We start from the raw sequence: 54,861 nt of genomic DNA on the forward strand, positions 1-54,861 counted from the left end.
GACTTCACGATCGAGCGGCACGCGGGTCTGGAGGCGGAGACCGACGGCGGCGAGCTGGTGACCGCGTTCGGCTTCAACGACGTGGTCCTGTCCCGCGCGGCGCGCACCGGCGCCGTCTCGGTGGACCTGTCGGTCAACGACGTCCGCTACGGGTACTACCGCGCCGACGCCGTCGTGGTCGCGACGCCGACCGGGTCGACCGCGTACAACTACGCGGCGGGTGGGCCGGTGCTCTCGCCGTCCTCGGACGCCGTGGTGGTCACGCCGGTCGCGCCGATGGCCGGGATCAGCCGCGCGGTCGTGCTCGGCGCCGGGGACCGGGTCACGCTGACGGTCGCGCCGGACAGTGCGCCGATTCTGGTCGACGTCGACGGTACCGCAGGTGGCACCCTCCAACCCGGCCACCGCCTCACCACCGTGCTGCGCCGCGACGCCGCGCAGGTGGTGCGCCTGTCCGCGGCCGAACACGCCAGCCGCAGCCGGGTCAAGCTGAGCCTGCTCGACCTGCCGCTGCGCCCCGACCAGCTGGTCGAGCTGATCCCGCCGGAGCTGCGGCAGAAGGCCCACGAGGCCATCGCCCGCCGCGAGATCACCGACCCAGGCTGATCCAGAGGGCCGCGGTCAGCAGCAGCACCAGGATCGCCAGCGCCACCACCAGCCAGAACCGGTGCGAGGCCGGCTCGTCCGCGGGTGCCGGGGCCTTTCCGCCAGACCCCGAAGCGACCGGCCCGGCGGTGACCGGCCTCGCGCTGACCGGCCCTGAGGTGACAGGCCCCGCGCTGATCGGCCCCGCGCTGATCGGCCCAGAAGTGATCGGCCCAGAAGTGATCGGCCCTGAAGTGACCGGCCCTGAAATGACCGGCCCCGAGGTGAGCGGCCCTGAAGTGACCGGCCCGGCGCTGACGGGGCCTGAGGTGACATGCCACGTGGTCGCGGACTCCTGCGCGGGGGCCTCGGCGACCGGCAGGCTTTCCGCCGGCACACGAGGAGCCGGCACCGGAGCGGCCGGCACGGGACCCACGGCGGCGAGCGCGTCGAGCGTGGCAGCGCCGTCCAGGGCGGCCGGGGTGTCCAGGGCAGCAAGCGAGTCCGGCACGGCAAGCGTGTCCGGCACGGCAAGCGTGTCCGGCACGGCAAGCGAGTCCGGCACGGCAAGCGAGTCCGGAGCCGGAACCGGGCCCGCGGCCTGAGCACGCGCGATCAGCTTCGCGACCCGCTCGCTCGCGGCCCGCAGCTTGGCCGCCTCCTTGCTGGTGACCTTGCGCCCCGCGATGATCCCGCACGCCTGGGCCACGGCGACGACCAGGACCGGGTTCGCGACCAGCTCACGGTGTCCCGTAAAAAGGGCCGCGATCATGTTTCGGTCCACGGTCAGCCCAGGGGCGAGCCGGTGCGAGCGGATCACCTCGGCCAGGTACCGGCGGGTGCTCTTGGTCTCGCGCTTCGGCCGGGTGCGGTTGCGGCTCTTGCGGCTCTGCCCCCGCTCGGCCCGGGCGACCGCCGTGGCCAGCGTCGCGACCAGCGACTCCACGGCGTCGTCGGCCTCCTGCCAGCGCCGCGTCACCGCGTCCGTCACCGTCGCCGTCCTCCATGCCGAATCCATGCCAGTGCGTGTACCCAGATTCTGGCGAAGGGCCGCAATCGAACCCCGCACGGCCCGGCGCCGCCGTGAGGATCCCAACAGCAACGGCGTCTACTTGCACGCCCACAGCAGGCGGGCGGGGTAGAGGACCTCCGCCGCCTCCAGGGCCTCCTCGGCCGAGGTGAACACGGCGATCTCGGTGCGCCCGTCCGCGAGGTACCAGGTCGTCACGGCATGTCCCGGCAGCTCGTGGCCCCAGGCGACGACGGCCGGATGCCCGTCGTCCTCCGGGTCTGCGACGATGCCGAACAACCGCGGGGCATCGTGCAGGAGCAGCTCGTCGGTACCCGTCAACACCGTCACCCCTCGGTCGTCGCGCCACAATGCACGTGCATGTGCAGCGTACGTCGGCGCGTGCGCGGAGCGTGACTCAGTCGATGCATACCGCGTGCAGTGGAGTAAACGGTGTCGCCCATTCGTGTCGGCCCTCAGTAAAAGGGGCCGACGGCTTGAAATGGGGCGTCGGCGGGTACCGATGCCTCCATGGCGGACGAGAGCAGCACCAGAACGGTCCTCGTGGCCGCGGGCGCGAACCTGGCGATCGCGGTGGCGAAGGCGGTGGCCGCGCTCATCACCGGCTCGGCCGCGATGTGGGCCGAAACGATGCACTCCTTCGCCGACACCGGCAACGAGGTGCTGCTGTTCCTGGGCCTGCGCCGCTCGAAGCGCAAGCCGGATCGAAAACATCCGTTCGGGTACGGGCAGGAGCGGTACTTCTGGGCGTTCCTGGCCGCTCTCGGCATCTTCCTCGTCGGCGGGCTGCTCTCGATCGGCGAGGGCGTGCGCAGCCTGCTGGTGCCGGAGCCGCTGGAGCGCCCGTGGATCGGCATCGTCGTCCTGATCGTGTCGGCCGGCTTCGAGACGTGGTCCTGGCTGACGGCCCGCCGCCAGCTGCGCGAGGACGCCAGGGCGCGCCGCCGCTCGGTTCGTGAGCATCTGGTACGCGCATCCGATCCGAGCGCCACGACGGTCTACCTCGAGGACTCCGCCGCCCTGATCGGCATCGCGCTGGCCCTCGCCGCCATCGTCCTGCACATGATCACCGGCTGGGCCTGGTGGGACCCGGCGGCGAGCATGGCCATCGGCGTGCTGCTGGCCGTCGTCGCGTGGCTGCTCGCGCGCCGCTCCAAGGCCCTGCTCATCGACGCCGCCGCGCCCGACGACGTGATGGAGACCCTGCGCGACTCGATCGGCCCGCAGCCGTGGATCGAGGAGGTCCGGGAACTGCGCGCGGTGTACGTCGGACCCTCCCAGCTGCTCGTCACGCTCGACGTCGCTCCGTCCGGCGAGCTGCGCACCCGCCCCGGCGGCGAGCTGGTCGACCGCGTGACGGACCTGCGCGAGCGCCTGCTGCGCCATCCGGCCGTGGCCGACGCGGTGATCACGGTCGTGTCATGAACGCGGCGCTGCTGGCGGTGCTGGCCGACGTACGGGTGCTGCTGGCCCGGCCCGGCAACGACTTCGCCTGGTCCTCGTTCCTCGACCGGGACGCGGCCCTGACCGAGCTGGACGCCCTGACCGAACGCGTGCGCACCTCCGGCGAGGTACCGTCGGCGCTGCGCATCCTGTTCGCCCCGACCGGCCCGATCCAGGAGGTCGCCATCTCCAGCGGCTGGGGCGACGCGTTCCTGACCCTGGCCGACCGCTTCGACGAGGTGTGCCCGTGAACGTCCTGGTCATCGGCGGCGGCGGCGAGGGCATCGGCCGCGCGGTCACCCGCGCCTTCGCGGCGGCGGGCGACGCGGTGGCCGTGGCGGACATTTTCGACGAGGTGTGCCCGTGAACGTCCTGGTCATCGGCGGCGGCGGCGAGGGCATCGGCCGCGCGGTCTCCCGCGCCTTCGCGGCGGCGGGCGACGCGGTGGCCGTGGCGGACATTTCGGCCGCGCGCGCCGAGGAGGCCGCGGCCGAACTGACCGCCGCCGGCGCCCGGGCCGTCGCGCTGACCGGCGACGTCCGCTCGGCCGCCGACGTCGACGGCTTCGTGTCCCGCGCCGTCGACGCGTTCGGCCGCCTCGACACCCTGGTGACCGTGGTCGGCGGGCAGGTCGCGTTCGTGCCGGCGGTACGGCTGCACGACATGCGCGACGAGGACTGGGACCTCGCGTACGAGATGAACCTGCGCTATGTCATGCGCGCCTGCCGGGCGGCGATCCGCGCGTTCCTCGCCCAGGGCGGCGGCGGCACGATCGTGAGCATCGGCTCGGTGACCGGCACGATGGCGGCGCCCATGCAGGCCGGCTACGGCGCGGCGAAGGCGGGGCTGGCGAGCCTGGCGCGGACGGTGGCGGCGGAGTACGCCCGCGACGGCATCCGCATGAACGTCGTGTCCTGCGGCGCGATCGCCACGGCGGTCGCGAACGCCGCGGGCGCCGGCGAGGACGTGCCGGAGATCCCGATGGGGCGCCTGGGCCGGCCGGAGGACGCGGCGGCGGCCGCGGTGTACCTGGCCTCGCCGCAGTCCGCGTACGTGACGGGCCAGACCCTGACCGTCGACGGCGGCGTGACCGTCCGCGGGCCGTTCGCGAGCTGAGGGCTACGGCCCGGTGCAGCGGACGTCGACCACGGGCAGGCGCGTCATCGGCTGGCCTTCGGCGATCGCGGCACGGGCGAGCGGGACGCCGTCACCGACTTCGACGCCCTCACCGACTTCGATGGCGTCGCCGATGGCACCAGAGAGCGCGAAGCGGACGGCGACACCGAACGCGAAGCGGACGGCGACGCCGAGGCTGACGGCGAGGCCGAGGGCGACGGCGAAGACGGCGGCGTGGGAGACGGTGACAGGGACGACGCGGCCGGGCTGGGGGAGTGCGGCGCTGCGGTCGCGGTCCGGGTCGGCCGAGCGCGCGGCGGCGTCGGGACGGTGCCGGCCGGTGGGACCGCGGCGACGTCGGGCGGGTGGCCGAACCACGGCAGCCCGCCCGGTACCGCCTGACCCAGCGCCGCCACCGCACCCAGCAGCAGCACGGCGGCCACGGACGCGGGAACCAGGGCCCGAGCCGTCCACCGCGCCGTGCCGCTGCGCAGTGGAACGGGCGCCTCCGGCGGTGGGTTCGCGGCGTCGGCCAGTTCGCCCAGCAGCGCCGCCACCTCACCGCTGGCCGGCCGCTCCGCCGGGTCGGCACGGGTGCAACGCGTGACGAGCTCCGTAAGTGCGGCCGGTGGCCGCTCGCCGTCGCCCGCGGCCAGGCAGGCCGACAGGATGCCGCCCAGCGCCCGCACGTCCCGGGCGGCCGCGTCGAAGTCGTCGGCGAGTTCCCCGCCGAAGCCGATCAGCTTGGCGCCCACGCCGGTCAGCAGGACCTTGCCCGGAGTCAGGCGGCCGTGGCTCACCCACTGGCCGTGCGCCTCGGCGATCGCGGCCGCGATCTCGGCCCCGATGCGCGCCGCCGCTCGCCACGGCATCGGCCCGGCGCCGAGCCGGGCGGCCAGCGACGGCCCCTCCGCCAGCTCCATCACCACGAACGGGGTCGGGTCGCGGCCCACGTCGTACACGGCCGCCACGCCGGCGTGCGTCAGCCGCGCGGTCACCCGTCCCGCGTCGAGGAACGCCTGGGCGTGCGCGGCCCGTTCGGGTCGCAGCAGCCGCACGGCCACCGGGCGCCGCAGCAGCGTGTCGTGGCCGCGCCAGACCTCCGCGCCGGCGCCGGCGCCGAGCATGCGCTCCAGGCGGTACCGGCCGTGCAGTTCCATGGCGCCGTCGCGTCCTCGCTCCTGGGGGCCGCTGGTCCGGCCACGACCATTATCGGCCGCCGGAGTGCCGTTGACAGGGCACAACGCAGAATGTTGCAAGAGTGCAATATTTGGCTCGTGCAACAATTATGACGGTCCCGTGTCATTCCCCGGGCGGGCCTGGCGAGGCGGGAACCGGCCTCGGTAGCGTGGCGGGTCCGGTGACCAGCTGACGCGGAGGGAGGGTCGCCGCGATGCCGACGATCGCCCGCCGGTACCGCCTGATCAGCCAGGCCGGGTCGGGTGGCATGGCCCAGGTGTGGCGGGCCGTCGACACCCGCCTCGACCGGACGGTGGCCGTCAAGCTGTTGCTGCCCGAGCTCGCGGGGTCCGCCCGCGCGCGGGACCGGGCGGTGACGGAGGCGCGGGCGGTCGCCCGGATCAACCACCAGAACATCGCCGCGGTGTACGACGTGGGGCGCCGGCGGCGGGTGCCGTACCTGGTGATGGAGTACGTCGACGGCGAGACCCTCGACCGGCGCCTCGGCGGCCCGTCGTCGATGCCGTGGCGCGCCGCGGCCCGCATCGCCGTGCAGGTCGCCGACGGGCTCGCGGCCGCGCATCTGCACCGGGTCGTGCACCGCGACATCAAGCCGGGCAACATCATGCTCACCGCGTCGCGGGTGAAGGTCGTCGACTTCGGGCTCGCCTCGATCCTCGGCGCCGTGTCCGGTGGCCCGAGCCGGCTGCTGCTCGGCACGCCGGAGTACATGGCGCCGGAACAGCTGCGCGGCGAGCCCGTCTCGCCGGCCACCGACGTGTACGCGCTCGGCCTCGTGCTCTTCCAGATGCTGACCGGCGCGCTGCCGTGGTCCGACGCGACCCGGCACGCCCTCGTGCGCCACCGCCGGGCCGGGATCTCGGTGCGCCTGCCCCCGACGACGGAGGTGCCGGCCGAGCTCGTCGCCGCCGTCGACGCGAGCCTCGCCGAGGACCCGGAGCGCCGGCCGTCCAGCCGCCGGATCGCCGAGATCCTGCGGGAAACGCTGCAGCGGTACCCCGATGAGCCCGCACCATCCCCGCCGCTCCCGCCGCCGGTGGCCGTGGCGCGCGGCCCCGAGTGCCCCCGCCACCCGTGCACGGTGCCGTGGCGGTCCGGCTCGCCCCGCCGGCGCCGCCGCACGGCCGTCCTGGTCGCCCTCGGCCTGCTCGTCGCGGCCGGCGGCTGGCTGCGGCCGCTGTGGCCGACCCCCGCCGCGACCGCCGGTGAGCCCCAGCCGGGCGGCGACGGCACCGCCTGCTCGGTCCGGTACGTCGGGCATCGCACCCCGACGACGTTCACCGCCGACCTCGCCGTCACGGGTGCTGCGGCCCCGACGTGGACCCTGGCCTTCACCGCCCCGCCCGGCCAGCGCGTCACGCGGGCGACCGGGTCGGCGGTCAGCCAGTCCGGCACCCGGGTCGTCCTGAGCGGGACCGGCACCGCACCGGCGCGCATCACCATCGCGGGCGCCCTGGACCAGCCCGACACCGGCTTCCCGGCCGCCTTCGAGCTCGACGGCGTCGCATGCCAGCGCACCGTCTCCATCTACACCGTGGCGGCCGCCGGCGCCTGAGCCCCCTGGAGGTGACCGAGCATGATGCTCACCGCGAAGCCGAACACGGTCGAGGTCTCGTGCGACCGCTGCGGCGCCGCACTGCGCACCGCGGGCGCCGACCGGACGGCCCTGTGGGTCCGGGCGCAGGAGCTCGGCTGGCAGGCGGAGCGGCTGGGCGGCATGTGGTGGCACCGCTGCCCGGAATGCGTGCGGCGAGGCGCCGGCGCTTAGGCCCTGTCCTGCCGATCATGCCGGCCTGCGACGGGCCCAGATTCCGCCTGCGCACACGCCGCGAAGGCCTGGTTACAACACCGGTAGCCAGGCCTCCACGGCGCGCACGCAGACGAAATCTGGACCTCGTCTCGGCTCGACATGATCGACAGGACAGGGCCTAGGTCCGGCGGAGGACGGCGTACGTGGCGGCGCCGTAAAGAGCGTGCGGGACCGCGTCGCCGGCCCAGTCCTTGGCGGACCAGGTCCTCGGGTCGCTGATGCCGAACAGCTTGAGCGGCACGTCGGACGAGGCCATCGCGGCGGCGCCGATGAGGGCGATCTCCACCGCCGACGGGAGCGCGCGGCCGCGCTTCGCCAGGGCGGTGTGCAGGACGCCGGCCAGGGCGCCCACCGCGACGCCCACGCCGATGCCGAACAGGGCACCGAGGCCCTCCCGGCGGTTCGGGCTCGGGACCTGGACGCCGGCGTCGTCCGCCATCTTCTCGATGAGGTCCTGCGGGGTGCTGCTCGCCGCCCGGCCGCGTGCGGTCATGTCGAGGTAGCCGGCGGCGTTCAGCGCGGTCGTGCCGGCCGCGCCCGCGAGCGCGCCGCGGAACAGTCCGAGACTCATGGGCGCGCGACCTACCCGCGGCGGCCGGGATCAATCACGGGTGCAGGACCACGCGGCGGCCGTGCAGGTCGCCGCGTTCCAGCATTCGGTGGACCTCGGCCGTTTCGGACAGCGGCAGGTCCAGGGTGGCCCGGCTGCGCAGGTGGCCGGCGGCCAGGTGGCGGTTGACCGCGGCCGCGGCCTCCGCCAGTTCGGCCGTTGTTGCGTGAGAGATCACGAAGCCGGTGATGGAGCGGTCGTGCATGTACAGCGCGGCGACCGGCAGCACCGGATGCGCGTTCGCGCCCGACATGACGACGATCCGGCCGCGGAAGGCCAGGGTGTCGAGGACCGCCGGCAGGTCGTTGTGGCCGGAGGTGTCGAGGTACAGGTCCGGGCGGACCGGGCGCAGGTCCGGGTCCCGGTAGTCCAGCACCTCGTCCGCGCCCAAGGTCGTGCAGTACTCGGCGTCGGCGGCGGACGCTACGGCCACCACCCGGGCGCCCGCCTCGGCGGCCATCGTCACCGCGGCCGCGCCCACGTTGCCGGCGGCGCCCGCCACGACGACCGTTTCACCCGCGCGCAGCCGCCCGTGGGTGAACAGGGCGAGGTACGCGGTGGCGGCCGGATGCAGCACGGTGACCGCCTGCTCCGGCGCGACGGAGGGCGGGAGACGGTACAGGCGATCGATGGAGACGACCGCGCGCTCGGCGGCGGCACCCTGGCGGCCGTCGTGGCCGAGGCTGTTGCACCACACCGGATCGCCGGGCCGGAACGCCGTGGCGCCGGGACCCGTGGACAGGACGGTGCCGGTCAGGTCGCGGCCGACGACGAACGGCATCGGCAGTGGCGTTTCGAACAGACCCGAGCGCACGAACGTGTCCACCGGGTTGACCGTTGTCGCGCGCACCTGGACGAGGACGTCCGTCGGGCCCGGATCCGGTTCGGCGAACTCGCCGAACCGGATCACATCAGGGCTTCCCAGCCGGTGCAGATGAGCGGCTCGCACCAACCGAATTTACTAGGCCCAAGGCGCCGAGACGGCCCAACTGCTGTCGGCGGTCAGGGTCTGCGGGCGGTTGAAGCCGCCGTCACCCGTACCGTTGGCGATGTACACCTGGGACTCGAAGTGGCGCAGGTACGAATCCGGGAAGTTGAGCGACTCGAACGTCACCCCCGTGCCACCCACGCCCGGTCGCGCGCAGAAGGTGGCGTCGGCGCGCATGAGGGCGGAGCCGTCGTCGGGCGAGTTGCGCACCCGGCTGTCGCTGTGGCGCAGGAACTGGCCCGGGAAGTTCACCGACTCGAAGGAGTAGCAGGAGGAGTCGGCCAGGCCGCGCCGCACCGTGTACGTCGCGTCGGCCTTGAGCAGCGCGCTGCTCCCGCCGTTGACGATCTCGGTCCAGGCGAGGCTGTCGGCGTGGCGCAGGTACCGGTCGGTGTGCCCCCACGTGGTGACCCGCAGCGACTGCCGCGCGTCGGTGGCGAGCAGGACCGAGCTGCGCCACAGCGCCGGGGCGGCCACGTCCCAGGTCGCGTCGGCCGCGAACCCGGCCGCCGTGTCCCAGGCGTTCGGGCCGCCGCTGCGCGCGAGGTACACGTTGTCGGCGTAGTGGCGCATGAACGCACCCGGGAAGTTGAGCGACTCGAACGACGTGCCGCCGGCGGCCAGGCCCGGGCGGCTGCACCAGGTCGCGTCCGCGGCGAACGGGCCACCCGTGTCGGGGTCGATCCGGACGCGGTTGTCGGCGTGGCGCAGGTACCGGCCGGGGAAGTTGACCGACTCGAACGAGTAGCAGCGCGGGTCGGCCAGGCCGGCCACGGTGCGGAAGGACGCGTCCTGGCGCGGCCCGTCCCCGCCGGCCGACGTGAGCACGTCGGTGCGCGCGAACGAGTTCGAGTGCCGCAGGTACCGGTTCGTCAGCCCGCTCGTCGTCACCTTGAACGAACGAACATGCCCGAGCGTCAGTACGACCGGTGCGTTCAGGTTGCGCGAGGCGTTGATGAGCGCCGAGTGCGCCGCCCGGAGCTGGTTCGTGTCCACCTTCTGCACGCGGCGGTCATAGGTGAACAGTCCGTTGTACTCACCCTCGACGTCGGTGATCTCCGTGTAGACGTACGCGGAGACGCCCTTGGTCGTCATGAGCTGCTGCACGTCGCGCACCATGCCGGTGTAGCGGTCGTTCAGCTGCGCGGCGCTGCCCATCTGCTCGTAGGCGAAGAACTGCCCGTCGGGGCTGTATTCGTGGCCGGGCGTGCGCAGCCCGAGCCCGCCGAACTCGCCGAGCACCGAGACCCTGGTCGCCGAGGGGCGCGGCGCGTCCGGGCCGGTGTAGACGTGCCAGTCGATGATGTCGCCAGTCCCTGGATCACCCTTCGAGGCGCAGCAGTTGTACCCGCTGTGCGCGTTCACCAGCCGCGTGTTGTCGTAGTTCTTGAGGTCGGTCGTGACGCGGCGCGTGTCGGCGAGGTTCCACTCACCCCAGCCCTCGTTGAAGGGCACATAGGTGACGACAGCGGGCGAGAAGCGGTGCTCGTCGATGATCTCGCGGGCCTCGGTCTCGAACTCGGCGATCTGGGCGGGGCTCCGGTTCGCGTCGAACGCGAGCGTGGACGGGATGTCCTGCCACACCAGCAGGCCGAGGCGGTCGGCGTGGTAGTACCAGCGCGCGGGTTCGACCTTGATGTGCTTGCGGACCATGTTGAACCCGAGGTCCTTGTGCTTCTGCAGGTCGGAGGCGAGCGCGGCGTCGGTCGGCGCGGTGTACAGCCCGTCGGGCCAGAACCCCTGGTCGAGCGTGCCGATCTGGAACACGAACTCGCCGTTGAGCGTCGGGCGCAGCACCCCGTTCACGAGTTTGGTGCCGATTTCACGCATCCCGAAGTAGCTCACCACCTGGTCCACAGTGGAGCCCGACCCGTTGCGCAGGGAGACGCGCAGGTTGTACAGGAAGGGATCGTCGGGCGACCACCGCCGGGCGTTCGGCACCGGTACCGTGAAATCGGTGAACCCGCCGGTCGACGAACCCACCACCGTGGTGCCGTTCATGGCCTCCGCCAGCACCGTGTGCCCGCTGACATCGCCGCGGGTGAACACGCGCACCCGCGCCGTGTTGTTCGAGATGTTCGGGTAGATGTCGACCGAGTAGATCGAAGAGGTGGACGTCGGCTCCATCCACACCGTCTGCCAGATGCCGGAGCTCGGCGTGTAGAAGATGCCGCTGGGGTTGTTGACCTGCTTGCCGACGGGCTGCTTCTCGCCGCGTCCGTCGCTCGGGTCGTACACCCGCACGATCAGTTCGTTGTTTCCCCCGTTGAGCTGCGGGGTGATGTCGACCTCGAAGCGGTCGTAGCCGCCCTTGTGCGTGGTGACCTGCTGGCCGTTGACCCACACGGTGGCCTCGTAGTCGACCGCGCCGAAGTGCAGCTGCACCCGGCGGCCGGCCCACGACGCGGGGACGGTGAACGTGCGGCGGTAGAACATCAGGTCGCGGTTGTCGTTGCGCATGATGCCGGACAGCGCGGACTCCACCGGGTACGGCACGAGGATCCGCTCCGGCAGCGTCTGCCCGACCGGCGGCGCGGCGTTGCGGTTCACGTTGCCGGCCCCGTCGGTGGCGGGGTTCAGAAACTCCCACTCACCGTTGAGGTTCTGCCAGTCGGGCCGGGTCATCTGCGGCCGCGGGTACTCCGGCAGCGGGTTGGTGGTGGACACCTGGCTGGTCCAGGGCGTGGTCAGGGGCGGCGCCTTGGGCGAGACGGCGGCGGAGACTTGCTGGGCGACGACGATGCCGGCGGCCAGCAGCACGGCCACCGCCGCCGAGGCGACGAGGGTGCGGCGCATGGGACTCCTTGTTGGCGGGGCAAGGGGAGCGCGAAGTCCCGAGACCGTAACATGGACATGTTTAAACGTAAACCACCATGTTCGCTCAGCATTTGTGCGGTGGAGTCAAGACTTTTCGAACATGGCGGGTCGGCCGCCTCGTCCATGAACCGTGAGAACGGGCGCCGGGTCGTGGCGTTCACCCATCCGGGCAAGATCCGCGAAAGCCCCGCTGAACTGCGGGTTCGGGCGCTTCACTAGGAGGAACACGACTCCGAAGGTGCATCATGTCCCGATCACGTGCCGTCGCGCTGGCGACCCTCGTTGTGCTCTCGTCCGCGTTGCTCGGGCTCCGTCCCGCCGCCGCCGCGGAGGTCCCGCTCGACGGCAGTATCGTCGTCACCGGGACGGGCGAGGTCTCCGGCCGGCCCGACACGCTCACCGCCGACCTCGCGGTCGAGACCAACGAGTCCACAGTGGACAAGGCGATGAGCTCGGCGACCGCGGCGGCCACCCGGATGCGCGACGCGCTCCTGCACGCGGGGCTGACCGAGGCCGACCTGCAGACCGCGAATGTCAGCGTCGCCTCGCAACGCGACGACCGCGGCACGGTCACCGGCTACACGGTCACGCAGGGGCTCTCCGCGACCATCCGGAACCTGCCGCAGGCCGGGCCGGTCCTGTCGCAGGCCATCGCGGCCGGCGGCGAAGCGGCCCGGCTGAACGGCGTCTGGTACGCGATCGAGGACGACACGGCCCTGCTCGCCGAGGCGCGCGGGAAGGCCTTCGCCGACGCCCGGGCCAAGGCCGAGCTGTACGCCCGCGCGGCAGGCGGACAGCTCGGCCCGGTCGTCTCGGTGCGGGAGGTGCCGGCCGGCGACGTGGTCCCGGTCCCCGCGGGCGGCCCGGACTACCGGTCGGGAATGGACGCGCCGATCCCGATCGAACCGGGCCGGCAGCGGCTGACCGTCACCGTCACCGTGGAGTGGTCCCTGCAGCCGGTACCGGCGGGGGTCAGCCTCCGTGGTTCGGCTGGAACTTCGGGACGACCGTCTTGAGGCGGGCGCCCGGCGCCGTGGTGGTGGCGATCGAGTCGAACAGCGTGCGGCCGAGCACCGAGTGCGCCTCGACCGCCGGGTGGGTGGCGCCGTAGTTGTCGAGGTCGGCGAGGCCCTCGGCGAAGAAGCCGTAGACGAGCGCGGGTGCGCCGTCCGCGCCGAACATGATGCCGGCCTCGTGCCGGGCCGCGCCGAGGGTGTTGAAGTCGGCGCCGTACTTCGTGGCGATCCGGCTGCGCTCCTCCGAGGACATGTTGCGCCGGATGCCGTCGTGGTAGCCGTTGATCCAGCGCAGGATGCCCAGCAGGAACGTGCAGGAGCTCGGCGACAGCAGCGTGCCGCCGGCCAGGCGGGTCAGCAGGTTCGTGATCTCGTGCGGGGTCGTGGTGCCGAGGAAGAACCGGTTCGGGTTGGCCACCGGCTCGACGCGGGTGTGCACGAACCCCTTGGCCGCGAGGATGTCGTTGATCTCCAGCGCGGGGACCACCCGGCCGCACATGCGCACGGCCGTGTTGTCGGAGACGAGCAGCATCGCGGTGAGGAAGTTGGCGACCGTGATGTCGTCGCCCCAGACCGTGTGCAGGAAGTAGATGCCGCTGCCGCCCAGGATGATGTCGGCCTGCAGGTCGAGCTTCTGCCCGAGCTGCAGCTGGCCGCGGTCGACCTTGTCCATGACGGCGGTGGCGACGGCGAGCTTCTGCACGCTGTAGCCGTTGACGACGTGGTCGGCGTCGTCCTCGACGACGGTCTCGAACGCGCCGCTCGCGCCGACGCGGGTGACGTGGGAGTACCAGGTGCCGCCGGCCTTGGCCTTCTGCCGGCCGTACACGCGGCGGATCTTCTCGTTCGGGGGCAGTTTCGCCAGGTCGTCCTGTCCGGCCGCGGAGGACGCAGCGGGCGCGGCGGATGCCGTGCCCCCGGCGACGAGCGCGGCGGCGGCCCCGGTCCCGGCCGCGAGTGCGGCGCGACGGCTCAAACCCATGGTGTGCCCTCCCCGTGCAACTGGGCAAGCCCGGCGAATCCGGGCAAGCCATGCAGGGGAGGCTAGGCGGTGCGCAACGCGCATTCAAGTTGACAAATCCGACAGCGGATCGGTGCAACCTTTACGGCCCCGTCGGTACCCAGAACCGGAACTTGTCCCCGCGCCGGTCCTCCAGCACGCCGCCGTTGATCTCGATCACCCGGCGCGAAGCGTCATTGGTGACATCACACGTAAGTAGGGCCGACTCGATCCCGAGCCCGCGCGCGAGCGGCAGCGCGGCGCGCAGCATCGCGGTGGCATACCCGCGCCGCCGCGCCGACGGCCGCACGTCGTAGCCGATGTGCCCGCCGTCCTCCAGCAGATGCGGGGTGAGCCGGTGCCGGATCGCGAGCCGGCCGAGGTACTCCGCGCCCTCGACCCACCACAGCGTCGTCGACGGCACGAAGCCCGCCTTGCGGGGCGAGTCCTCCAGGGCCTGCGCGCGCAGGTCGCCCACGTACTCCGCGAACCCGGCCGCCGTGCCCCACCTTCCGCCGTAGTCCTGCATCTCCCAGGCGATCATGCTGCCGTCGTCCTGCCCGCCACGCCCCTCGGCGCGGAACTCGGCCATGGCGGCCAGGAACGACTCGTGAACGTCAATGGTGGGCGGGATCAGCTCAGGCACGGACCCACCATACGGTCGATCAGTTCAGGACCTTCAGCATTTCTTCGGCGAGCGGGCCGGCCGACGCGGGGTTCTGGCCGGTATACAGGTTGCGGTCCACCACGGTGTAGGGCTTCCACATCTCGCCGCGGGTGAACTCGACGCCGAGGTCCTTCAGGGCGTCCTCCAGCAGCCAGCGGGCCTTGCGGGCCAGGCCGACCGCGTCCTCCTCGTCGTTGGTGAAGGCCGTCACGCGGTACCCCTTGAAGGGCGAGATCCCATGATCGCGGGTGGCGAGCATCGCGGCCGGCGCGTGGCAGACGATCGCGAGGGGTTTGCCGGAGGCCAGGGCGGCGGTCAGCAGGCGGCCCGAGTCCGGGTCCTCCCAGAGGTCCTGCATCGGGCCGTGGCCGCCCGGGTAGTACACGGCGTCGTAGTCCTCCAGGCGGGCCTCGGCGAGCTGGATCGGGCGGCGCAACTCCTCGGCGGCGCGGATCACGCCCTCCTGCCGGAGGGAGATCTCCTCGCTGCCCGCCATGGCGGGGCGCAGGCTCATCGAGTCGACGTGCGGGACCACGCCGCCGGGGGTGGCGACGGTGATCTCGTGGCCGGCCTCCGAGAGGGTGGCGTAGGGCGCGGCGAACTCCTCCGCCCAGTATCCGGTCGGGTGGCGGGTGCCGTCCTTGAGCGTCCAGTAGCTGGCTCCGGTCAGCACGAACAGGATCTTGGCCATGGTGCAAGGGTCGCCGGAGGGCCGTACCGGCGCATGGTCCTGCCCGGGTGACCACCGTGCGGAGCCGTCCGCCCGGGCCTACCGTGGGATCATGCGCAACGGTCTGGCGGACGACTTCCTGCTGCTCGCCCTCGACGACAAGGGCAGCAACCTGGCCGGCGACCCCGGCCTCGACTACGGCCTTTCGGGCGCGGTGCTGCTCGACCTGATGCTCGCCGGCCGGCTCGACCTGGCCGGGCAGCGGGTCACGGTGACCGACCCCGGCCCGACCGGCGACCCGTTGGCCGACGGGGTGCTGGCCCGCATCGCCGGGGCGCCCCGGCCGCGCAAGCCCGACGACTGGATTCAGCCACTCACCGACGGCCTGCGCGCCGCGGTGCTCGACCGCCAGGTGGCCGCCGGGGTCCTGCGGCGCGAGCGGGAGCGCCTGCTGTGGGTGATTCCGCTGACCCGGTACCCGTCGGCGACCGGGGCGGAACCCGCGACCGAGACCGCGGTGCGGCGCGAGCTGACCGCGGCGCTGGACGGCTCCGGGCCGGTCTCCGCGCGCACGGCCGCGCTGCTCGGGCTGCTGCAGGCGGTCGGGCTGGCCAGGAAGGTCTTCCCGGGGCGGCCGGCGAAGGAGCTCAAGGCGCGCCTGGACGAGATCGAGGCGGGGAACTGGGCGGCCGAGGCGGTCCGCCAGGCGATCGCCCGCATCCAGGCGCTGATCGGCGCCATGGCGGCCGTGTCCGCGGCCACCGCCGCGACGACCGCGACGACCACCTGAGCCGCCTCGCGGTCGTCACCGGGGCGGGCCGCGGGCTCGGCGCCGCCCTGGCTGACCGGCTCGCCGACCAGGGCTGGGACGTCGTGCCGTGCGTGCGCACCGGGCCCGGGGTGATCCAGGACGTCCGTGACCCGGTCGGGCCCGACCTGCTCGCGGCGGTCGGCCGGCGGCCGGTCGACGCGCTGATCAACAACGCCGGGGTCGGGGCGCCCGGCCGGCCCCTCGCCGAGGTCGACCCCGGCTCCGTGCTGCACGCGGTGGACGTGAACGTGGCCGGGCCGCTGCGGCTCGCGCAGGCGCTGCTGCCGAACCTGCTCGCCGCCCCGGCGCCGCTGATCCTCAACGTGTCGTCGCGGCTCGGGTCGCTCGGCGCCCAGGCGGCCGGGGAGTTCCGGGGGCGGACGACCAGTTACGCGTACCGCATCGCCAAGGCCGCCCAGAACATGCTCACCATCGCCCTGGCGCAGGAGCTGGCGGGGCGGGTGCGCTGCTGGGCCGTACACCCGGGAAGCCTGACGACGGCGATGGGCGCGGCCGGCGCGAGCACCCCGCCCGGGGAGGCGGCGGCCAGGCTCGTGCGGCTGCTGGACAGCCCCGACCCCACCTCGCCGCGGTTCGTCTCGCTCGACGGCCCCGACCTGCGCTGGTAACCCGTCAGCTCGGCGCGACGAGGTCCAGGTGGCCGGCGACGAACGTCTGGACCTGCTCGGTGCGGATCGCCTCCAGCAGGTCCAGCGTCGTCTGGTCGAGCAGCTCGGCGTTGGCCACGTCCGGATCGTTGTGGAACGTCCCGTTGTTGGTCTTGATCGTGAGCAGGTCGTCGCCGCCGATGCCCTTCATGGCGTACACCCAGTCGGCCAGGTCGATGCCGCCGCTGTCGATGGTCATCGCCTTGCCGACCACCTGCAGCACCGAGTTGAGCTTGCCCGGGTCGGTGAGCACGTCGCGGCTGAGCATCTTCTTGAACAGCGCCTTGAGGAACTGCTGCTGGTGGCGCTGCCGGTCGTAGTCGCTGTTGGGCAGCAGCTCGCGCTGGCGGACGAAGTCGAGCGCCTCCCACGGCTCGAGGTGCTGATAGCCGACGTGGTAGACCTGAGGGGTCACGCCCGGCACCGGCGAGAGCCCCTGTCCGCCGTCGCTTCGGGTGTACTGCCTGAAGGGCACCGCATAGTCGCCCTTGGCATCCTTGCCGATGTGGATCGACGTGGTCTCCTCGTCGACGTACATGTCCACCCCGCCGAGCACCTCGACGACCTGCTGGAAGCCGGTGAAGTCGACGATCGCGGCGCCGTCGAACGTGATGCCCCACAGCGTCTTGATGGTCAGCGCGAGCAGCTCGACCGCGTGGGCGCGCTGGTTGGCCCCGGTGAGCCCGTTGCCGCCCCAGGCGTAGGCGCCGTTGATCTTGTCGTGCCCGCCCTCGTAGACCCTGGCCCCGTTGTCGTACTCCGGGATCTTCACCCAGGTGTCCCGCGGGATCGACACCAGGTAGGCCTGATCGTGCGACGCCGGGATGTGCAGGATGATGATCGAGTCGGCCCGGACCAGCTCGTTGGGGTCCTGGTCCGGCCGCGCGTCGATGCCGATGAGCAGGATGTTCTTCGCCCCGGTGATGTCGACGTGGCCCTTCTGCTGGGCCTGCCGCCCGCTGTCGCCGAGGAGGTTCTGCTGGGCGACGCTGCGGGTGGCGTACGAGAACAGCACCTGCTTGCTGATCAGCGCGACGGCGGCGAGCAGGGTGAGCGCGACCCCGCCGGCGATGAGCAGGCGCGCCCACCGCGGATCGCGTCCGGGCAGGCTCTTGCTCACGGGCGAACTCCTCGGGCACGGCAGGCTGAAATCCCTACTCTAACGAGATCATCAACACCCCGGGGGCCGTGTCGGCCCTGGTTTGGTTTTCCGGGCGCCGGGGCATTCACGTTCACGAGAACAACCCCGGAACTTGGAGGCGTGACATGACCGTCGGCGGCATCATCTCCGCACTGGTCGTCGGCTTGATCATCGGCGCGCTGGGGCGCCTGGTCGTGCCCGGCAAGCAGAACATCCCGATCTGGCTCACCATCGTCATCGGCATCATCGCCGCGCTGATCGGCACCGCCATCGCGCGCGGGGCCGGCTGGGCGGACACGTCCGGCGTGGACTGGCTGGAGATCGTCATCCAGGTCGTCCTGGCGGCGCTCGGCGTGTGGGCGGTGGCCGGCTTCTACGGCCGGCGCGGCGTTCGCTGACTCGTTGCTTTGCGGTAACGGTGCGGTGCGGCGGCGGAGTTTCGGCTCCGCCGCCGCACCGTGTTCTGGGTCCTAGCCGAAGACGGCGACCCGCTTCTGCACGATCCCGCCGACCGTCGTGAACTCCCCGCCGGCGGTGACGGTGCCGGTGAGCGCACTGGCGGCGAGCGCCCGCACCCCGACGATGCCGTTGGCCTGCGGCGCCCAGGTGGTGAGCTTGCCGCCCGAGCTGACGGCCGCGAGCTTGACCCGCTTGGCCGCCCCGTCCCGGCAGATGCCGTGCGAGCCGTTGCGCGTCGTGGTGCACGCCGCGTCGAAATGGCCGCCGAGATAGGTGATGCCGTCCAGCACGGTCACGGCCTGGACGTCCCCGTCGAAGACCCGCTGCCAGCGGTTTCCTCCGTTGGTACCGTACGCGGCGGCCCGGCCCCCCTGCCCGCCCATCGCCACCGCGATCAACGCCCCGCCGGCCTCCGCCCCGGGAACGGCGGGGGAGGGCGCGACCGCCGGAGCGTCGGCCGCGGCCACGCCGAGCACGACGGCCGGCGGGTTGGGCCGGAACCCGCGGTCCAGCGCGCCGGTGGCCGGATCGAGCGCGGCCAGCCGCAGGATGCTCGTCCCGTTGATCCGGTGGAAGCCGCCGCCGGCGTACACCCGGGTCGACGTCACCGCGATCCCGGCCACGGCGTCGTCGGCGGCGGCCGCCCACCCGGTGTCGAGCCGCCCGTCGGCGAGCGTGAACGCGGCCAGGTTGGCGCGGGTGACCCCGTCGACGCCGGAGAAGTGCCCGCCGACGTACAGCCGGCCGTGCCCGGTCGCGATCGTCGCCGGCTGGCCGGAGATCTTGTGCTGGAAGGCGGTGACCGCCCCGCTGTCGGCGTCGAGGGCCGCGAGCCGCTGCCGGGCCGCGCCACCGACGGTGCCGAAGTCGCCCGCGGCGAAGACGGTGCGCTCGGCCACGGCGAGGGCCCGCACGGTCGCGTCGGCGTCCGGCGCCCAGGGCAGCAGCTTGCCGGTCCGCGCGTCGAAGGCGGCGAGCCGCTGGCGGGGCACCCGGTGCCCGTCGACGACCGCGGCGGTGAAGGCGCCGCCGACGTACACCGTGCTGTCCCGGTAGGCCACCGCGTAGACCGGCCCGTCGAAGGAGGGCGCGGGCAGCGGGTCGGACGAGACGGACGCCACCGCGGGGACGGCGGCGAGGACGGCGAGCGCCCCCACGAGCACGGGCAGGCGGCGCCGGCGCGGGGCGATGTTCCGGACTAATCGGGCCAAGGGCATGACGGCGACCGTATCGGTCGCAACCGGTTCAAGACACCCGGACCGCATCGACCGGCGTACCCGCGGCGCAAGTTCGACCAATCGGGGTAGCCCGATGGCATGGCGGCCCCGGGAGTGGCGCAACGCCCCCGCCCGCCCGTCGTTGTATCCCCCGCGAGGCGACTCTGCCGGTTGGCCGGGTGGCCCCGATCCGTCAATATGGCGGCGTGGGCATGACAGCGTCCGGTCGCCGCGTCGTGGTCGGCTGCGGCCTGGCCGCGGTCGCGCTCCTCGCCGCCGCCTACGCGGCCACCGCCGCCACGATGATCGTCGCGGTCGCCGCCCTGGCCCTGGCCGGCGTCCTCACCCAGCTGTCCGGCTCCGGCACCGCCCCGCGCCGCGACCGCATGCTCCTGCCGCTGGCGGCGAGCGTCGCGCTGTCCTCGCTCGCCGCGCTGTACGTGGTGTGGGCCGCCGTCACCCCCGAGGGCCCGATCCCGTGCGTCGGCCCGTCCAGCGCGGCCCGGCTCGGCCTGGCCACCGCGTGCGCCGCCCAGCTCGCGGCGGCCGCGGTCCTCCTGCGCGCCGCGAACCGCGACCGCGGCGCCGCGTCCTGGCGGGCCTACCTGCGGCTCAACCCGCGCATCGCCGCGTCCCTGGCCGTCGGCCTGCACCTGGCCGCGCCCGCCGCCACGTTCGCCGTGCTGGCCGGGGCGACCGCCTGCCACCTGAGCCACACGCGGCTTCTGGACACGCTCGCCGCCGGTACCGTCGCCGCCGCCATCGCCGCCGTCGACCTTCTCCTCGCGGCGCGGCTGGTCGGCCTGGCCACCCTCGCGCCGGCCCGCCCGGTCGACACCGACGGCATCGAGCTGGCCCTGCTGGCCGCGGACATCCGCTCGGTCGCCCAGCTCACGGTCGTGCACCTCGCCCACGACGAGCTCATGGTCACCGCCCGGGTCGGCCTGCCCGCCGGTGCCGACGTGCCCGCCACCCTGCACCGCGCCCGGGCCCACATCCAGGACTTCGTCCCCACCGCCCGGCACATCTACCTGCGGCCCGAGTCGCCGCGCTAGTCCATGTCCCACTCGCCCGGACGGAGGCCCGCCCGGATGGCCTCGACGGCGGCGGCGAGCCTGCGGCACACGCAGCCGTCGGTCACGGCGACCGAGCTAACGCCAGGGCGGCGGGTCGGCGCGGTGGAGCAGCGGGTCGCCGGCCCGGAACGTGCGCACCGGGCCGGGCGGGGTGCGCGGGCCCTCGAAGCGCACGGTGACCCGGCCGAGCCCGGCGCCCCAGACCCAGCCGGCGCCGTGCTCGTCGTGGTGGACGTCCTGGCCGGTGCGCCATTCCAGGTCCACGGCAGGGGCCGGGGCGCCGGCCGGCTCCAGTGGTTCGAAGGTGGCCTCGGCGCCGATCGGGAAGAGGCCGTCCTGGGCGAACTCGGTCAGCGCCGAGACGCCCACACCCAGCAGGCGCAGGCCGCTCGTCACGTCGATGTCGGCGAGGAGCCGCCGGGCCGCGTCGAGGATCGTGGCCGGCTCGTCGGTCGGCTGGTCCCGGGTGGCGGAGCGGGTGATGGTGGTGAAGTCGAAGTACCGGGCCTTCACCGTCACGGTACGCCCGGACAGCCCCGCCGCCCGCAGCCGTTTCGCCACCCGGTCGGCCAGCTGGTCGAGCTCGCGGCCGAGGGCGGCGCGGTCGGCGACGTCGGTGCCGAAGGTCTCCTCGGCCGAGACGGACTTCGTGTCGCGCTCGGGGACGACGGGCCGGTCGTCGTCGGCGCGCGCGAGGCGGAACAGCCCGTTGCCGTGCGCCTGCCCGAACCACGCCACGAGGTCGATCAGCTCCCGCGCGGCCAGGTCGCCGATCGTGCGCACCCCGGCCTGGCGCAGCCGCTCGGCGGTGGCCGGGCCGACGCCCCACAGCTTGGTCACCGGGAGCGGGTGCAGCACCGCCAGCTCGTCGCCCGGGCCGACGACCGTGAGGCCGTCCGGCTTGTCCAGGTCGGAGGCGATCTTCGCGACCAGCTTCGACGTGCCGATGCCGACCGAGCCGGTCACGCCGCCGGTGGCGGTGGCGATGCGGGCCTTGATGTCGCGGGCGAGCGCGGTCACGGCCGGCGTCACGCAATCGTGGCCGCCGGCTGCCAAGTCGACGAACGCCTCGTCGATCGAGACCTGCTCGACCAGGGGCGACACCTCGCGCAGCAGCTCCATCACGACCTGGCTGGTTCGCCTGTACGCCTCGAAGCGCGGCACCAGGTACGCCGCCCCCGCCGGCAGCCGGCGCCGCGCCTCGGCCATCGGCATCGCCGAGCGCACCCCGAACGCGCGGGCCTCGTACGACGCCGTCGACACCACCCCGCGCCCGGCGATCCCGCCCACGACGACGGGCCGGCCGCGCAGCGACGGCTTGTCCCGCTGCTCGATGCTGGCGAACGCGGCATCGAGGTCGAGGTGCATGATCGTCCGGGTCGAGGTCGGGCTCAAGACAGGCGCAGCGTCCCCGTCGCCGACACCACGCCGGAGCCCTCCACGACCACCCGCGAGCCGGTGACGGTCACGGTGATCCGGCTGGGCCGCCCCATCGCGTGCCCTTGCTCGATGACGACCGGCGACGGCGCGAGTCCCTCGGACACGAGCAGCGCGGCGAGCGGCCCGGCGGCCGTACCGGTGGCGGGGTCCTCGGGAATGCCCATCGCCGGGTTGAAGAACCGCGCATAGGCGCCGCCGTCGAGCGTGAACACGTAACAGCCCTCGCCGCCGCACTCGCGCAGCACGGCCACGAGCCGGTCCGCGTTGACGGCGACGCCGTCCACGTCGGCGCGCGACCCGACCGGCACGAGCAGGTGCCCGGCGCCGGTGGACACCACCCGCGCGTCGCGATCGGCCACGAGGGACGACTCACGCAGCCCGAGCGCGGCGGCGAGCGCCGCCCGGTCGGACGCGACGGCGCCGAAGAACGGCGGCGACTGCTCCATCGCGATGGAGATGCGGCCGTCGGGGGAGCGCGTGGCGTACACGGGAAGGACGTCGGCGCCGATTTCCTGATAAAAGGTGTCGGCGTCACGCGTCAGCAGCGTGCCGGCCAGCCACAGCCAGGCCCCGAGCGCGTTGTGGCCCGCCCCGAAGACCTCCTCGCCCGTCGGGGTGAACGAGCGCAGCCGCCGCGTGGCCCCCGGGCGGGTCGGCGTGACGACGAACGTGGTCTCGGACTGGTTGAACTCGCGCGCGATCGCGCGCAACTGCGCGTCGGTGAGCCCGTCCGCGTCGGGCACGAGCGTGAGCGGCGCGCCGGTGAGCGGGGCGGCCGCGAACACGTCGACGTACGCGAACGCGGTCACTGCAGCCCGGTGCGCACGGAGGTGATCCGCTGGGTGTTGAAGCCGAGCCAGTGCATGCGCCCGACGTACCGGGCGTGCTCGATCTTCAGGCAGCGGTCCACGACGACGTCGAGCCCGGCGTCCTCGGCGATCTTCGCACCCTCCTCGTTGATCACGCCGAACTGGCACCAGAGGGCCTTCGCGCCGGCGGCGACCGCCTCGCGGGCGATGCCGGGCAGCGCGGCCGGGGCGCGGAAGACGTTCACCACGTCGATCGGCACCGGCACGTCGGCCAGGGACGGGTACGACGTCTCGCCGAGGATCTGCTGCTCGCGCGGGTTGACCGGGATGACGGTGTACCCGTGCCGCTTGAGGTAGTAGCCGACGAAGTACGACGCGCGCAGTTCGTTCGCGGACAGTCCGACGACCGCGATGGTGCGCGCGGTGTGCAGTACACGCTGAATGGTCTGGGTGTCCTGGTAGTGCTGGAGGTCCATCAGCCCGCCTTGGAGACGTTGGTGAAGCCCTGCTCGAGGTCCCACAGCAGGTCCTCGACCGACTCGGTGCCCACCGAGAGCCGCACGGTGCCGGGGCCGACCCCGGACGCGGCCAGTTCGGCGTCGCTGAGCTGCCGGTGGGTGGTGCTCGCGGGGTGGATGATCAGGCTCTTCGCGTCGCCGACGTTGGCCAGGTGCGACCAGAGCGAGACGCCGCGGATGAGGTTCTGCCCGCCCTCGCGCCCGCCCGCGCAGTCGAAGGAGAACACCGCGCCGGCCCCGCGCGGCAGGTACTGCTCGACGAGCGCCTTGTACCTGCTGCCGGGCAGGCCGGGGTGGGTGACGTTGCTGGCGAGCTCGTGCTCCTCCAGGAACGCGGCCACCGCGAGCGCGTTGCTGACGTGCCGCTCCATGCGCAGGCTGAGCGTCTCCAGGCCCTGCAGGAACAGGAACGCGTTGAAGGGCGACATCGCGGCGCCCAGGTCGCGCAGCGTCTCCGCGCGCAGCTTCATCAGGTACCCGTACGTGCCGAACGTCTCGTGGAACTGCAGCCCGTGGTAGGCGGGCGACGGGTCGGCGATCACCGGGAAGCGCCCGTTCGACCAGTCGAAGGTGCCCGCCTCGGTCACGACGCCGCCGATGCTGGTGCCGTGCCCGCCGATGAACTTGGTCGCCGAGTGCACGACGATGTCCGCGCCCCACTCGATCGGCCGGCACAGGTACGGCGTGGCGAACGTGTTGTCCACGATGAGCGGCACGCCGTGCTCGTGGGCGATCGCGGCGACGGTCGCGATGTCGAGCACGTTGCCGGCCGGGTTGCCGATCGTCTCGGCGAAGAAGGCCTTGGTGTTCGGCTGGACCGCGGCCCGCCAGGCGTCCGGGTCGTCCGGGTCGACCCAGGTCAGCTCGACGGTCATCTTGCGCAGGAGGTGCTTGAGCTGGTTGACCGTCCCGCCGTACAGCGCCGAGGAGCTGACCACGTGGTCGCCCGGCTGCAGCAGCGTGAACAGCGCCGCCGCCTGGGCCGCGATGCCGCTGGCGAACGCGACCGCGCCGACCCCGCCCTCCAGGTTGGCGATGCGCTCCTCGAGCACGGCGACCGTCGGGTTCATGATGCGCGAGTACGTGTTGCCGTACTCCTGCAGGTTGAAGTACGCGGCCGCGGACTCCGGGTCCTCGAACACGTAGCTGGTGGTCTGGAAGATCGGCACCGCCCGCGCCCCGGTGTTGGGGTCGGGCCGCTGCCCGGCGTGCAGCTGCCGGGTCTCGAAGCCGAAGTCCCGGTCCTGCTCAGCACGAAAAGTCACTCGCTGTCGCCTTCCTCGCCGAGGAACCGGCGGATGATGGGCGTCTGCCGGGCCTCTTCCAGCAGGAAGCAGTCGTGGCCGTAGGGCGCCTCGATCAGGTGGAACTCTACCGCCTTGCCGAGCTCGACCAGTGCCGCCTCGATGTCGCGGGAGGCGGCGGGCGGATAGAGCCAGTCGGAGCTGAACGCGATGAGCAAGGTCTTCGCCTGTACCGCCGACAGGGCCTTCGCCAGCGTCCCGCCGTGCTGGCGGGCCAGGTCGAAGTACGTCAGCGCGCGGGACAGGTAGAGATAGGTGTTCGCGTCGAACCGGCGCACGAACGAGTTCGCCTGGTGCCGCAGGTAGTTCTCGACCTGGAACTCCGGCTCGGTGATCGTGTACCGCACGTCGTCGGCGAACTGCAGCCGCCGGGCGAAGCGATCCTCGAGCGCGGGCGCGGACAGGTACGTGATGTGCCCCACCATCCGCGCGACGCCCATCCCGGCCTCGGGCGCCCGGCCGGTCCCGTGGTAGTGACCGCCCTGCCACGCCGGGTCACCCATGATGGACTCGCGGGCGATCGCGTTCCAGGCCACGCCCTGCGGGTGCAGCGCATGCGTGCTGGCGATCACGACGATCGCGCCGACCTCGCCGGGGTACGAGACGGCCCACTGCAGTGCCTGCATGCCGCCCAGCGAACCGCCGGCCACCGCGGCCAGCCGCTCGATGCCCAGTTCGCGCAGGACCGCGCGCTCGGTGCGGACCATGTCGGCCACCGTGACGACCGGGAAGTCCGAGCCGTAGGGGCGCCCGGTGGCCGGGTCGGTCGAGGACGGGCCGGTGGTGCCGCGGCAGCCGCCGAGCAGGTTCGTGCACACGACGAAGTACCTGTCGGTGTCGAACGCCTTGCCGGGACCGATCATGCCGTCCCACCATCCGAGAGCCTTCCCGGCGGCGCCGTCGCGGTCCTCGGCCGCGAACCCGTCCCGCGTGCCGGCCGCGGACGGGCTCGCCGACAGGCCGGCCGCGTGCGCGTCGCCGCTCAGGGCGTGGCACACGAGGATGACATTGTCCCGTTCGGGAGCAAGGTTGCCGTATGTCTCATACGCGACTCGGACCGGGAACAGCTCGCGGCCGCAGTCAAGCTGAACGGGAGCCGGAAGGTCGATGTACTGCGTCTCGACTGAAGGTGTATTGTCCATCGCCCTAGTGGGTGTTATAGGTAATCGGACCAGGATTATAGGCAGCGCGAAGGAGAGAACACGATATGACTTCCGCCGACAACGGTGTCAACGTTCAGGCACTGCTCGATGCGCGCCAAGCGCTCAAGGACGCCCCTGAGGCCGCGCAGTTCACCTGGCGCGCCTCCTCCCGCTGGGACAACGGCGTGCACAGCACCACCACGATCGAGAAGTTCTTCGGCCTCGGCCAGGAGCAGACCCACAAGGCCGTCTCGACGTTCCCGTCCGACCACCCGGCCGTGTTCGCGGCCGAGGACAACGGCATCACCCCGATCGAGTACCTGCTCGTCGGCCTGGCCGGCTGCCTGACCGCCGGGGTGGCGAGCGTCGCGCAGAACCGCGGCATCCAGCTGCGCTCGGTCGAGGCGCAGGTCGAGGGCCAGCACGACATCCGCGGCATCCTCGGCGCCGACAGCGACGTGCGCAACGGCTACGAGGGCATCAAGGTGACCTTCACCATCGACGCCGACGCCTCCCGCCAGGAGATCGAGGCGCTCGTCGCGCAGTCGCAGAAGCGCTCCGCCGTGTTCGACGCGCTCACCAACCCGACCGACGTCACGGTCGAAGTTGCCTGAGCGGTACTCCGCGGTCGTCATCGGGGCCGGCCACGCCGGCCTCGCGGCGAGTCACTTCCTGCGCGAACGCTCGATCGACCACGTCGTGCTCGAGCGCGGCGAGGTCGCGAACTCCTGGAAGCGCGAGCGCTGGGACTCGCTGCGGCTGCTCACCCCGAACTGGCTGACCCGGCTGCCCGGCCAGCCGTACGACGGGCCGGACCCGGACGGCTACATGACCAGCGACGAGGTGGCGGCGTTCATCTCGCGCTTCGCCGCCGCCGCGCCGGTGCGATCCGGCTCGCCGGTGACCTCGCTGCGCCCTGACGACGACGGGTATGTGCTCAACGACTCGGTGCACGCCCGGTCCGTGATCATCGCCAGTGGGGCCTGCAACGTCCCGGTGGTGCCGGCCCTCGCCGCCGGGGTGCCCGACGGGATCGCGCAGGTCACGCCGCACCAGTACCGCGGGCCGGCCGATCTGCCCGAGGGCGGCGTGCTCGTCGTCGGCGCCTCCGCGACCGGCGTGCAGCTCGCCGCCGAACTGCACCGCTCGGGCCGCAAGGTGACGCTGTCCGTCGGCGAGCACGTGCGCATGCCCCGGCTGTACCGCGGCCGGGACGTGCTGTGGTGGATGGACGCCGCCGGGGTGTGGGACCAGCGCCACGACCAGATCGACGACCTGGAGCGGGCCCGCAAGCTCTCCTCGCCGCAGCTGGTCGGCGACGAGAAGCGGCGCACGCTCGACCTCAACGCGCTCACCGAGCTGGGCGTGGAGCTCGTCGGGCGGTGGGCGGCGGTGCGCGACGGCAGGGCGCTGTTCTCCGGCGGCCTGCGCAACCTGTTCGCGCTGGCCGACCTGAAGCTGGTCCGGCTGCTGGAGACGTTCGACGCGTGGGCCGGGGATGTCTCCGACGAGCGGCCGGAGCCGACCCGGGTGCCCGCCAAGAGCCGGCTGCAGCTCGACCTGACCAGCGGCGAGATCCGCACGGTGGTCTGGGCGACCGGGTTCCGGCCCGACTACTCCTGGCTGGACGTGCCGGTGCTCGACGCCAAGGGCCGGCTGCGGCACGACGGCGGCGTCGTCGAGGGCGTCTCCGGCCTGTACGCCCTGGGCCTGCCCGTCCTGCGCCGGCGCAAGTCCACGTTCATCCACGGCATCGAGGACGACGCCCGGGAGGTGGTCGAGGATCTCACCCGATCTCTACTAGGCCGATCGGGATAACCGGCATATTGTGCGGGCATGGACCTGTTCGTCTCCGGTGACGTGTTCCTCGACATCGTCTTCGCCGGGCTGCGGCGCCTGCCCCGGCCCGGCGAGGAGACCTGGGCGCCCGGCACCATCCCCTCGTCCCGTCCGACGCGGTGGCCGGGCGGCTGCTCGCCGCGTACCGCCGCGCCTTCCCGGAGCTCTCCTACCTCCGTTAGGAGGCCTTCCCCGGAGCTCTCCTACCTCCGTCCGGAGGCCTTCCCCGGAGCTCTCCTACCTCCGTCAGGAGGCCGACGGGGCCGCCGCCGCTGCCGGGACGATCCAGCTCTGCACGGCGCCGTGCGGGGTGTAGTCCACAGTGGTCGGCCGGGTCGCCTCCGGGGCGGAGAACGTGATCCAGCCGCGCACGCAGGTGCCGTTGGCCAGCGAGCGGGACGTGAACGGGTACTGCGGGCGCGGGAAGGCGTCGTCGTTCTTCTCCGCCGCCGGCGCCACCGAGTTGTCCGCGTAGTGCAGCGACCACGTCTTCCAGTCCACGGTCACGTCCTTCTTCGCCGCGTCCAGCGTGCACACCTGCACGTCGGCCGAGGCCCAGGTGTAGCCGGCCGGGCCCGCCTTCGGGCCGTTGGCGACGCTGGGCAGCTTGAAGTCGTAGACGGTCGCGCTGACGGTGTCGAGGACCCGCGCGGACTGGCCGAGCGCGATCGGCGGCCCGGCGGTGGGCCGGGCCGCCGGGGACTTCGCCGGGGCCGTGGTGCGCTTCGACTGGGGCTTGTGCTGCGGGTCGGGCCCGCCGCAGCCCGCGATCGCGAGCGCCGGAAGGAGGAGGGAGCAGACGGCCAGGATGCGTCGGTTCACCCTGCCAGGGTAGTCAGGCGAGGAAAGAGCCGTACCGCCCGTTCAGGATGGCGGTCTTCTGGGCCTGGCTGAAGTGCGTGTTCGGGTAGCTGTAGAACGAGGCCGACATCGGCGTGCCGTCGGTCGAGGTGGAGTCCGGCAGCCCGAAGCCGTGCCCGAGCTCGTGGACCATGCCGCCGTACCAGCGGTTCATCGGCCCGTTGAGGCCCGCCCCACCGTCGGCGTCGTGGCCGCTGAGCGTGACCCAGCCGGGGCTCGCCCCGCCGCCGGACTTGCCGACGTCCTCGGCGCTGATCTCCCCGACGCACAGCCAGCGGCTGTCCGGGTTGGCGATGCCGAACCGGCGCATCAGCTCCTGGTGCATGTTGCCCACGACGCACCAGTACCGGTCGCCGTTCGGGTCGCAGTTCGTGTTGATGTACCAGTTGCGGTCGTGCTCGCCGTTGACCACCTCGACCACGGTGGCGTTGAGCGTGAACGTCCTGCCGAGTTCCTGCTTGTAGTACCGCTGGGCCTCGCGCATGACGGCGGCGATGCCGTCGGGGTAGCGCTGGTCGAACGCCACGTCGGTCGGCTTGAGCCAGAACACCCGGACGGTTTTCAACGCCGGCCCGGCGGGTGAACTGCTGGCGCTCGGGGTGGCGCTCGGCGTGGCGCTTCTGGTCGCGCTGGCGGTCGGGCCCACGGTGCCTGTACAGGTGACGTTGTTGAGTTTGAAGGCGGTTGGGACGGCATTCGTGCCGCTCCAGGCGCCGTTGAAGCCGAACGACACCGTGGCGTTCGTGGCGATGGCGGCGTTGTAGGACACGCTCGTGGCGGACACGTTCGCGCCGCTCTGCGTGACGGTGGCGTTCCAGGCCTGGGTGACGGTCTGGCCGTTGGCGTAGGACCAGGTCAGCGTCCACCCGTTGACCGGGTCGCCGAGGTTGGTGACGGCCACGGCGGCGCCGAACCCGCCCTGCCACTGCGACGCGATCGTGTACCCGACCCGGCACCCGGCCGCCGCCGCGCTGGCCGAGCCGGTGGCGACCGCCGCCGCTGCACCGGCGGCGACGACCAGGGCAGCCGCGACCGCGACCCCGCGGAGCTGATGACGATGCACGCTACGACTCCTCTCATCAACGATCTCCGATGCCATGGCATCCGCCACTCTGCGCGCCGAAAACCTTTTCGGCAACTGTGTGTGAAACTTCCACGATGAGTTTCCGACTGGCGGCGTACGCCGTGTGCCTCGCGTCCGACCGGGTCCTGCTCGCCCGGTGCCCACCGGTGTGGACCCTGCCCGGCGGCGGGGTCGAACCGTCGGAGGACCCGTTCGACGCGGTCATCCGGGAGGTGGCGGAGGAAACGGGTTGCCGCGCGGAGGTCACCCGGCTGCTGGGCGTCGACTCCCGGGTCATCCCGGCGGCGCAGGCGCGGTTGGGGATCGAGCACCAGAACGTCGGTATCTTCTACGAGGTCCGCATCACGGGCGGTGCGCTTCTGGAAGCTGAGGCGTCGTGGACGGCGCTCGCCGAGGTGCCGCTGCTGCGCCGGTCCTCGCTGGTCGACGTGGGCCTGGAGCTGGCCCGGACCCTTCCGCCGACCGGGCACGTCGGGCCGGTCGCCGTCGGTGGTCTGGTCGAGCACTAGGCGCGGTCCGTCAACACTTGGGTGAGCATGCCAAGCGTGGGCCAATCGACGAGGTCGCCGGCCCGGATCGCGGCCCAGGTGTGCAGCTCGACCCAGGTGCGCTCGGTCGAACCCGCCTCGCCGAACGGGGTGTCCGTTGTCGCGCGCAGGGTGTCCACCTCGCGCTCGGTCAGCTCCGCCGAGAACAGGTGCGCGCGGTGGGCGGACAGGGTGCCGGCGATCTGGCGGTGTCCGTGTGCGCGCAGCCGGTCCGGTCGAATGGACAGTCCGGTCTCCTCGTGCACCTCCGCCGCCGCCTGCTCGAGCGGCGGGACGTCCTCGGGGCCGGCCCCGCCGGGCAGTTCGTGGATGAATCCGTCTGTTGTGGACGCGGTGGAGCGGAATTCGCGCACCAGCACCACGAGCGTCTCGTCTCGCGTCGGGGCCGGCCGGAACAGCACGACGCTGGACAGGTCCGCGCGCGACAGCACGATCTGGCGCGCCTTGACCCGATCCTCGGCGGCGACGCGGATGTCGGTGAGCAGCGCCCAGTACACGACCTGCCGTCTGCGCGCCCCCCGCCGGAACACCCACTCCACCCGCGCACTGAGCAGTTCGTTTCCGGCGTCCACGTGTGCGCGGTACCACTGCTGGAAACTGCGCGTCCGCCACACGATCAGCGGCACCTCCCGCTCGCCGCGCTCGCGTCGCGCACCGGGCGACAGCCCGTCGAGCGCTTCGGCGAGCGTTTCGTCGAGCGTCTGCGCGGTCGGCACGTGCTCGGCCGTGGCCCCCGCGATCAGGTACCGGTTGCGCGGCGCCTCGGGCGGCGCCCCGAACACCGCCTTCCCGCTGCGGTGCCAGGTACCCCACTCGACGTTGGTCGTGAACGCGGGCATCGTGGCCGGCTCGCGCGGCACCCAGAAGACGATCCGGTCCGCGAGGTGCAGCCCGGCCTCCTCCCAGCCGATCTGCCCCAGGTAGTCGGGCACCACCCCGGTGGCCGGCTCGGGCGAGAACACCACCAGCCGCCCGCCGCTCCACCGCCGCTGGAGCTCGATCGCCGCGGGCCGCCAGCTGTCCACGTCCGCGCTGCGCGGGGTGGGCCCGGCGAGAAACACCGCGGCGTCCCACCACGGCGGCGGCTCGTCGGGCGGGGTGACCACGATGATCTCGTCGCTCATGGGCCCAGCATGCCAGCTTGACCTCAACGCCGGTTGAGGTCTTCTCATGGAGTCATGACGGACATCAAGCGGGCCCTGGTCGTCGGCGCGACGGGCAACATCGGCCGGATCGCGGTCGGCCTCCTGCGCGAACAGGGCGTCCAGGTGCGCGGCCTGGCCCGGAACGCGCACGGCCTGCCATCCGGCGCCGAGGCGATCAGCGCCGACGTGCGCGACCTGAACGCTCTGCGCGCCGCGGCGGACGACGTGGACGCGGTCGTGCTCATCTGGCCGTTCATGAGCGCCGGCGGCATCGACGAGGTCGCCCCGGTGCTGGCCCGCCCCGGCCGCCGCATCGCGTACGTGTCCGCCATGCACGTCCGCGACGACCGCTCCCCGGACCAGAACGGCGTCTGGGGCCAGGTCGAGGCGGCCATCCGCGCGACGGGCGCCGACTGGACGTTCCTGCGCGCGAGCGGCTTCGCCACGAACACCCTGCAGTGGGCCCCGGCGATCCGCGCGGGCGACCCGGTCCGCATCCCGTACGTGCGGGCCGCGCGCTCGCTCATCCACGAGCGCGACCTGGCCGAGTCGGCGGTCGCCGCGGTGACGTCCCCGGCGTTCGCCGGCCGCTCGTACGTCCTGAGTGGACCGTCCGCGGTCACCCAGGAAGAACAGGTGCGGCTGCTGGGCGGCGTGGCGCTCGAGATCAGCGCCGACCAGGCCCGTGCGGCGATGGACCCGGGCTTCGCCGACTCCGCCCTGCCGTACTGGGCGTCCCTTGTGGACAATCCGGAACCGGTCGCGGACGGCGTGCGCGAGCTCACCGGCCACGGGGCGCGCACGTTCGCGCAATGGGCCACCGACCACGCGGCCGACTTCCGCTGATCAGTCGCTGTCCGTGGCCGCGATCAGGGTGACCGTGCGCCGGTCCGGCCACAGCGCCGCCAGGCCGGTGTCGAGCGAGTCGGCCAGCTGGATGTGCCAGTCCGACACGTACGACAGGAACGTGCACTCCCGCGCGGCCGACTCGACCGCCGCGAAGTCCAGTGCGTCCACCCCGACGAGCGCGGCGAGGCACTCCCAGGCGGCGAGCCGTCCGTACGCCGCGAACTTGCGCGGCCCGTACACCGGGCCGGAGGAGGCGGTTTCGTGCAGCTTGCGCAGGGCGTCACCGCCGCCGATGCGGGACACGCGGACGAACGACGATCCGGCGCTGCGCGGGCCGAGCGCACGCAACTCGGCCGCGCCGAAACCGTCCAACGGCCCTTCGAGCGTGAACAGCCACGCATCCGCGCAGTCCGCGTCCACGCCGGGCCACGGGTGCACGCCGAGCGGGCGCTCGGCCGTGCACGTCACGCGCGCGGCCCCGGCGACCGGCAGCTTGACCGCAGCCGTCGTCTCCCGTTCGAGCGCCGTCCGCGTCCGTGGCAGGACCGACAGCGGATGCCCGGCCGCCGCGAGCCGGTCCGCGAACTCACCCGCGACGGCCTCGGTGGCGTCCGTGCGCATGACCATCTCCTGCCACAGGCACGCCGCGAGCTCGTCCGTGGCCTCGGCGCCGGCGAACACCGGCAGCAGGTCCGTTTCCCGCTGCGCCATGGCCAGGTACGCGGCCACCTCCGGCAGGCCGTACCGCACCTCGCCCCACGCCAGCCCCCGCCGGGCCGCGCTCCGCACAAACGTGACACGTCCCGGATCCCCGGGCGTGGTCGCGAGCCGGCGCAGCGCCGCCTCGAAGCCGAAGCGCTGCGGATAGGTCGGCCGCGGCACCGCGAGCAGCGCCTCGGCCAGCCGGGTCAGCCAGTGCGGGGCCGCGCGCCGCACCGCGGTGTCGGTGACCCTGACCGCCGTGGTCCAGTCGCGGTCGCGGTACCTCTCGGCCAGCCCCATCCGCCGTACCGCCTCCGCGACCTCCATGCCCCGGAACGCTAGCGGCCGGGATCAACCCCGCAGTCGCTGCGGCCCCACGCACGGTGCGGTGGCGGCCGTGATTGGGGCCGACTGGGCGTACGAACGCGGCGGCTTCGTGCCCGGGGACGTTGGCGGCCGGCATCAACCCCGGCTGAGCTGGCCGCGCAGGATGCCCAGGGACTTGGTCAGCAGGCGCGAGACGTGCATCTGGGACAGGCCCAGCTCGGCGGCGATCTGGGACTGGGTGCGGTTGCCGAAGAAGCGCATCGCGATGATCTTCTGTTCGCGCTCCGGCAGGCGGGCCAGCAGCGGGCGCAGCGCCTCGCGGGCCTCGACCTGCTCCATGTCGTCGTCGTCCGCGCCGAGGAGGTTGCCCAGGTCACTCGGGCCGTCGGACTCGTTGGAGCCGGACGGGGCGTCGAGCGACAGCGTCCGGTACGCGCGGCCGGCATCGAGGGCCTCGATGACGTCCTCCTCGCTCAGCTCCAGCTCGGCGGCCAGGTCGGCGACCGTGGGGGAGCGGCCCAGGCGCTGCGTCAGGTCGCCCGTGACACGGTTGATGTGCAGGCGGTTCTCCTGAATGCGCCGCGGTACCCGCACGTCCCAGCACCGGTCGCGGAAGTGCCGCTTGAGCTCGCCCGTGATGGTGGGGATGGCGTAGCCGACGAACGCGGCCCCGTTGGTGGGGTCGAACCCGTCGACGGCCTTGATGAGCCCGATGATCGCCACCTGGTCGAGGTCGTCCTGCTGCTCGCCGCGGTTGCGGAAGCGGCCGGCGAGATGGTGGGCCAGCGGCAGGTACAGCTCGATGACCCGCCCCCGCACGCGCCGGCGGTCGGCGCCCTCGGGCAGGTCGGCAAGCAGGCTGAGCAGCGCCAACGCCTCGGCATCCTCGGCGCGGCGGCGGGCGTTGAGTTGGATCGTCATGAAGGCAGACCTCACGGCAGCAGGGAAGAACCCGGATTTGGTACCGGACGCCCGCTGCTTGAGCGCCTTATGTCCTCGACCGTAACCCCGATCTTGGCCGACTTCAACTATTGCGTCGATTTGTGCGTCGATTCCCGCCACCTGATACCCTGCGGCCTGCAGATTCACCAGGCGCGGGCGGGGCCCCCGTCGTCATCGAGCCCGTACCGCTCGATCATGTCGGCGGTCACGTGATCCCCGCGCCGCCGATGCAGCCGGATCAGCTCCGGCACCGCCGCCGGGTCGCCGAGATTGGCCGCGAGCACACACCGCGCGACCGCCGCGGCGTGCTCGTCGGCCGCACGGGCGAGCACGAGGTGGGCGCCGGCTTCGTCGTACAGTCGAAGCACGGTGACCGGCGCCGCTTCCTCGCTGCTCAGACGCCCGGCAACCAGCGCCCGGACGTCGACGGCGAGACCGGCTGTCCGGGCCCGCAGCGCGAGCCGCTCGGCCCCGGCCAGATCGCCGGTGAGCGCCCGCACCGCGCACAGGTCGGACACGGCGCGCGTATGCCCCTGCTGTGCCGCGTCGAGGGCGAGCCGCTCCGCTCGTGCGTGCCGGCCGTCGTCCTCGGCCCGCAGATGGGGGAGCAGCGGCAGGACCTCGGCGTCCCCGTGCTCGTAGGCGGCCCACAGCAGCGCGTCGCCATCGGCGGCCCGCAGGGCGGCGAGGTGCCGCAGCACCGCCGGGAACCCGCTCTCGGCCGCCTCGGTCGCGAGCGCCACGGCGTCGGCCTGCTGTTCGCGCTCCCACAGCTCGGCGAGCAGCCGGGCCGCGGTGTCGTCGCCGGCCATCCGGTACAGCGCGGCGGCCCCCTCGGCGTCCCCGCCCCGCTCCCGCGCCCGCCCGAGCTCGTGCAGCGCCGTGGCGTGCCCGAGCTCGACGGCCCGCCTCGCGTACGCGGCCGCCGCGGCGGGCTCGCGGTCCTGCAGCAACCGCGCGAGCGCATCGGCCGCCCCGGCGACCCCGCGGCGGGCGGCCTCCCGGTACCGGACCTCGGCCCCCTCGGCGTCCCCGGCCCATTCGACGATCCGCGCGAGGTCGAACAGCGCATCGGCATCACCGGCGGCCACGGCCCGCTCCAGCAGGCGCCCGGCTCCGTCTACGTCCCCGCGGAGCCTTCGCGCCCTGGCCAGCCTGCGTAGCGCCGAGCCGTCCCCGAGCAGCGCCGCCCGCTCGGCGAGGAGCTCCCCGGACTGCGCGCCCCCGTCCCGCGCCCCCGTCCGGCCGATGGTGTGCCGCTCCCTGGCCTGGGCCGCCCCGTCCTGCCCGCCCGTCCGGCCGATGGAATGCCGTTCTCTGGACTGGGCCGCCCCGTCCTGCGCGCCGGTCCGGCCGATGGTGTGCGGTTCTCTGGATCGCGCTGCCCCGGCCCGCTCGTCCGAACGCGCCGCGGTGCCACGTTCGCCGAGTCCGGCGCTGGCGTGCCGTTCCCGCGAGGTCGTGTCGAGCTCTCGCGGCCGTCCGGTTATGGCGCGTTCGCTGATCGGGTCGATGGTGTGGTGTTCCGCGGTCCGTGAGGTGTCATGTTCTTGCGGCCGTGCTGCCGTGGCGGACTCGGCGGACCGCGTGGATGGGTGCCGGTCGGCGGGGCGGGCGGTGGCGAACTGGTCCTCGGCGGAGGCGGTGAGGACCGCGATCTCGGCCAGGACCGACGGGTCGCCGGCGCGGGCGGCGATCACCGCCAGCCGCAGCCCGTCGGCCCGGTCGCCGCGGCGGTGGCGGTCGACGGAGAGGGTACGCAGGGGACCGGTGTGGCGGCGGCAGGCCAGGCGCAGGGCCATGGCCAGGGCGCGGGTGATGCTGACGGCCCGGCAGGCGTCGAGGCGGTGCAGCTCGCCGGGGTCGGCGGTGTCCTCCGCGCGCCGCCGTAACGCCGCCACCGCGCCGGGCTTGCCGAGGCGCAACCGTTCCTCGCGCAGGACGCGCTGCTCCGCCGCGTGGCCCCGGGTCGCGGCCGCGATGGCGAGGCGTTCGGCCGCCTCCGGAGAGCCGGAGCGGCGGTGCAGGTCGGCCAGGTTGCGCAGGCCGCGGGTGTCGTCCCCGTCGGCGGCCCGGTGCGCGTACCGCTCCGCCTCGGCCGGGTCGCCGCGGTCGAACAGGATGCGCACCAGTGCGATCGCGGCCTCGGTGGAGCCCTGCTCGGCGGCGGCCCGGTACCAGGCCTCGGCGCGGTCGGTTCCGGCGTGCCGGTCGGCGAGCGCGCACAGCAGGTCCGGGTCGTCGTCGAGGGCCTGGGCCAGCGTCTCGGCGCGCCTGAGGTCGCCGCGGGCGATCAGCCGGCGCAGGGCGGTGCCGTCGCCGAGCCCGGCCGCGGCGATCGCGAGCCGGTCGGCCTCGGCGTGGTCGCCGGCTCGGTCGCGCAGGAGGGACAGGGCCGAGAAGCTGCGCGGCTCGGCGGCGCGCCGGTACGCCTCGGCGGCTCGCGCGAACCGGCCCCGCCGCTCGGCCTGCACCCCGACCGTGTGCCAATCGCCGGCGGCGCCGAGCTGCTTCCAGAAGGCCGCGTCCGGAAACACCGCCGCTCGCCGCACGGCTCCCGCATACAGGACGGCCTCGGCAAGCGCCGGCTCGGACGCGCCGAACCGCCAGGCGTCGACGACCGCGTCGACCTCCGCCGAATCGGTCGCCTTAGGTTTGCCGTCGGGCGGCGGCACCGCGACGGCCGCGTCGTGCAGGATGGCGCGCAGGTCGTCGTGGCCGTCGGTGGTGCCCGGCAGCGGAGGCGCGGTCAGCCGGCCCCAGTCGTCGGGCCATACCGGGAGCACCACGAGTACCGGGGCGCGCGCCGGGTCGGTGACCAGCGAACGCACCGCCGCCAGCAGTCCCGTGCGGCCCAGGTCCGGGTCGGCGTGCAGGCGGGGCGCGGCGTCGGCCGGCCACACCACGGTGTACGGCCCCGCCGCGGCCAGGTCCCCATCCGGAGGGGACCAGATCCGCCACAGGTCGGGCAGCGTCCGGACGGCCTGCGCCGCGGTTCGGAACCGCCCCGAGCCCGGCACGCCGACGAGCGCCATCACCCGGCTCGCCCCGCCCCGCACCGCGTCGACGATCCTCCCGGCGGACTCGTCGTGCAGCCGGTGCGAAGACCCCGCGGCGCGCGGATGAGGCGCAGTCCTCCCGGCGGACTCGTCGTGCAGCCGGTGCGAAGACCCCGCGGCGCGCGGATGAGGCGCAGTCCTCCCGGCGGACTCGTCGTGCAGCCGGCGCGAAGACCCCGCGGCGCGCGGATGAGGCGCAGTCGCCGGATCTGTCGGTGCGGCGTGAACCGCGCCTGGAGGAAGCGGCAGACCCGCTTCTGGAGGAAGCGGCAGACCCGCTTCTGGGGGAAGCGGCAGACCCGCTTCTGGGGGAAGCGGCAGACCCGCCTCGCTGATCGGGACGCCCGGGCGGCGGCCGCGCAGGGTGCGGGCGGCGGCGTGGGCCGACTTCCACGCGACTCGGATCGCCCGGGCCGACTCGTCCGGGTCGCGGCCCGCGGTGCGGGACAGGGCGGCTGCTACCAGTACCGCATAGTCTTCGCTCGGAAGGCCCGCGTCCACGCGCAGCATGGCGCCGATCGCGGTGCGGGTCGGGCCGTGGGCGACGCCGTAGCGGGCGGCCAGCGCATGGGCGTCGGCGGCGACGGTGGCGAAGGACGGCCGGCCCGCCGCGACGTACAGGCCGTGGAGCAGGGCCTTGAAGCCGCTCACGGCAGGTCGCCGAACAGCCGCACCGCCGCCGCGACGAGGCCGGCGATTTCGGGGTCCGTCAGCCGGTACACGATGCTGCGCCCGTCCTGCGCCCGCTCGACGAGCTGGGCGTCGCGGAGGATGCGCAGGTGCTGCGAGGTCAGCGTCTGCGGGGCGCCGGTCGCCTCCACGATCTCGTGTACGTGCAGCTGGTGGTGCACGATCAGCAGCTCGACGATCGCCAGGCGCAGCGGCGCGGCCAGGGCGCGGAACAGCGCACTGACGCGCTCGTGGCGCGCGGCGTACGACATCGGCGCTCCTCGAACGGGCCGGGAGGGACGCCGAGACGATACGCGTTTTCATTTCGGATAACGAGACGTCGTATCGCCATATCAGCATGCGACTATGCGGAACTAGGCGGCGATCCCGTCCAGCAGTGCGCCCAGGCCGAATTCGAACAGTTCGGTGTCGGCGTCCCCTTCGGCCCGGCGCGCGCGGCGGTCCACCTGCTCGAGGTTCAGCGCCGTCCCCCGCACGAACGTCGCCAGCACCGACCCGCGCGGCGGCAGGCCGGCCGCCGACAGCGCGCGATCGGCCCAGTCCAGGTGGGCGCGGACGTGCGGGCTGTCGAAGGTGACGGTCCCGGCCAGCCAGCTGTGCCGCCGGTACAGCCGCCACTGCGACCGCCCCAGCTGCTCCAGCTGCGCGCGCCACGGACCGGCCGGGCGGGGCGGCGGATGCTTGGCGAACACCGCGTCGGCCATCAGGACCTCCAGCTCGGCCCGGTCCCGCACGTACTTGTAGAACGTCCCCGTGACCAGCCCGCCCGCCCGCTGGCCGAGCAGCCGCAGCGACAGGTTCGCCAACCCGCCCGCGTCCGCGAGCTCGATGGCGGCGGCCACGATCCGCGCCCGGGTCACGTCCCCGTGCGCGGGCGGCGGCTGCCACGCGGCCGCGACGGCGGGGGCGTCGGCGGTGACGATCAGGCCGGTACCGCGGTGCTTGGCCGCCAGCCCCTCCTCGCGCAGCAGCGTCATCGCCTTGTACGCGGTCGCCATCGTCGCGTCCCACTCGGCCATGATGTCCCTGGCGGTGGGAATGGCCCCGCCTGGCACGAGCTGACCGTCGAGAATGCGCCGCCGGAGATCCCCGACAATCTCGGCCGCAAATCGCGTCACGCCAGCCCCCTTTTCGAAGCCACGCGATCCTACTCCCGGGGTGCCTGCTCGACCTCGCGCGCCATCTTCCGCAGCGCCTGCCCGAACCCGGCCCGCCCGACCAGTCCGACCACGCCCCCGGTCACCCGATCGAGGCGGTGCGGCACCACCGTCACGTCCTCGGACCAGTCCACGCGGCAGCGGGTGGGATCGAGCGGTACGACGAGGAACCAGGCCGTGCCCTTGAGCACCCGCCCGTGCTTGTCGACGTCGCACCGCCCCGCCGCCCCGTCGACCGGCGGCTCCCAGCGCGACACCGTCATCACGTCGTCGAACCCGAGCGGCCCGATCCCGGAGCGCGCCACGAACCCGGCTCCGACCCCGTCCATGCGGTCGGTCGTGAGCCGCACCGTGGTCAGCGGCGCCCACCGCGCGTGGTTGCGCCAGTCGGTCAGCGCCTCCCACACCCGCTCCGCGGGCGCGCCAACCTCGACCGAGACCGTGAACTGGGCCATGCCCCGGACGATAGCCGCCGCTGGGGTCCGACACCGCAAATCGACGCGGCGCGGAGGTAGCGCTATATGGTCATGTGGCCATATAGCGGTACAGCCGGCAGCTGCGCGACCGTCGACCGCCGCGCGGCGGGCTGGACGAAGGTCCTGTTGAGGCCGGGCCAGACGCAGTAGTCGGCGTCAGATCTTGAAGCGGCCGACCTCGCGCTGGAGGTCGGCCGCCAGGCGGGAGAGCTCCGTGACGGTCGTGTCGGCCTCGGTGAGCGTGCTCGAGGTCGCCTGGGCGGCCTGGGCCACGCCCGCGATGTTGCCGGCGATGTTCGTGGCGCCGTGCGCGGCCTCGCCGACGCTGCGGGTCATCTCGGCCGTGGTGGCCGACTGCTGCTCGACCGCCGAGGCGATGGTGAGCTGGTAGTCGTTGATCCGGGCGATGATCCGGCTGATCTGGCCGATCGCGTCGACGGCGTTGCCGGTGTCGGCCTGGATCGCCTCGACGCGGCGGGAGATGTCCTCGGTGGCGCGGGCGGTCTCCTGGGCGAGCTCCTTCACCTCGTTGGCGACGACGGCGAAGCCCTTGCCCGCCTCGCCGGCCCGGGCCGCCTCGATCGTGGCGTTGAGGGCGAGCAGGTTGGTCTGCTCGGCGATCGAGGTGATCACCTTGACCACGTTGCCGATCTCGGCGGAGGACTCGCCGAGCTTGGACACGGTGTCGTTGGTGGACTGGGCGACGCCGACGGCCTCGGCGGCGACCTGGGCGGCCTCGCCGGAGTTGCGGGCGATCTCGCGGATGGAGGAGCCCATCTCCTCGGCGCCGGCGGCGACCGTCTGCACGTTGTGGGAGACCTCGCCGGCGGCGCCCGCGGCCACGTCGGACTGGCGGGCGGCCTCGACGGCGTTGGCGGCGATCCGGCCGCTGACCGCGGTGAGCTGCTGGGAGCTGTCGCCGAGGGTCCGGGAGCCGGTACTGATGGCGGCGACGGTGCCGCGCAGGCCCTCGCGGGCGTCGTTGACGGCGGCGGCCATCTCGCCGAGCTCGTCGCGGGAGTAAACCTCGGCGGGCTTGGTCAGGTCGGCCCCGGCCAGCGCCCGCAGCGCGCCGGAGACGCTGCTGAGCTGGCGGCGCACGATCCGGGCGACGAACATGCCGGCGGCCAGGGCGATGGCGAGGCCGCCGAGCAGCAGCGCGATGATGTACAGCCGGGCGTCGCGGTACTCCTCGCTGGCCTGCGCCTCGGTCGCCGTCGCCTCCTGCTCCTCGAGCTTCTGCAGGCTGTTGAGCGCCTCGGCGACCCCGTTCTCCAGCTTCGACGAGGTGGCGACGAGCTGGTCCTGGGCCGGGACGGTGTAGCCGGCCGGGGGCGCCTCGTGGAAGACGACGACGTTGCGCAGGGTGCGGTACTGCCCGAGGTCGTCCGTGACCACGGCCAGCTGGGCCAGCCGGGCGGTGGAGCCGGCGGCGAGGCTCCGGTACGCCGTGACGGCGGCGTCGACGCGCTGGTCGGCGGTGGTCGCGGCGGTGCGGTACGGGCCGGCCTGGCTCCCGGCGCCGTTGGCCACGAACAGCGAGAAGATGAGCATGTTGCGGTACATGTCGGCCATGCCCGCGCGCATCTCGGTCAGCTGCTGGGCGCTCTCCAGGTGGCGGGTCTTGATGTCGTGCAGGTCGGCGTTGAGCCGCGACATCCGGCTCAGCGACAGCACCGCGACCGCCGCGGCCACGATCGTGACCAGCAGCGCGGCCAGGAACGCCTTGGTGATGACCCCGCGGTCGGCGACCGCCCCCGTCAGCCGCCCGCGCGCGACCGTGACCCGTACGTCCCGCTGTGCCACCGAATTCTCCCCTGCCCGCTCCGAGTGGCGCACCGCGCCAGTCGGACTATCGGCGGGAGTGAGAGGAATCTGAGGCTGTCAGCGCTTGACCTGGCGGCGGTCCCAGTAGAGCAGGACCCCCGCGACACCGCGGAGGGCGACGGCACCGGCGAGCACCCAGAGGACCCATGGCATGGCACGTCATTGCCCACCGCGAGCCACGCTCACACAACCGCTCACCTTCACGTCCAGATCGCCGATACATGGTGCGCTTTTCGTACACCGTCGTGGGGGAGCACGCATGCAACCGAACATGTACCCGCGGCCGGCACGCGACTTCGACAAGAGGACGTGGGCCGGCACGATCGTCGCCGTGGTCGGGGCGGTGGGCCTGGCCATCCCGGTCATGAAGGCCGCACCGGCGCCCGCCGCGGTCGTCGTCGAGCAGAACACGGCTCCCGCGCCGGCGGCCGTCGGCGGGTCGCTCACGCTGCACGGCAACCGCGACGGCGAGCAGGTGACGGTGACGGTCCTGCGGGTGGCCGACGCGGTGCAGGCCGCCGACGGGGTGTGCGGGCCGGGGGAGGGCAACCGGTTCGTGGCGGTGCAGCTGCGCATCGCGAACACCGGCACCGTGGTCTACGACGACCTGCCCGACGACGGCACGGCGCTCGTCGACACCGGCGGGCAGCGCTTCGACGCGCGGTTCACGGCCACGACCGTCGGCCCGGCCTTCCCCGCCGCCGGCAAGGTGGCCACGGGGGCGAGCACGGAGGGATACGTGACGTTCGCCGTACCTGCGGCCGATCGGCTCGCCACCGTGCAGTTCACCATGGACAGCGGCTTCGCCGACGAGACGGGCGAGTGGCAGCTCACCACGTAGTGACGCCGATGTATGCTCCGCGCGTGTTCGCGGACAGGGCAGTCGGCGCCGTCATCCGCCCGCTGGGCTTCAAGGGCACCCGCGGCACGTGGCTGCGGCAGACGGCGGACGGCATCGCGATGATCGGCACCGGCCGGCGGACGCTGCCCGGGTCGGTGCTGGTGCACGTCGGGCTGGCCGTGGTGCCCGTCGAGTGGTGGGAATACGTCACCTGGCGGGACAACCTCGGGCCCCAGCCGCTTTCCAAGAGCACGCTGCGGTACGGCATGCGCTTCGTCGAATCCCGCCGGCAACCCGAGCGCGGGTTCGTGCACATGCCGCCCGATCCGCAGACCGGCGACCTGGAGTCGGCTCAAACCGCGCTGTGCACGGCCGCCGCCGAGCTCGCGGGCATCGCCGACGACCTGTTGCGCCCCGGCCGCTACCTCGACGGGCTGCTGGCGATCGAGGACATCGGGTACGGCATGTGGGAGCCCGTCGTCGTGCTGCTCGCCGAGCGGGGCCGGTCGCGGCAGCTGGAGGACGCGATCGTGGCGATGTACCACGCGTACGCCCAGCACGGCGGGCACCCGCCGGACCGCGTCGCGGACTATGCCCGTGCCCGCGCCGCGATCCGGGGCCCTCGCGCCTGAACGTCAGCGGGCCATCGCCGGGACCGCCAGGCCCAGCCGTTGCGCCACGTCCCGGCCGAGGTCGGGGTCGACCTGGCTCCAATAGCCGTCGATCGCCCGCTGCTGGATGAACCGCTCCACCCCGTCGCCGAGGTGCCCGGCGATGTTGCCGGCGAGGCGGTCGCGGGCGGGGGCGTCGAGCACATCGCGGTACAACATCCGCGCTTGCATGAAATCGTCGTCATCGCGGTGCGCCTCGTAGGCGGTGCGGACGATCTCGCCGCCCTCGAAGGACCAGCTCGCGTCCGGGAAGCGCGGGTCGGCCTTCGGGCCGCCGTAGCTGTTCGGCGCGTAGACGGGCCCGCTGTGCCTGCCGTGGCGCATCGGGCCGTCCTTGTTGTAGTTGTGCACCTCGGTCAGCGGGCGGTTGACGGGCAGCTCCATGTAGTTGGCGCCGTTGCGGTACCGCGCCGAGTCCGCGTAGGCGAACATCCGCCCGAGCACCATGCGGTCCGGGCTCGGCCCGATCCCGGGCACGAAGTTGGCCACGTCGAAGGCGACCTGGTTGATCTCGGCGAAGAAGTCGGTCGGGTTGCGGTCCAGCACGAAGCGGCCGACCGGGATCAGCGGATAGTCGGCGTGCGGCCAGATCTTGGTGATGTCGAACGGGTTGAACCGGTAGTCCGGCGCGTCCGCGTACGGCATCAGCTGCACCTCGAGCCGCCACGCCGGGTGCTCGCCGCGCGCGATCGCGTCGTGCAGGTCGCGGCGGTGGAAGTCCGGGTCGGTGCCGCGCATCGCCTTGGCCTCGGCGTCGCTGAAGTTCTCCACACCCTGCTCGGTCTTCCAGTGGTACTTCACCCAGAACCGCTCGCCGCCCGCGTTCGTCCACATGTACGTGTCGCTGCCGTACCCGTTCATGTGCCGCAGCGTGCGCGGGGTGCCGCGGTCGCCCATCAGGTACGTCACCTGGTGCGCCGACTCGGGCGAGAGCGTCCAGAAGTCCCACTGCATGTTGTTGTCGCGCAACCCGGTTTCCGGCCGCCGCTCCTGCGAGTGGATGAAATCGGGAAACTTCATCGGATCGCGCACGAAGAACACCGGCGTGTTGTTGCCGACGAGGTCGTAGTTGCCCTCCTCGGTGTAGAACTTCAGCGCGAATCCCCGCACGTCACGGTCGGTGTCCGGGTACCCCTCCTCGCCGGCGACGAGGGAGATCCGGGCCAGCATCGGGGTCCGTTTGCCGACGGTGTTGAGAAACGCGGCCTTCGTGAACCCGGTGACGTCGTGCGTGACCTCGAACGTGCCGAAGCCGCCGAAGCCCTTCACGTGGTAGACCCGGTCCGGGATCCGCTCGCGGACGAAGTGCGCGAGCTTCTCGACCAGGTACGCGTCCTGCAGCAGGTTCGGCCCGCCCGGCCCGGCGGTGAGCGAGTACTCGTCGCTGGCAACCGGGTTTCCGCCGTCGGTCGTCGTCTTGTCCATGTCCGGTGTCACACCTCTTTTCCGGCCCAGAATCGGTCGAGTTTGTCGGCGATGAAGTCCGGGCGCTCCTGGAACACCCAGTGCCCGCAGCGCTCGATGACCCCGCCGTGCGCCTCCTCGGCGATGGCCCGCGCACTGTCGATGCAGTGCGCCCCGAAGGAGACCGCACCGCCCCAGGCCATCATCGGCACGCGCAGCTTTTCCTTGGTCAGCGCCCGCGTCTGTACCGCCTGCCGCGGGATCGACCCGTACAGGTTGAGACTGCCGCGGAGCGTGCCGGGCTGGCGCATGAGCGTGACGTACGCCTGCACCTCCTCCTCCGGCATGGCCTCGGGGTCGTAGGCGAAGTCGCGGAAGAAGTGCCGCAGATACTGCTCCTCCCGCCCCTCGACGAGCATCCGCGTGACGTCCATGCGCATGTGCATCGCGAGGTGCCAGTAGTGCACGGCGGGGTCGACGTACCCGGGGTACTCGAGCCCGAAGAACGGCGTCTCGATCGTCGACAGCGACAGCACCCGGTCCCCGCCGGCATAGGCGAGCGCGACGGCGGGCGGCCCCCCGAGATCGTGGCCGACGATGTGGAACTGCTCGGCCCCTTCAACCTCGAGCAGCCCGAGCATGTCCCGCGCGATCGACTCCGGCTCGTATCCCTCGAACGGCTTGTCACTGTCCCCGAACCCGCGCAGATCGGGCGCGATGAACCGGTACCGGTCGCCGAACCGCTCGATGAGCCCCCGGTACTGCCGATGCGACTCCGGCCACCCGTGCATCCCCAGCACCACCGGCCCGTGCCCAGCAGTCACATAGTGCAGCCGAACCCCGTTGACCTCGGCGCGCCGATGCCGGATCTCCACCATGCGGTGGTGCCTACCCACCGCCAAGGCCTCAAACGCCGCCGGGGGAGCGTCAGGCGGGGACGAGCTGCGGCAGGATCGTGGCGGCGGTGCCGCGGAGGTTCAGGGTGCTCACCGCGTCCAGCGGGGTCGGGTCCGGGTTGACCTGGATGACGGTGGCGCCGGAGCGGGCCGCGATCCGCGGGATCTCCGCCGCCGGGTACACCACGCCCGAGGTTCCCACCGTCAGCAGCACGTCGCAGTTCGCGGCGGCCTCCACCGCGGCGCTCAGCGCGTCCTCCGGCAGCTGCTCCCCGAACCACACCACTCCCGGCCGCACCAGCGCGCCACAGGAGACGCAGCGCGGCGGGGCCAGGCGGCGGCCCTCCTCCGGCTCGTCCGCGTCAGGAAATACAGCAGGGTGCGGCGGGGTGCCGATGCAGCGCGGCGCGAACAGGCTGCCGTGCAGGTGGAGGACGGCCGTACTGCCCGCCCGCTCGTGCAGGTCGTCCACGTTCTGGGTCACCACGGTCGTCGCCGGGATGCGGGCCGCCAGCGCCGCCACCGAGTGGTGCCCGGCGTTCGGCAGGGCCTGAAGGGCGCGGGAGCGGCGCCATTCGTACCAGCCCCACACCAGGTCCGGGTCGGCGTGGAAGGCCTCCGGGGTGGCCAGCCGTTCGGCGTCGTACCGGGCCCACAATCCGGTCAGGTCGTCCCGGAACGTGGGTACGCCGCTCTCCGCCGACATCCCCGCGCCCGTGAACACGACCGGGCGCCGGGCCGACAACAGCAGGTCGACGGCCGCGGCGACGGTCACGAGGTGAGGCCGGCGGAGGTCAGGCAGGCGTGGAACTGCTCCGCCAGGTCGACGTACTCGTCGATGTCCGTCACCAGGTTGGACACCGTCAGGAAGACGTGGTCGACGCCGGCGTCCGCGAGGGCCCCGATGTCCTCCACGATCTGGTTCATGCTGCCCGTGTACGGGCGGCGGCCCTCCTGCGGCAGCTCGTCCAGGTCGTGGGCGAGGCCGACCTGGAAGATGCACGAGATCGAGGCGGGGTCGCGGCCGTAGGAGGCGGCCAGGTCGCGCAGGCGGGTCATGTTCGCGGCGACCGCGGCGGCCGGCAGGCCCGTCGGGAGCCAGCCGTCGGCGCGGCGGGCGATCCGGCGCAGGGCCGCGTCCGAGAACCCGCCGGCGAACAGCGGGATGCGGCGGGCCGGCTTGGGGCCGACCTGGGCGGGCGCCAGATTCCAGCGCTCGTTGCGGTACGAGACGGGGTCCTTGCCCCAGATGGCGTCGGCGACGTCGAGGAACTCGTCCAGCGCCGCGCCGCGCTCGGTGAAGGGGCGCGGGGCGAGGGCGGCGAACTCGTCGATGCTCCAGCCCGCGCCGACGCCGGCGATGAGGCGGCCGCCGCTCACCGCGTCGAGGCTCGCGAGGGTGCGGGCCAGGCGGGCCGGGACGTGCAGCGGCGCGACGAGGACGCACGTGCCCAGTTCGACCCGCTCGGTCACCGCCGCGGCCACGGTCAGGGCGATGACAGGATCCAGGACGCCGCCGTACCGCACGGGCCACGGCACATCCGGCATGTTGTAGAGCCCGTGGGGGCCGCTCTGGTCCTCGGGGAGCAGGAAACGCTCGAAGACCCAGAGGCTGTCGTACCCGATCTCCTCCGCCGCCCGGGCCGCGCGGACGACCGCGGTGCGGGGGTCGAACTCCTTGAGCTGGGGCAGGCCGATTCCGACTCGTAACGCCACGGCTCGCATCCTAGGCATTGACGGTCAAGAAGACGAACCTGGTACCGGCAGTCCCAGGAAAACGGATGCGCAGCTTCATGCCGGCGATGGCGGGCATGGTGGGGCATGGCTACGAACGATCTTCCGGGCGGCGTGTACCGCACCGGCGACCTCGACCTCACCCGCGTCGGCTACGGCGCCATGCAACTGGCCGGGCCCGGCGTCTTCGGCCCGCCGAAGGACCGCGCGGCCGCGATCGCCGTGCTGCGCGAGGTGGTGGAGCTCGGGATCACCCACATCGACACGTCCGACTACTACGGCCCGCACGTCACGAACGAGATCATCCGGGAGGCCCTGGCGCCGTACCCCGAGCGGCTGCACATCGTCACCAAGGTCGGCGCGTACCGGGACGAGCAGGGCGGCTGGCCGTTCGCGCGCAGTCCCGAGCAGCTGCGCGCGCAGGTGCACGACAACCTGCGCCGGCTCGGGCTCGACGCGCTCGACGTGGTGAACCTGCGGATGGGCGGGCTCGACGCGCCCGAGCCCGGGTCCATCGCCGAGCCGTTCGGGGCCCTCGCGGAACTCCAGCAGCAGGGCCTGATCCGGCACCTCGGGCTGAGCACGGTCAACGCGGAGCAGCTCGCCGAGGCGCAGGCGATCGCGCCGGTGGTGTGCGTGCAGAACATGTACAACATCGCCCGGCGCGACGACGACCCGCTGGTCGAGCTGACGGCGGCGCAGGGGATCGCGTTCGTGCCGTACTTCCCGCTGGGCGGCTTCTCGCCGCTGCAGTCGGAGACCCTCGCCGGTGTGGCGAAGCGGCTCGACGCCACCCCGCTCGCGGTCGCGCTGGCCTGGCTGCTGCGGCGCTCGCCGAACATCCTGCTGATTCCGGGCACGTCCTCCGTAGCACATCTGCGGGAAAACGTCGCGGGCGCCGCGCTGGAATTGCCGGATGACGCGCTGGGGGAACTTGACGCGATCTGAAACATCGACCCCGTTCGGTTGCCGTCGGGCAACGGTATATTGTCCCCGTCCAACAGCGTGGTGGGGCGGAGGGGCGATGCGCAGCGACCTGACCGCGGACCGGGAGCTCGGCCGCGACGCCGAGGGGCGGGTGCGGGTGAGCATCCGCCTGCGCGGGCTGGTCGACCTGGGCACGCAGCCCATCCTCGAACGGGCCCTGGACGAGGCCCTGGCCGTGCGCGAGGTCGGCGAGATCGTCGTCGACCTCGGCGGGCTCACCCTGCTGGACAGCACGGGCATCGCGACGCTCCTGCACGCGTACCGCCGCGGGGCATTGGTCGACATCAAGCTCCGCACGACCGGCGCGACCGGTATGGTGCACCGGGTCCTGGACATCACCGGGGTGCTGAAGGTCCTCGCCGACGAGGATTGATCGCGATGTTTGTGGGCATGCAAATGCGATGAGCCCGTCCCGTTTCACCGACGACAGCGTCCCCGAAACCGGGATCCGCAAGCTGTTCACCACCACGGGGCATTGGCAGCGCTGGCTGGACGTGGAGGCGGCGCTCGCCCTGGCCGAGGCCGACGCGGGCGTGGTGCCACCCGACGCGGCCGAGGCCATCGCCGCCGCGGCCCGCCTGGAGGAGCTGGACAAGCGCCGCATCCGGGCCGGGATCGCGGCCACCGGGCACCCGCTCATGCCGCTCATCACCGAGCTGAGCCGGGTGCTGGGCGACGACTACGGCGGCTGGGTGCACTGGGGCGCGACCACCCAGAACATCACGCAGACCGGCGACGCGCTGCTGTTGCGCGACGCCCATCAGCGGCTGCTCGCCCTGCTCGGGCGGGTCCTGGCGGCGGCCGGCGACCTGGCCGGGCGGGGCGCCGAGATGCCGATGGCCGGGCGGACCCATGGGCAGCATGCGGTACCGGTGACGTTCGGTTTCAAGGCCGCCGTGTGGATCGACGAGCTGCTGCGGCACGTGGCGCGGCTGCGGCGCTGCGAGCCCGCGGTCTTCGTGGCGATGCTCGGCGGCGCGGTCGGCACCCACGCGGCCCTCGGCGCCGACGGCCCGCGCGTGCAGGCCCGCCTCGCCGAGCGCCTGGGGCTGTGGCCGATGGACGTCCCCGCCCGCAGCGCGTCCGACGGGCTCGCGGAATACGTGTGCGTCCTGGCCATGCTGGGCGGGACCGGCGGCAAGATCGGGCGGGAGTTGTACTCCTTGATGCAGACCGAGTACGGCGAGGTCCTCGAGCCCGCGCTGCCCGGCGACGTCGGCAGCAGCACGATGCCGCACAAGCGCAACCCGAAGCTGTCGCAGGACATGATGACGATCTCGGCGCAGATCCGGGCGCTGGTGCCGCAGGCCCTCGAAGCCATGCACCAGGACCACGAGGCCGACGGGGCGTACACGGCGATGCTCGACGACGCCGTCGGGCGCGCCTGCGTCCTGGCCGGCGACCAGCTGGCCCGGCTCGCGGTGGTGCTGGAGGGCCTGGAGCTCGACCCGGAGCGGATGCGCGCCAACCTCGACCTGACCGGCGGCCTGATCGTGTCCGAGGCGGTGATGCTGGCGCTGGGCAAGGTGATCGGCCGGCAGGAGGCGCACCGGGTCGTGTCGGAGGCGGCGCACCGCGCGGCCGCCGGCGAGGGCACCTTCGCGGCGCTGCTGGACACCGATCCGCGGGTGACCACGTACCTCACCGCCGGCGACCTGGCCGCGCTGCTCGACCCGACCCGGCACCTCGGCCTGTCGGCGGAGCTGGCCCGGGCGGGCGCGCAACGCGCCCGCGCCGCGGTTCAGGGCAGCTGGGAGGTGAGCCCGGCCGCGAGCACCTCGGCCTGGACGTCGGTGATCTCCTCGCCGTAGTCGCGGACGAGTTCCGCCTTGGTGTACACGATGTGCCCGTCGGCGTCCTCCGCCTGCGGCACCAGGAAGACCCCGTCCTGCGCCACGGCGAGGGCGGGGTCGGTGTGCGTGGACTGCGCGAGCGCCCGGATGTCGTCTGCCGTGATGGTCGTCATGCCCGTGTCATTGCCCGCTCGTACCGCTTTTTAGTCCAATTGCACGGCCGCGCGGACCGCCTCGCGCAGCAGGGCGCGGCGGCGCTCGTGGTCCTCGGCCGGCTCCGCGGGCGTCGCGGCGTAGAACGCGCTCGCCGGCGACCACGCACACGCCATGCCCAGGACCAGCGCGAACAGGTCGCTCGGGCGGCCGGGCCGGAGCAGTCCGGCGGCCTGTGCCCGGGCGATCGCGAGCAGCTTCGGCTCGTCCTCGGGCCGGTCGTCGCCGAGCCGCCCCTCCGAGCGCCGCTCCAGGCGCAGCCAGGTGGTGAGGCGGATCAGCTCGGGGTGGCGCAGGTTCTCGTCGTACATCGCGACGGCGAACCCGGGCAGGTCGGTCGCGTCGAAGGTCACGGCCTCCATCAGGCGGTCGACGCGGTCGGCCACGACGGCGTCGAACAGGCCGTCCTTGCCGCCGTAGTACCCGTACAGCTGGGCCTTGTTCGTCAGTGCCGCGGCGACGATCCGGTCGATGCGGGCGCCCGCGATGCCCCGCTCCGCGAACTCCTCGGTCGCCGCGTCGAGAATGCGGCGGCTCGTGGCGGTGCCGCGCGCGGTGGTCGGGAGCTCGGGCATGCGTCCACGATAACAAACAGACCGGTTGGTCTGCCGTTGTGCTACGGTCGAAACAGACCGACTGGTCTGTCTGCTCCCCCGAGAGGACTTCGCGACATGCGCACCACCACCGCCTGGCAGGGCTCCGGCCCGGGCGCCGCGCTCCAGCGGGCCGCCATCGAGCGCCGCGACCTGCGCGCCGACGACCTCGCCGTCCGCATCGACCACTGCGGCGTCTGCCACAGCGACCTGCACGCGCTCAGCGGCGCCATCGGCAAGCCCACCGAGGGCATGGTCGCGGGCCACGAGTTCACCGGCACCGTCACCGCCGTCGGGGCCGCCGTCACCGGTTTCGAGCCGGGCGACCGGGTCGCCGTCGGCACCATCGTGGACTCCTGCGGCGACTGCGCGATGTGCGCGGCCGGCCAGGAGAACTACTGCCTGCGCGGCGCCACCAGCACCTACGGCGGCAAGGACCGCGTCGACGGCTCGATCACCCTCGGCGGGTACAGCCGCGAGTACGTCCTGCGCGCCAAGTTCGCCTACCCGCTGCCCGCCGCCCTCGACCCGGCGGCGGCCGCCCCGCTCATGTGCGCCGGCATCACGATGTGGGAACCGATGCGCGCGGCCGGAATCGGCGCCGGATCCCGGGTGGCGATCGCCGGGCTCGGCGGGCTCGGGCACCTCGGGGTCAAGCTGGCCGTCGCGCTGGGGGCGGAGGTGACGGTGCTCAGCCGTACCCCGGACAAGGCCGGCGACGCCCGCGCGCTCGGCGCCGCCGACCTGCTCGTGACGACCGACGACGCCGACCTGGCCAGGGCGACCGGCCGGTTCGACCTCATCCTCGACGCCATCCCGGCCCCGCACGACCTGGCCCCGCTGCTGCGCCTGCTCGCCCTGGACGGCACGCTGAGCGTGGTCGGCTACCCGCGCGAGGTGCAGGTCCAGCTGATGCACCTCACCTACGGCCGCAAGAACCTGTCCTCGTCCGGCACCGGCGGCACCAAGCACACCGCGGAGCTGCTCGGGTTCGCCGCCGAGCACGGCATCACGGCCGACGTGGAGGTCCTGCCGTCCGCCAAGGTCGACGAGGCGCTCGCGCGGCTGAAGCAGGGCGACGTCCGGTACCGCATCGTGCTCGACCTGTCCGATCTGGACTAAAGCGGCGCCGGCGCTCCGGCCTCGATCAGGCGCGCGATGCCCTTCGGGGCCATCGGCCGCGCGAAGTGGTAGCCCTGCGCCGTGCGGTAGCCCAGCGCGGCGAGCCGGTCGGCCTGCTCCTGCTGCTCCACGCCCTCGGCCACGATGTCCAGCCCGACGATGCGGGCCAGCGCCAGCACCGCCGCCGGCATGGTGCCGCGCCGGCCGGTCTCGTCGCGCTGGACGAAGGAGCGGTCCAGCTTGAGCTCGTCGACCGGCAGGTCCTGCAGCAGCGTCAGCGAGGACTGGTCGGTGCCGAAGTCGTCGAGGGCGACCCGCACGCCGAGCGCGCGCAGCTCCTCGAGGCGGACCGCGGCCGGGCCGAGCGCGATCGCGGCGCTCTCGGTGATCTCGACGGTGAGCCGGTGCGGGGGCACGCCGAAGTCGGCGAGGGCGGCGGCCACCGTGTCGGTGAACCCGGCCGCGGCGAGCTGGCGGCCCGAGACGTTGACGTGCACCACGCGCGGCGCGTCCGGGCCGAACTCGGTGATCCACGCGGCCAGCTGCCGGCACGCCTCGCGCAGCACCCACTCGCCGAGCGGGACGATCAGGCCGGTGCGCTCGGCGACCGGGATGAACTCGATCGGCGGCACGGCCCCGCGGGTCGGGTGCGCCCAGCGCACGAGCGCCTCGACGCCGGACAGGCGGCCCTCGTCGAGGGTCACGATCGGCTGGTACTCCAGGAAGAGCTCGCCGCCGAAGATGGCCTGGCGCAGCTGGGCGCCGAGGGCCGCCGAGCCCGCGACCGCGCCGGACATACCGGGGACGTAGCGGCGGTACCCGCTGCCGCCGTCGTGCTTGGCCGCGTACATGGCGATGTCGGCCAGCCGCAGCAGCTCGCCCGGCGCGTCGCCGGTGCGGCCGTCGGCGATGCCGATGCTGGCCCGCACCAGCAGCTCGTGGCCGTCGGCGAGGACCGGCTCGGCGAGGGCGGCGACCATGCGCTGGGCGACCAGTTCGGCCTGGGCCGGGTCGATGGCGTCGAGCAGCACGACGAACTCGTCGCCGCCCAGGCGGGCCACCAGATCCCCGGGGCGCACGCTCGCGGCCAGCCGCGCGGAGACGGCCACGAGCAGCGCGTCGCCCGCCCCGTGCCCGAGCGTGTCGTTCACGATCTTGAAGTCGTCGAGGTCGACCAGGGCCACGCTCACCGGCCGCACCGAGCTGCCGCCGAGCACGCCGGCCAGCCGCTCGTTGAACAGCGCCCGGTTCGGCAGCCGGGTCAGGGCGTCGTGGGTGGCGTTGAAGTCCAGCTGGTCCAGCAGGTCGGTGTTCTCCCGGAACGCGGTCACCTGGCGCCACACGACCAGCCCGGTGAGCACCACGGCGGCCGTCGCGGTCACGGCCAGGTCGTCGGCGCCGTTCGAGATCGAGCCGAGCAGCAGCGCGTCGATGGCGCCGACGGCGAGGTACGGCAGCACGCTGAACGGCCGCCGCGACACCGCGATCGCCGTCTCCGGCGCGGCGAGCGTGCGGAACTGCCGGCGCACCGCGATCGGCACCACCGCCAGCACCACCGGCACCGTGACCTGCGGCAGGCTCAGGTGCGGCTGGTCGACGATGAACCGCTGGGCCACCCCGCTGAGGGCACCCGCGAACAGGCCGCCGCCAAAGAGGTGCAGCGCGCCGCGGGCGACGAACACGTGCCCGGACAGCGCGACCTTGACGATCACGAAGACGGTGACGAGCTCCAGCACCAGCGTGAGGCCGGCGACGGCGAGGGAGGCGGCCTCGTACCCGCTGCTCTCCAGCAGCGGCCGCGTCTGGTAATGCCAGATGAACACCGCGGCCGCCACGATCACCGTCGACGCGTCCAGGCCCACGCGCAGCCGCTCGTCCCGGCTCATCGCGCCGGATGGCAACCGCCACAACGACCACAGCAGCACCAGTACCGCCGAGCCGTACGCCGCCACCGTCACCGACGACAGCGCCTGGCTGGGCACCGGCCCGCCGATCGCGTCCCGCGCGTTGAGCACCAGGCCGAGCCCGGCCAGCGCCGCGGTCAGCGCCAGCCCGCGCCAGAACCGCCGGGTCGGCACCGCGAACGCCCGCGCCCGCGCCACCTGCGCCGCGGCGAGCACCGGCATCACGATCGACAGCACCGCCGGCAGCCACATCAGCCACAGCGGAATCCGCGCTGCACCCCAGTTCACCGCGAACGCGCCCGCGGACCACACGGCGAGCAGCACCGATCCGAGCACCGCGCGGTCGAGCCTCTTGCCGGCCATCCGTTTCACCATCCCAGTCAGAGCAACGTCGTCCCATCGGCGGACGGACCGAGTCGCCTGAGCGCAGAACGGTTTGCACTTCGTTTCGCTGCCGGTGCACGGGGCAGGCGGTGCCCATGCCCCACCTGGTACTGACGGCTACGCGAGCGAGCACGGGCTCGCCCCGGTTCTGACGGCTACGCGAGCAGCGCCCGCGCGGCGGCGGCGATGTGGTCGGCGTCGATGCCGGCCCAGGCCATGAGCTCGGGGCCGGTGCCCGAGCCCGGCATCTCCCGGACGGCGAGGTGTGCGACGTGCAGCTCGGCGACGCCCGAGGTGACCAGGCCGTCGATGACCGCGGAGCCGAGCCCGCCCTCCGGGTGGTGGTCCTCCGCGACCACGATCCGGCCGCCGGTGGCGCCCGCGGCCGTGGCGAGGGTCTCCATGTCGAGCGGCTTGATGGAGTAGGCGTCGATCACGCGGGCCTGGATGCCGGTGGTGGCCAGCAGCTCGGCGGCGGCCAGGCAGGCGTGCAGGGTCACGCCGGTGCCGACGAGGGTGACCCGGTCGCGGTCGCTGTGCCGCAGGAGCTTCGCGCCGCCGATCGGGAACGTCTCGCCGTCGTGGTACAGGACGGGGTAGGCGCCGCGGGTGGTGCGCAGGTAGCTGATCCCCGGGTTGGCGGCCATGGCGTTGGTCAGCGCGACGGCGCTCGTGCCGTCGGCCGGGCAGAGCACCGTCGAGCCGTGCACGGCGCGGAACATGGCGAGGTCCTCGAGGGCCATCTGCGACGGGCCGTCGGCGCCGATCTCGACGCCCGCGTGCGAGCCGGCCAGGCGCAGGTCGACGCCGCTGATGGCGCCCATCCGGATGAAGTCGTGGGCGCGGGTGAAGAACGCGGCGAAGGTCGAGGCGAACGGCTTGTAGCCGCGCACGGCCAGGCCGGTGGCGGCGGCGACCATCTGCTGCTCGGCGATGTACATCTCGAAGTAGCGGCCGGGGTAGGCCTCCGCGAACTCGTCGGCGTAGGTCGAGTTGCTCACCTCGCCGTCGAGGGCGACCACGCGCGGGTCGCTGGCGCCGAGGGCCACCAGGGCGTCGCCGTACGCCTTGCGCGTGGCGACCTTCGCGCCGAGCTCGTACGCCACCGGGGCGGGCGACCCGGCCGGGGCGGCGCCGCGGCGGCCGCCGTCGCCGGAGGGGCGGGGGCCGCGCAGGGTGAGGTCGCGCTCGCCGCCGAGCTCGGCGATGGCGCGGCGGGCCATGTCGGGCGGCAGCGGCTTGCCGTGCCAGCCGTTCTGGTTCTCGATCTCGGAGA

The 54,861-nt window shown here is 73.1% G+C and carries 55 protein-coding genes (2 of these 55 cut by a window edge); 21 read left to right on the forward strand and 34 right to left on the reverse strand.

What is annotated here, in order from left to right:
- Positions 1-606, forward strand: the 3' portion of a protein-coding gene (locus tag ACQPZ4_RS21945; protein ID WP_433064181.1) for an NAD(+)/NADH kinase. The gene continues 357 nt to the left of window position 1, outside the view; 606 of the gene's 963 nt are visible here — the last part of the coding sequence; the start codon falls outside the window, past its left edge; the stop codon is at positions 604-606.
- Here the strand turns inward: ACQPZ4_RS21945 and ACQPZ4_RS21950 are convergent.
- Positions 590-1,603: a hypothetical protein gene (locus ACQPZ4_RS21950; RefSeq protein WP_433064183.1), complete on the reverse strand. Its 1,014-nt coding sequence runs from the start codon at positions 1,601-1,603 to the stop codon at positions 590-592. The two genes, ACQPZ4_RS21945 and ACQPZ4_RS21950, sit on opposite strands and share 17 nt — an antisense overlap.
- 90 nt (positions 1,604-1,693) lie before the next feature.
- Entirely contained in the window at positions 1,694-1,945 is a 252-nt protein-coding gene (locus ACQPZ4_RS21955; protein ID WP_433064186.1) for a hypothetical protein, read from the reverse strand.
- A 180-nt stretch (positions 1,946-2,125) separates the two neighbouring features.
- Between ACQPZ4_RS21955 and ACQPZ4_RS21960 the strand changes: the two genes are divergently transcribed.
- The 3 genes from ACQPZ4_RS21960 (at position 2,126) to ACQPZ4_RS21970 (ending at position 4,174) form a co-directional block, all read left to right on the forward strand.
- Positions 2,126-3,040, forward strand: coding sequence for a cation diffusion facilitator family transporter (locus tag ACQPZ4_RS21960; RefSeq protein ID WP_433064189.1), 915 nt, complete (start codon positions 2,126-2,128; stop codon positions 3,038-3,040).
- The gene (locus ACQPZ4_RS21965) at positions 3,037-3,309 is read left to right on the forward strand and encodes a hypothetical protein (RefSeq protein ID WP_433064191.1); all 273 of its coding nucleotides are present in this window, start codon (positions 3,037-3,039) and stop codon (positions 3,307-3,309) included. Before ACQPZ4_RS21960 ends, ACQPZ4_RS21965 begins: the two co-directional genes overlap by 4 nt.
- 112 nt (positions 3,310-3,421) lie before the next feature.
- A complete protein-coding gene (locus ACQPZ4_RS21970; protein ID WP_433064194.1) occupies positions 3,422-4,174 on the forward strand; it encodes an SDR family NAD(P)-dependent oxidoreductase in 753 nt (250 codons plus the stop codon).
- Between the two features lie 44 nt (positions 4,175-4,218).
- Here the strand turns inward: ACQPZ4_RS21970 and ACQPZ4_RS21975 are convergent, their stop codons facing one another.
- On the reverse strand, positions 4,219-5,334 hold the full coding sequence (locus ACQPZ4_RS21975; protein ID WP_433064197.1) for a protein kinase: 1,116 nt from the start codon (positions 5,332-5,334) through the stop codon (positions 4,219-4,221).
- Positions 5,335-5,567: 233 nt separating this feature from the next.
- On the opposite strand from ACQPZ4_RS21975, the gene ACQPZ4_RS21980 reads away from it, so the two are divergent.
- The gene (locus tag ACQPZ4_RS21980; RefSeq protein ID WP_433064200.1) at positions 5,568-6,929 is read left to right on the forward strand and encodes a protein kinase domain-containing protein; all 1,362 of its coding nucleotides are present in this window, start codon (positions 5,568-5,570) and stop codon (positions 6,927-6,929) included.
- Positions 6,930-6,950: 21 nt separating this feature from the next.
- Positions 6,951-7,142 carry a hypothetical protein gene (locus ACQPZ4_RS21985; RefSeq protein WP_433064202.1) on the forward strand — a complete coding sequence of 64 codons (192 nt, stop codon included), beginning with the start codon at positions 6,951-6,953 and terminating at the stop codon, positions 7,140-7,142.
- A 160-nt stretch (positions 7,143-7,302) separates the two neighbouring features.
- Here ACQPZ4_RS21985 and ACQPZ4_RS21990 read toward each other — a convergent pair whose 3' ends face one another.
- Genes ACQPZ4_RS21990 through ACQPZ4_RS22000 form a run of 3 tightly spaced genes read right to left on the reverse strand, consistent with a single transcriptional unit; the run spans position 7,303 to position 11,578 of the window.
- Positions 7,303-7,755 (reverse strand): hypothetical protein, encoded by a 453-nt coding sequence (locus ACQPZ4_RS21990; protein WP_433064205.1) that lies wholly within the window; start codon positions 7,753-7,755, stop codon positions 7,303-7,305.
- Positions 7,756-7,789: 34 nt separating this feature from the next.
- A complete protein-coding gene (locus tag ACQPZ4_RS21995; protein WP_433064208.1) occupies positions 7,790-8,743 on the reverse strand; it encodes an alcohol dehydrogenase catalytic domain-containing protein in 954 nt (317 codons plus the stop codon).
- 12 nt (positions 8,744-8,755) lie between these two features.
- Positions 8,756-11,578 carry an AbfB domain-containing protein gene (locus ACQPZ4_RS22000; RefSeq protein ID WP_433064210.1) on the reverse strand — a complete coding sequence of 941 codons (2,823 nt, stop codon included), beginning with the start codon at positions 11,576-11,578 and terminating at the stop codon, positions 8,756-8,758.
- 266 nt (positions 11,579-11,844) lie between these two features.
- Between ACQPZ4_RS22000 and ACQPZ4_RS22005 the strand changes: the two genes are divergently transcribed.
- Positions 11,845-12,615 (forward strand): SIMPL domain-containing protein, encoded by a 771-nt coding sequence (locus ACQPZ4_RS22005; protein ID WP_433064212.1) that lies wholly within the window; start codon positions 11,845-11,847, stop codon positions 12,613-12,615.
- Here the strand turns inward: ACQPZ4_RS22005 and ACQPZ4_RS22010 are convergent.
- From ACQPZ4_RS22010 to ACQPZ4_RS22020, 3 genes are all read right to left on the reverse strand, one after another.
- The gene (locus ACQPZ4_RS22010; RefSeq protein ID WP_433064215.1) at positions 12,572-13,597 is read right to left on the reverse strand and encodes a serine hydrolase; all 1,026 of its coding nucleotides are present in this window, start codon (positions 13,595-13,597) and stop codon (positions 12,572-12,574) included. The genes ACQPZ4_RS22005 and ACQPZ4_RS22010 overlap by 44 nt on opposite strands.
- A 121-nt stretch (positions 13,598-13,718) precedes the next feature.
- Complete coding sequence (locus ACQPZ4_RS22015; protein ID WP_433064218.1) at positions 13,719-14,261, reverse strand: GNAT family N-acetyltransferase; 543 nt, start codon at positions 14,259-14,261, stop codon at positions 13,719-13,721.
- A gap of 19 nt (positions 14,262-14,280) precedes the next feature.
- Positions 14,281-14,973, reverse strand: coding sequence for a type 1 glutamine amidotransferase domain-containing protein (locus ACQPZ4_RS22020; protein ID WP_433064221.1), 693 nt, complete (start codon positions 14,971-14,973; stop codon positions 14,281-14,283).
- Between the two features lie 91 nt (positions 14,974-15,064).
- Between ACQPZ4_RS22020 and ACQPZ4_RS22025 the strand changes: the two genes are divergently transcribed.
- Both ACQPZ4_RS22025 and ACQPZ4_RS22030 read left to right on the forward strand, forming a co-directional pair.
- Entirely contained in the window at positions 15,065-15,742 is a 678-nt protein-coding gene (locus tag ACQPZ4_RS22025; RefSeq protein WP_433064224.1) for a GOLPH3/VPS74 family protein, read from the forward strand.
- A 92-nt stretch (positions 15,743-15,834) separates the two neighbouring features.
- A complete protein-coding gene (locus tag ACQPZ4_RS22030) occupies positions 15,835-16,392 on the forward strand; it encodes an SDR family NAD(P)-dependent oxidoreductase (RefSeq protein ID WP_433064227.1) in 558 nt (185 codons plus the stop codon).
- A 4-nt stretch (positions 16,393-16,396) separates the two neighbouring features.
- Here the strand turns inward: ACQPZ4_RS22030 and ACQPZ4_RS22035 are convergent, their stop codons facing one another.
- Positions 16,397-17,551, reverse strand: coding sequence for an LCP family protein (locus ACQPZ4_RS22035; protein WP_433064229.1), 1,155 nt, complete (start codon positions 17,549-17,551; stop codon positions 16,397-16,399).
- Positions 17,552-17,697: 146 nt separating this feature from the next.
- Between ACQPZ4_RS22035 and ACQPZ4_RS22040 the strand changes: the two genes are divergently transcribed.
- Positions 17,698-17,970 carry a GlsB/YeaQ/YmgE family stress response membrane protein gene (locus ACQPZ4_RS22040; RefSeq protein ID WP_433064232.1) on the forward strand — a complete coding sequence of 91 codons (273 nt, stop codon included), beginning with the start codon at positions 17,698-17,700 and terminating at the stop codon, positions 17,968-17,970.
- A gap of 72 nt (positions 17,971-18,042) precedes the next feature.
- On the opposite strand, the gene ACQPZ4_RS22045 is transcribed toward ACQPZ4_RS22040, so the two are convergent.
- On the reverse strand, positions 18,043-19,242 hold the full coding sequence (locus ACQPZ4_RS22045) for a hypothetical protein (protein ID WP_433064234.1): 1,200 nt from the start codon (positions 19,240-19,242) through the stop codon (positions 18,043-18,045).
- Positions 19,243-19,460: 218 nt separating this feature from the next.
- Between ACQPZ4_RS22045 and ACQPZ4_RS22050 the strand changes: the two genes are divergently transcribed.
- Positions 19,461-20,303 (forward strand): hypothetical protein, encoded by an 843-nt coding sequence (locus tag ACQPZ4_RS22050; RefSeq protein ID WP_433064237.1) that lies wholly within the window; start codon positions 19,461-19,463, stop codon positions 20,301-20,303.
- A 96-nt stretch (positions 20,304-20,399) separates the two neighbouring features.
- Here the strand turns inward: ACQPZ4_RS22050 and ACQPZ4_RS22055 are convergent, their stop codons facing one another.
- From ACQPZ4_RS22055 to metX, 5 genes are read right to left on the reverse strand one after another with little or no spacing between them, the layout of a single operon-like run.
- A complete protein-coding gene (locus ACQPZ4_RS22055; RefSeq protein ID WP_433064240.1) occupies positions 20,400-21,719 on the reverse strand; it encodes a DNA polymerase IV in 1,320 nt (439 codons plus the stop codon).
- On the reverse strand, positions 21,716-22,573 hold the full coding sequence (locus ACQPZ4_RS22060) for a PhzF family phenazine biosynthesis protein (protein ID WP_433064243.1): 858 nt from the start codon (positions 22,571-22,573) through the stop codon (positions 21,716-21,718). Before ACQPZ4_RS22060 ends, ACQPZ4_RS22055 begins: the two co-directional genes overlap by 4 nt.
- Complete coding sequence (locus tag ACQPZ4_RS22065; protein WP_433064246.1) at positions 22,570-23,049, reverse strand: CoA-binding protein; 480 nt, start codon at positions 23,047-23,049, stop codon at positions 22,570-22,572. The genes ACQPZ4_RS22060 and ACQPZ4_RS22065 overlap by 4 nt, the downstream gene beginning before the upstream one ends.
- Positions 23,049-24,356, reverse strand: a complete 1,308-nt coding sequence (locus ACQPZ4_RS22070) for an O-acetylhomoserine aminocarboxypropyltransferase/cysteine synthase family protein (RefSeq protein WP_433064249.1) — start codon at positions 24,354-24,356, stop codon at positions 23,049-23,051. The genes ACQPZ4_RS22065 and ACQPZ4_RS22070 overlap by 1 nt, the downstream gene beginning before the upstream one ends.
- Complete coding sequence (gene metX, locus ACQPZ4_RS22075; protein WP_433064252.1) at positions 24,353-25,537, reverse strand: homoserine O-acetyltransferase MetX; 1,185 nt, start codon at positions 25,535-25,537, stop codon at positions 24,353-24,355. Before metX ends, ACQPZ4_RS22070 begins: the two co-directional genes overlap by 4 nt.
- Before the next feature lie 65 nt (positions 25,538-25,602).
- Here metX and ACQPZ4_RS22080 point away from each other — a divergent pair, with 65 nt between their 5' ends.
- Positions 25,603-26,151 (forward strand): OsmC family protein, encoded by a 549-nt coding sequence (locus tag ACQPZ4_RS22080; protein ID WP_433064255.1) that lies wholly within the window; start codon positions 25,603-25,605, stop codon positions 26,149-26,151.
- Positions 26,144-27,355 carry an NAD(P)-binding domain-containing protein gene (locus ACQPZ4_RS22085; protein WP_433064258.1) on the forward strand — a complete coding sequence of 404 codons (1,212 nt, stop codon included), beginning with the start codon at positions 26,144-26,146 and terminating at the stop codon, positions 27,353-27,355. The genes ACQPZ4_RS22080 and ACQPZ4_RS22085 overlap by 8 nt, the downstream gene beginning before the upstream one ends.
- A gap of 267 nt (positions 27,356-27,622) precedes the next feature.
- Here the strand turns inward: ACQPZ4_RS22085 and ACQPZ4_RS22090 are convergent, their stop codons facing one another.
- Both ACQPZ4_RS22090 and ACQPZ4_RS22095 read right to left on the reverse strand, forming a co-directional pair.
- Positions 27,623-28,198 carry a hypothetical protein gene (locus ACQPZ4_RS22090; RefSeq protein ID WP_433064261.1) on the reverse strand — a complete coding sequence of 192 codons (576 nt, stop codon included), beginning with the start codon at positions 28,196-28,198 and terminating at the stop codon, positions 27,623-27,625.
- Positions 28,199-28,211: 13 nt separating this feature from the next.
- Entirely contained in the window at positions 28,212-29,300 is a 1,089-nt protein-coding gene (locus tag ACQPZ4_RS22095) for a cellulose binding domain-containing protein (protein WP_433064264.1), read from the reverse strand.
- A 95-nt stretch (positions 29,301-29,395) separates the two neighbouring features.
- Here ACQPZ4_RS22095 and ACQPZ4_RS22100 point away from each other — a divergent pair, with 95 nt between their 5' ends.
- On the forward strand, positions 29,396-29,830 hold the full coding sequence (locus ACQPZ4_RS22100; protein ID WP_433064267.1) for an NUDIX hydrolase: 435 nt from the start codon (positions 29,396-29,398) through the stop codon (positions 29,828-29,830).
- On the opposite strand, the gene ACQPZ4_RS22105 is transcribed toward ACQPZ4_RS22100, so the two are convergent.
- Positions 29,827-30,993: a nucleoside 2-deoxyribosyltransferase domain-containing protein gene (locus tag ACQPZ4_RS22105; protein WP_433064270.1), complete on the reverse strand. Its 1,167-nt coding sequence runs from the start codon at positions 30,991-30,993 to the stop codon at positions 29,827-29,829. The two genes, ACQPZ4_RS22100 and ACQPZ4_RS22105, sit on opposite strands and share 4 nt — an antisense overlap.
- 54 nt (positions 30,994-31,047) lie before the next feature.
- Here ACQPZ4_RS22105 and ACQPZ4_RS22110 point away from each other — a divergent pair, with 54 nt between their 5' ends.
- On the forward strand, positions 31,048-31,860 hold the full coding sequence (locus ACQPZ4_RS22110) for an SDR family oxidoreductase (protein WP_433064273.1): 813 nt from the start codon (positions 31,048-31,050) through the stop codon (positions 31,858-31,860).
- Here the strand turns inward: ACQPZ4_RS22110 and ACQPZ4_RS22115 are convergent, their stop codons facing one another.
- From ACQPZ4_RS22115 to ACQPZ4_RS22145, 7 genes are all read right to left on the reverse strand, one after another.
- Entirely contained in the window at positions 31,861-32,892 is a 1,032-nt protein-coding gene (locus ACQPZ4_RS22115; RefSeq protein ID WP_433064275.1) for a DUF6183 family protein, read from the reverse strand.
- A gap of 135 nt (positions 32,893-33,027) precedes the next feature.
- On the reverse strand, positions 33,028-33,813 hold the full coding sequence (locus ACQPZ4_RS22120) for an RNA polymerase sigma factor SigF (RefSeq protein WP_433064278.1): 786 nt from the start codon (positions 33,811-33,813) through the stop codon (positions 33,028-33,030).
- 164 nt (positions 33,814-33,977) lie between these two features.
- Complete coding sequence (locus tag ACQPZ4_RS22125; protein WP_433064280.1) at positions 33,978-37,544, reverse strand: hypothetical protein; 3,567 nt, start codon at positions 37,542-37,544, stop codon at positions 33,978-33,980.
- Entirely contained in the window at positions 37,541-37,834 is a 294-nt protein-coding gene (locus ACQPZ4_RS22130) for an ArsR/SmtB family transcription factor (RefSeq protein ID WP_433064282.1), read from the reverse strand. Before ACQPZ4_RS22130 ends, ACQPZ4_RS22125 begins: the two co-directional genes overlap by 4 nt.
- 102 nt (positions 37,835-37,936) lie before the next feature.
- Positions 37,937-38,701, reverse strand: coding sequence for a GntR family transcriptional regulator (locus tag ACQPZ4_RS22135; protein WP_433064284.1), 765 nt, complete (start codon positions 38,699-38,701; stop codon positions 37,937-37,939).
- Positions 38,702-38,730: 29 nt separating this feature from the next.
- Positions 38,731-39,195, reverse strand: coding sequence for an SRPBCC family protein (locus tag ACQPZ4_RS22140; protein WP_433064286.1), 465 nt, complete (start codon positions 39,193-39,195; stop codon positions 38,731-38,733).
- A 177-nt stretch (positions 39,196-39,372) separates the two neighbouring features.
- Complete coding sequence (locus tag ACQPZ4_RS22145; RefSeq protein ID WP_433064288.1) at positions 39,373-41,022, reverse strand: methyl-accepting chemotaxis protein; 1,650 nt, start codon at positions 41,020-41,022, stop codon at positions 39,373-39,375.
- Between the two features lie 280 nt (positions 41,023-41,302).
- Here ACQPZ4_RS22145 and ACQPZ4_RS22150 point away from each other — a divergent pair, with 280 nt between their 5' ends.
- Positions 41,303-41,884: a DUF4352 domain-containing protein gene (locus ACQPZ4_RS22150; protein ID WP_433064291.1), complete on the forward strand. Its 582-nt coding sequence runs from the start codon at positions 41,303-41,305 to the stop codon at positions 41,882-41,884.
- A gap of 23 nt (positions 41,885-41,907) precedes the next feature.
- Positions 41,908-42,516 carry a hypothetical protein gene (locus tag ACQPZ4_RS22155; RefSeq protein WP_433064293.1) on the forward strand — a complete coding sequence of 203 codons (609 nt, stop codon included), beginning with the start codon at positions 41,908-41,910 and terminating at the stop codon, positions 42,514-42,516.
- A 3-nt stretch (positions 42,517-42,519) separates the two neighbouring features.
- On the opposite strand, the gene ACQPZ4_RS22160 is transcribed toward ACQPZ4_RS22155, so the two are convergent.
- From ACQPZ4_RS22160 to ACQPZ4_RS22175, 4 genes are read right to left on the reverse strand one after another with little or no spacing between them, the layout of a single operon-like run.
- On the reverse strand, positions 42,520-43,980 hold the full coding sequence (locus ACQPZ4_RS22160) for a catalase (RefSeq protein ID WP_433064296.1): 1,461 nt from the start codon (positions 43,978-43,980) through the stop codon (positions 42,520-42,522).
- An 8-nt stretch (positions 43,981-43,988) separates the two neighbouring features.
- On the reverse strand, positions 43,989-44,837 hold the full coding sequence (locus tag ACQPZ4_RS22165; RefSeq protein WP_433064299.1) for an alpha/beta fold hydrolase: 849 nt from the start codon (positions 44,835-44,837) through the stop codon (positions 43,989-43,991).
- Positions 44,838-44,886: 49 nt separating this feature from the next.
- Positions 44,887-45,630, reverse strand: coding sequence for an SIR2 family NAD-dependent protein deacylase (locus ACQPZ4_RS22170; protein ID WP_433064302.1), 744 nt, complete (start codon positions 45,628-45,630; stop codon positions 44,887-44,889).
- The gene (locus tag ACQPZ4_RS22175; protein WP_433064304.1) at positions 45,627-46,571 is read right to left on the reverse strand and encodes a TIGR03619 family F420-dependent LLM class oxidoreductase; all 945 of its coding nucleotides are present in this window, start codon (positions 46,569-46,571) and stop codon (positions 45,627-45,629) included. The genes ACQPZ4_RS22170 and ACQPZ4_RS22175 overlap by 4 nt, the downstream gene beginning before the upstream one ends.
- 105 nt (positions 46,572-46,676) lie before the next feature.
- Between ACQPZ4_RS22175 and ACQPZ4_RS22180 the strand changes: the two genes are divergently transcribed.
- From ACQPZ4_RS22180 to ACQPZ4_RS22190, 3 genes are all read left to right on the forward strand, one after another.
- Positions 46,677-47,537 (forward strand): aldo/keto reductase family oxidoreductase, encoded by an 861-nt coding sequence (locus ACQPZ4_RS22180; RefSeq protein WP_433064307.1) that lies wholly within the window; start codon positions 46,677-46,679, stop codon positions 47,535-47,537.
- A 76-nt stretch (positions 47,538-47,613) separates the two neighbouring features.
- Complete coding sequence (locus tag ACQPZ4_RS22185; protein WP_433064310.1) at positions 47,614-47,949, forward strand: anti-sigma factor antagonist; 336 nt, start codon at positions 47,614-47,616, stop codon at positions 47,947-47,949.
- A gap of 28 nt (positions 47,950-47,977) precedes the next feature.
- Positions 47,978-49,387: a lyase family protein gene (locus ACQPZ4_RS22190; protein ID WP_433064313.1), complete on the forward strand. Its 1,410-nt coding sequence runs from the start codon at positions 47,978-47,980 to the stop codon at positions 49,385-49,387.
- Here ACQPZ4_RS22190 and ACQPZ4_RS22195 read toward each other — a convergent pair.
- Both ACQPZ4_RS22195 and ACQPZ4_RS22200 read right to left on the reverse strand, forming a co-directional pair.
- A complete protein-coding gene (locus tag ACQPZ4_RS22195) occupies positions 49,318-49,542 on the reverse strand; it encodes a hypothetical protein (protein WP_433064315.1) in 225 nt (74 codons plus the stop codon). The two genes, ACQPZ4_RS22190 and ACQPZ4_RS22195, sit on opposite strands and share 70 nt — an antisense overlap.
- A 30-nt stretch (positions 49,543-49,572) precedes the next feature.
- On the reverse strand, positions 49,573-50,157 hold the full coding sequence (locus ACQPZ4_RS22200) for a TetR family transcriptional regulator (RefSeq protein WP_433064318.1): 585 nt from the start codon (positions 50,155-50,157) through the stop codon (positions 49,573-49,575).
- 96 nt (positions 50,158-50,253) lie between these two features.
- Between ACQPZ4_RS22200 and ACQPZ4_RS22205 the strand changes: the two genes are divergently transcribed.
- Positions 50,254-51,297 carry an NAD(P)-dependent alcohol dehydrogenase gene (locus ACQPZ4_RS22205; protein WP_433064320.1) on the forward strand — a complete coding sequence of 348 codons (1,044 nt, stop codon included), beginning with the start codon at positions 50,254-50,256 and terminating at the stop codon, positions 51,295-51,297.
- On the opposite strand, the gene ACQPZ4_RS22210 is transcribed toward ACQPZ4_RS22205, so the two are convergent.
- Both ACQPZ4_RS22210 and ACQPZ4_RS22215 read right to left on the reverse strand, forming a co-directional pair.
- The gene (locus tag ACQPZ4_RS22210) at positions 51,294-53,564 is read right to left on the reverse strand and encodes a putative bifunctional diguanylate cyclase/phosphodiesterase (RefSeq protein ID WP_433064323.1); all 2,271 of its coding nucleotides are present in this window, start codon (positions 53,562-53,564) and stop codon (positions 51,294-51,296) included. The two genes, ACQPZ4_RS22205 and ACQPZ4_RS22210, sit on opposite strands and share 4 nt — an antisense overlap.
- A 176-nt stretch (positions 53,565-53,740) precedes the next feature.
- A protein-coding gene (locus ACQPZ4_RS22215) for a transketolase (protein ID WP_433064325.1) crosses the window boundary here: on the reverse strand, positions 53,741-54,861 show its 3' portion. Its footprint extends 751 nt past the window's final position; only the last 1,121 of its 1,872 coding nucleotides appear in the window; its start codon lies off the right edge, out of view; it ends in the stop codon at positions 53,741-53,743.

The sequence above is a fragment of the Dactylosporangium sp. CS-033363 genome, from assembly GCF_050942475.1.
Taxonomy (GTDB): Bacteria; Actinomycetota; Actinomycetes; order Mycobacteriales; family Micromonosporaceae; genus Dactylosporangium.

What these genes read in the sequence shown, in the direction of transcription:
- ACQPZ4_RS21950 (WP_433064183.1), bottom strand. Translation starts at nt 1,603, where the DNA reads ATGGATTCGGCATGGAGGACGGCGACGGTGACGGACGCGGTGACGCGG.
- ACQPZ4_RS21960 (WP_433064189.1), top strand. Translation starts at nt 2,126, where the DNA reads ATGGCGGACGAGAGCAGCACCAGAACGGTCCTCGTGGCCGCGGGCGCG.
- ACQPZ4_RS21965 (WP_433064191.1), top strand. Translation starts at nt 3,037, where the DNA reads ATGAACGCGGCGCTGCTGGCGGTGCTGGCCGACGTACGGGTGCTGCTG.
- ACQPZ4_RS21975 (WP_433064197.1), bottom strand. Translation starts at nt 5,334, where the DNA reads ATGGAACTGCACGGCCGGTACCGCCTGGAGCGCATGCTCGGCGCCGGC.
- ACQPZ4_RS21980 (WP_433064200.1), top strand. Translation starts at nt 5,568, where the DNA reads ATGCCGACGATCGCCCGCCGGTACCGCCTGATCAGCCAGGCCGGGTCG.
- ACQPZ4_RS21985 (WP_433064202.1), top strand. Translation starts at nt 6,951, where the DNA reads ATGATGCTCACCGCGAAGCCGAACACGGTCGAGGTCTCGTGCGACCGC.
- ACQPZ4_RS21990 (WP_433064205.1), bottom strand. Translation starts at nt 7,755, where the DNA reads ATGAGTCTCGGACTGTTCCGCGGCGCGCTCGCGGGCGCGGCCGGCACG.
- ACQPZ4_RS22000 (WP_433064210.1), bottom strand. Translation starts at nt 11,578, where the DNA reads ATGCGCCGCACCCTCGTCGCCTCGGCGGCGGTGGCCGTGCTGCTGGCC.
- ACQPZ4_RS22005 (WP_433064212.1), top strand. Translation starts at nt 11,845, where the DNA reads ATGTCCCGATCACGTGCCGTCGCGCTGGCGACCCTCGTTGTGCTCTCG.
- ACQPZ4_RS22010 (WP_433064215.1), bottom strand. Translation starts at nt 13,597, where the DNA reads ATGGGTTTGAGCCGTCGCGCCGCACTCGCGGCCGGGACCGGGGCCGCC.
- ACQPZ4_RS22020 (WP_433064221.1), bottom strand. Translation starts at nt 14,973, where the DNA reads ATGGCCAAGATCCTGTTCGTGCTGACCGGAGCCAGCTACTGGACGCTC.
- ACQPZ4_RS22025 (WP_433064224.1), top strand. Translation starts at nt 15,065, where the DNA reads ATGCGCAACGGTCTGGCGGACGACTTCCTGCTGCTCGCCCTCGACGAC.
- ACQPZ4_RS22040 (WP_433064232.1), top strand. Translation starts at nt 17,698, where the DNA reads ATGACCGTCGGCGGCATCATCTCCGCACTGGTCGTCGGCTTGATCATC.
- ACQPZ4_RS22050 (WP_433064237.1), top strand. Translation starts at nt 19,461, where the DNA reads ATGACAGCGTCCGGTCGCCGCGTCGTGGTCGGCTGCGGCCTGGCCGCG.
- ACQPZ4_RS22065 (WP_433064246.1), bottom strand. Translation starts at nt 23,049, where the DNA reads ATGGACCTCCAGCACTACCAGGACACCCAGACCATTCAGCGTGTACTG.
- metX (WP_433064252.1), bottom strand. Translation starts at nt 25,537, where the DNA reads ATGGACAATACACCTTCAGTCGAGACGCAGTACATCGACCTTCCGGCT.
- ACQPZ4_RS22080 (WP_433064255.1), top strand. Translation starts at nt 25,603, where the DNA reads ATGACTTCCGCCGACAACGGTGTCAACGTTCAGGCACTGCTCGATGCG.
- ACQPZ4_RS22100 (WP_433064267.1), top strand. Translation starts at nt 29,396, where the DNA reads ATGAGTTTCCGACTGGCGGCGTACGCCGTGTGCCTCGCGTCCGACCGG.
- ACQPZ4_RS22105 (WP_433064270.1), bottom strand. Translation starts at nt 30,993, where the DNA reads ATGAGCGACGAGATCATCGTGGTCACCCCGCCCGACGAGCCGCCGCCG.
- ACQPZ4_RS22110 (WP_433064273.1), top strand. Translation starts at nt 31,048, where the DNA reads ATGACGGACATCAAGCGGGCCCTGGTCGTCGGCGCGACGGGCAACATC.
- ACQPZ4_RS22115 (WP_433064275.1), bottom strand. Translation starts at nt 32,892, where the DNA reads ATGGAGGTCGCGGAGGCGGTACGGCGGATGGGGCTGGCCGAGAGGTAC.
- ACQPZ4_RS22120 (WP_433064278.1), bottom strand. Translation starts at nt 33,813, where the DNA reads ATGACGATCCAACTCAACGCCCGCCGCCGCGCCGAGGATGCCGAGGCG.
- ACQPZ4_RS22130 (WP_433064282.1), bottom strand. Translation starts at nt 37,834, where the DNA reads ATGTCGTACGCCGCGCGCCACGAGCGCGTCAGTGCGCTGTTCCGCGCC.
- ACQPZ4_RS22140 (WP_433064286.1), bottom strand. Translation starts at nt 39,195, where the DNA reads ATGGCCCAGTTCACGGTCTCGGTCGAGGTTGGCGCGCCCGCGGAGCGG.
- ACQPZ4_RS22150 (WP_433064291.1), top strand. Translation starts at nt 41,303, where the DNA reads ATGCAACCGAACATGTACCCGCGGCCGGCACGCGACTTCGACAAGAGG.
- ACQPZ4_RS22160 (WP_433064296.1), bottom strand. Translation starts at nt 43,980, where the DNA reads ATGGACAAGACGACGACCGACGGCGGAAACCCGGTTGCCAGCGACGAG.
- ACQPZ4_RS22165 (WP_433064299.1), bottom strand. Translation starts at nt 44,837, where the DNA reads ATGGTGGAGATCCGGCATCGGCGCGCCGAGGTCAACGGGGTTCGGCTG.
- ACQPZ4_RS22180 (WP_433064307.1), top strand. Translation starts at nt 46,677, where the DNA reads ATGGCTACGAACGATCTTCCGGGCGGCGTGTACCGCACCGGCGACCTC.
- ACQPZ4_RS22185 (WP_433064310.1), top strand. Translation starts at nt 47,614, where the DNA reads ATGCGCAGCGACCTGACCGCGGACCGGGAGCTCGGCCGCGACGCCGAG.
- ACQPZ4_RS22190 (WP_433064313.1), top strand. Translation starts at nt 47,978, where the DNA reads ATGAGCCCGTCCCGTTTCACCGACGACAGCGTCCCCGAAACCGGGATC.
- ACQPZ4_RS22195 (WP_433064315.1), bottom strand. Translation starts at nt 49,542, where the DNA reads ATGACGACCATCACGGCAGACGACATCCGGGCGCTCGCGCAGTCCACG.
- ACQPZ4_RS22200 (WP_433064318.1), bottom strand. Translation starts at nt 50,157, where the DNA reads ATGCCCGAGCTCCCGACCACCGCGCGCGGCACCGCCACGAGCCGCCGC.
- ACQPZ4_RS22205 (WP_433064320.1), top strand. Translation starts at nt 50,254, where the DNA reads ATGCGCACCACCACCGCCTGGCAGGGCTCCGGCCCGGGCGCCGCGCTC.
- ACQPZ4_RS22210 (WP_433064323.1), bottom strand. Translation starts at nt 53,564, where the DNA reads ATGGCCGGCAAGAGGCTCGACCGCGCGGTGCTCGGATCGGTGCTGCTC.